Below are 55,155 nucleotides of genomic sequence, written 5' to 3'. Positions count from 1 at the left end.
AAATTATCATAGCCTTTTTTATCTTTAAATCGATAACTATAAATGAACTTATTACAAAACAATTTTACCCGTTTTGAGCGTGCAAACATACTACCCTTTTTTATTTACACAATGACTTTTTTACCTTTTTTTTATCACTATCTTTTTGTCTGTTTTAATAAACTCGTTATCTGAGGGTTATAGCTAATATTTTTTTGTTTTTTTAAAAATTACAAGGTGTTATCTCGTATGAAAATGCTAAGTTGAACGATTTTTGATGCACGAAAACGATTGGTTGTATAAAAAAATATTATTCATTTTGCCTTGATGCACTATTTTGGCAAGGCTAGCATCGAGCCAAAATTTTTAACAGATAGCCCCGGACCTTGCTTTTTTTTTGAAAAGGAACACAACAAAATAAAAAACTACATAAAGAAGTTCCAAACTACGCCGAAACGAATTGTGAAATCTCGATATGGGTTATTTGGTGCTGCAAAATAATTATAACCTGTGAATGCAGAGTTAAAATGTTCTGCTTTTAGATAAATTCTTGTTTGGCGGATTTTTGCGTTTATAAAGAAATCTAGCCTTGGAAAACCTCCATATTCTTCTTCAGTTTGCACATAGAATTCTGCTAAAAGGGGATCGTAGTCATTCATTTGATATTCTGTAAAATAATTAAATGTTACTCCTGTTTGCAAATACATGGCTTTTTTAAAAAGATGACTAGAATAATAAAGTGTATTTCGAGTGGTAAATTGTGGCACATTTAACACGTTGTTTTCGTCTTGAGTATTTTGGTACAATATAGTGTTATGAAATGCAAATTTACCAACCTTAATTTCTTTATCTAATTTAACCCTTAAATAGTTAATTGTTTTATTATTTTGAAATGGCTTGATTGGAATAAACTCGTCTTCTGGAATTCCTGTAGCATCTCTTTTGAAATAAGTATAATCGTTTATTGTTGAATAATCGACCATTATATTGGCTATCTTTTTTGATTTTAATTGAAATACTAATTGCTGTGTTTCGGTATTATTAAAATTACTTCTCCAATTGTAATTTGTGTAATTGCTTTGATATAATAAAACGTTATAATTAGGTGCCTTAGAACTATGATTTATTGATGCTATTGCTGACAAATCATTATTTAATTTGAAAATAGCGTGTGCTTTTATAAAGTTTCCATTAAAATCTCCCGAAACATTTATTCCTAATTCTCCATGTAACTCGAAATTTTTAAATTGTTTACGGTATTTACCTCCAGTAGAAAGCACATTACCTTTTAATCTATTAGGTATTGTGTTGCCATTTAATACAACAACTTTATTGTATCCGTAATTATAATTATTACTACTTACGTTAAATTGTAGATCACCAATTATATTGTTACTAAAATTTAATTGGAGTTGATTGTATAAGTTTTCAAGCGTAACCCGATCTCTAAAACCTGAGCTTGAAAATCCATTACCAAAATAAGATGTATTTGTACTTGATTGATCATATTGATATGATTTGTCTTTTAAAGATATTATATGACCTATACTTAGTTTGTTTTTTGAAAGTGAATCTTTCTTACTAATAATACTATAATTGTGTTCTAAATGAAAGCGTTTTCCTTTTAGAATGTTTTCGGCATTCTCAAAATTTACTTCTAGAATTGAGCGATCTAAAAATTCTTTAACTCCATTTTCAAAATTCTCTATCATAGCATCTTGCAATCCTCCATTTTCTTGATTTAATAAATCTTGAGTTACCATATGTGCTCTTGCCCAATAACGTTTGTTTTTAGTTTGGTAGTTTGTTGTAAATCGAAAATTACCCGTACTTGTTAACAAATTTTGATATTTGCCTAATGACCGAAGCCCTTTGTATGCTATAGAAAAATTTAATTGTGGTGTCGTGTTTATCGTAAAGAAAGAGTCTGCTAGTTGCCCTTGCTCGAAAGCTGTTTTAAACATTAATTCTGTTAATGGTGTTGGTACGCGGAAGTAATTAATATCCTCAACCTCCATATAATTAAAATGTCTAGCTCTGGCTCCAAAACTTGGCATTAAACTAGTATTATGAAAATTATAAGTTAAACTATTATAGGTTTGCCCTAAATTTGAGAAAGGCATTAATCCGAAATTATCTTTTCTTAGGTAGTTAAACTTATATTCTTTTAGTATAGTTAGGGTTGTATCTACGTATGTTGTATCTTTTTTATGAGAGATTATTAGGTAGTCTTGAATTTTTGCTTTTTTTTCTTTTCCTGAATTTTCCGATATTAGTTTCTTATTTATAGACGAATTTAGAGTATCTTGTTTTTTATTACGCTCTATCTTTCCTTTTGAAGGCCTTTGTTTTACTTGAGCATTTATATTATTAAACATAAACACTAAAAACAATACTAAAATTAATCTATTCATAAATTTATTCTTCCAAGGCAAAAGTAATTATTTGAACGGTAATTTTATGTAAATATTTTAAATCATTAGTTTCCGACTAAAATAACGAATTGATTGAGGCCTTTGCTCTAAAAAAGTTTCAATTTTGTACTAGAGTTGCTACCTTTACTCGGACATAAAATTTAAGACCGTTTATTACAATTATGACCGATTTTAAAAATGTTTATTGAACACTAATAATATGTTATTAAAAAATTATTCAGATTACTTAATGGAATGTGGTACAGATGAAGCTGGTCGTGGTTGTCTTGCTGGTCCTGTAACCGCTGCCGCTGTTATACTTCCGCAGAATTTTTCAAATAAACTATTAAACGATTCTAAACAACTTAGTAAAAAAAAAAGAGCCCTTTTAAAGCCTATAATTGAAAGCAATGCACTTTCTTTTGGTGTTGCACATATATTTGAAAAAGAAATAGACTCTATTAATATTCTTAATGCTTCTATTTTAGCTATGCAGAAATCCATAGACCAACTAAAACCCATTCCTGAATTTATAATAGTTGACGGCAATAAGTTTAAACCTTATAATTATATACCTTATAAAACAATTGTTAAGGGCGATAGTAAATATTTAAGCATTGCTGCCGCATCTATTTTAGCAAAAACATATCGGGATATATATATGAACACCATTCATGATGAATTCCCTATGTACAATTGGAAACAAAATAAAGGCTACCCAACAAAAGAGCACAGAGAAGCCATTAAAAAATATGGCATAACAAAATACCATAGAAAATCATTTAGATTATTGCCCGAACAATTAAAGCTAGATATTTAATCCTATTAAATTTATTTCACTTTATAAGAACTTTTATATTTTTAAAATGAAAAATATGTTAGGTTTGTAAAATAAATAATTTCTTTAAGCGAAATTACTTATTTAGATTCCTGCCAAAACGGGAATGACAGTTTTAACGGAAACCTTGTAGCAAAACTTCAAGGAATTCTTTATTAATTAATTCTTTTGATGAGATTCTTTTGTTTCGCCCTCTTATTATTAACACTTAGTTGCTCAAACCAAAACACAACCCGAACCAAGTTCATTCATTTTATTCCAGAGAACACATCAGTAGTTGTAAAAACTTCAAATATTGAAAGTTTAAAAAGCGCTATTCAAAATAATGACTTAATCGAAAAACTATCAAATACAAATACTTATAATGATATAAAAAATAAATTAGATGCTTTATCTATTTTAGATCCAAAAAGTGAATTATTAATTTGTTTTTCAAAAGAAAACAACGACAGCCTTCAATATTCAATTATAACAAAATATCACACTTCATTATTTAAAACGGATTCTTTAACAAATTACATTGAAGAAAAACTAACTTACAAAAACAAATCGATAACAAAATCTACACTAAATAATAACATTTTTTACAGCACTGCTATAGATAGTGTGTTTTTTGCATCGTCTTCTAAAAAAATAATTGATGCCGCTTTTTTAAATACTGAAAAAAAAGTTGAATTAGAAAAAATTTACAATACCACTGATAAAGATAAATCGTTATCTGTTTTAATTAATTCTGAAAATGAAATAATAAAATCGTTTTTTATTGAAGATTTAATTAGCCTCAAAAACTTTTCAAACTATTATGCTGTTGATGCCGATATTAGTCAAGATGAAATGATTATTAACGGAATTACAAAGGCAAGCGATTCTACTAATAGTTTAATTAATATTTTTAAAAATAATATTCCGCAAGAAAATCAAATTCAAAATATAACACCATCAAACAGCGATGGCTTTTTAAGCTTCACTTTTAACGATTATAAAACTTTTAAAACCAATCTTTTAAAATTCAACAAACAAGATTCGATTGTACCAACAACGCTTTTTGATAATGCTATAGAAATTGGTGTAGTTTACGAAGGTAAAAAACAAGCTATTGTTTTAAACTCTATTGATGTTATTGCAACTAAAGATGCTCTATTAAGCGAATTAAACATTTCCGATACTTACAGACAAATTGATATTTATAGTTTTAGTAAAGCCAATTTGTTTTCAAATACATTTTCCCCATTAATCAATTTTAACAAAGCTTCAAAATATTGTGTCATAGATAACTTTTTTGTGTTTGCTGATAGTTTAGAAATGCTTCAAAATATTATAGCAAGTTATCAAAACAAAACAACCTTAAGCGAGCAGACTCATTTTAAAGATATTAAAGCTAATTTAAGTGATGAATCTTCGCTATTAATAATTGTAAATTCATCAATTTTAAAAACCATTTTAGACAAAAATCTTAAAGATAATTCAAATTATAATCTAAAAAAGTATAATGCATCAGGATTACAATTTATTTACGATATTAATTTTGCGCACATAAATGGAATTATTAAAAAAGCAAAAACAAGAGGATACCAAAATTCTATTTCTGAAGAATTTAACATAAAATTAGATGCCAATTTATTAAACCAACCACAATTTGTTATCAATCACATTACTAAACAAAAAGAGATTGTGGTACAAGATGTAAACAATAAACTGTATTTGATTTCGAATAGAGGAAAAATCCTCTGGAAAAAACAATTACAAGGTGCCGTTTTAGGAAATATTGAGCAAATTGATATTTATAAAAACGGTAGACTCCAACTCGCTTTTGCAACAGCAAATAAAATATATATAATAGACAGAAACGGTAATGATGTCGCTCCATTTCCTAAAAAATTTAGCAATAATATTACACAGCCATTATCGGTTTTTGATTATGATAAAAATAAAAATTACAGGCTGCTAGTTACACAGAACAAAAAGCTATTTATGTACAATGTTAGCGGAAAAATTGTAAATGGATTCACCTTTAAATCTGCCAACAATAATATAAATACTCAACCCAAACATTTTAGGATGAATGGAAAAGATTATTTAACGTTTAAAACTGCTAACAAACTCTATATTTTAGACCGTACGGGTAAAACTAGAGTAAAACCAAAAACTTCAAATAATTTTTCAAACGAAGCTATTCACCTTTATAAAAACAAGTTTACAACTACTACCCAAAACGGAGATTTAGTATCGATTGATAGTCGAGGCAATACGACTATCGAGAATTTGAACCTTTCAAATAATCATCAATTAGAAACCACAAGCAAAACATTGGTTACATTAAAAGACAACAAACTTACCATTAAAAGCAAAACAATAGAGCTTGATTTTGGCAATTACAGCCCTCCTAAAATATTTTATATAAATGATAAAATATATGTTTCGGTAGTCGATTTGCAATCTCAAAAAATACACCTTTTCGATAGCCAAGCAAAACCTATAGCCAACTTTCCAGTTTACGGAAATTCTCAAATTGATATGGATAACATAGACAAAGACAAAAATCTAGAATTTGTTACCAAAGGCGAAAGTAATGCCGTTATTCTATATCAAATGAATTAAAATTCAAATTAAGATTTTACATTTGCAAACAAATTTCTATCTTTAAGGCAGCTATTAATCAAATATTTACAATGAAACTATCTAAAAATGCATTACGCATTTCTCTTTTTGGGATGGCGATTTTATTTTTCATATCGAATACTTTTTCACAAACCAAACAATTAAAACGACTAAAAAGTAAAGTTGGCATTTCTAGCGTTGATAATTTTGTAACTCAATCTTTCGATTTATACTACAAAGTATATAAATACGATGACTACGCAGCCGATTGCAAAACACTTTACGATGATGCCATTGATATTTTAATACAAGCCGAGGCCACGATACAAATTAATGAAGCAACAAAAATATAAAAGCACATACATAGGTAAACATGAAACCGATTCTGTTAATGCAATAATACTAATAACGTTACAGCACAAAACAAACGTGTAGAATTTGTAAAAATATAAAGGCAACCAAATCGAAAGTCCTCGAATCTAGAGCGTCAAAACTATATGTTTTGGCGTTCTTTTTTTTATGCTAGTTTGTTAAGAAATCGTTACTATTGCAATCTTAATATTTAATACATGATTTCAAGAAAAAACGCCTCCATTTCAAAGTTTATTATTCATAAAGTTGGCAATAAATTTAACGACACAAAAAATGCATTTTCAAAAAAATTAGTCGATTTTGACGAGGCTAGCTACGACTTAATGTTACCGTTTCTTTTAAGACCATTTGGCAGTGTGGTACAAAGCTACAGGTTTAACCATCATGCTAACATTGCTTTAAATGAGATTAACAGTTACGCAACACAACTTTTTAATGATGATGAAGCTTTTATTGAAACTTCAAAACACATAGTTACCCATTTATACGAACAATCTACCTCGGCACAAATAAAAACGGGAGATGTTTTAATTGTGATGTTTGAGGGTATTGAATTTGCTGAAATGACAACAAATGCGATTGGTATTTTTAAAATTGAAAATAAGATAAACTTCTTTCAAACCTATTTAGAAAATAACAGTTACGATGTGTTGGTACAAAAAGGAATAAGCTCTAAAAAAGTAGATAAAGGCTGTTTAATTTTAAATCAAAGTGATACCGAAGGCAACATTATTTTAAGTGTGGATAATAATGGTTACGATGCCCAATATTGGACCAATCAGTTTTTAAATATTAAATATGCTGATGATGCCAACAACCACACCCAGCAATACATAGAACTGTGTAAAGAGTTTTCTACTGAGGTTTTAAAAACCAACTATGGCGCCCAAGAACAAAACACATTTTTAGCAAAAACCATCGATTTTTTTAAGGAAAACGAAGTGGTAAATGTTGAGCGCTTTAAAGAAGAAATTTTTGAAGAAGAAAAGCAGACAAGAGAATTTGAAGATTATAAAAAAGAATTTGAAGGCCAGCAAAACATAGTTATTAGAAATCAATTTGATGTTGCTGAAAAGGTAGTAACTAAAGAAAAAAGAAAGATAAAAACCGATATTAAATTAGACACTAATATTCAAATAAAACTCGATATTGATGCACCAGATGCCTCGGAAGAATATTTAGAACGTGGTTACGATGAGGAAAAGAAAATGCATTATTATAAGGTGTTTTTTAATACAGAGGCTTAAGTAAACTAAATCATTTTTAACAAGTCATTCATATTATCAAACGTTTTTGTAGCCAAGGTTTTTAACTCATTATCATAGTCGTGCATAGTAAAACCAAACACATCAAAACCTCCATTAATTGCCGCTTTAACACCAGATAAACTGTCTTCTATAATAATACATTCACTTGGTTTATAACCCATAGTTTCTGCTGCTAACAAAAAAATACCAGGATCTGGTTTCCATTTTTGGATGGTATACGAACTAAAAATGTTATTCTCAAAATATGGCAATAACCCTGTTAATTCTAAATTAAGTTTTATTTTACTTTCAGGTCCGCTTGATGCTACACAAAAGGGACGTTTTATATTTTGCAATACTTCTAAAATTCCCTGAATGGGTTTTATATTTGATTTAAAAGCATCAAAACTGCGTTTGCGATATTCCTCTTCAAAAGATTGTGGAATTTCTGAATCAATTAATTTTGAAATATGTTCAATACTATTCTGCAAAAAACCACCCTTAAAATGTTTTGTAGCATATTGCAAATCAATATTAGCACCAAGCTCGTTAGCCATATCAACAAATACTTGATTTCCTATGGTTTCACTATCTACTAATACGCCATCGCAATCAAAAATAACGCACTTATATTTTGACATATTTATGTTAACTATAAGCCAAAGGTTTTCTATTATAAAATTTATTAATGACAATTAAAATACTCAGTAAAAATGTTTTCAACACATAACTGATTTACCTTTTTAAAGCAAAGTGACCTGTAAAACTTTTTTCTTCATTTAAAAAAACTGTAAACCAATAATCTGAATTTGGCATATATTTTCCAGAAAAAGTCCCATCCCAACCAGAACTATTTGAGTTTATTTGTTTTAAAAGTTTACCGTATCGGTCATAAATATTTACAATTGCATTTGGATAATTTGAAACTCCTCTTATATGCCAAAAATCGTTATTACCATCATTGTTTGGTGTAAAATATTTAGGATAATCTATAATTGTAATTTCTTTTGAATCAATACCACAACCAAGTCTATCTCTTACATAAACCGTGTAAATTCCACCTAAAACATTATTAAATGTGTTGCTATTTTGATATATATTCCCATCAATGGAATATTGAAAGTCTCCATCACCAGAAGCATTAATTTTAATGAAATTGCTATCTGACAATTCTTGAAATTCTACATTTTCAATTTTTGGAAGTACCGATCTAACCAATTTAAAGCCATAATTATTCTCGCAAGTTATGCCATTTTTGATTTCACTTATTTTTAAACTATAATTTCCTGCATATGTTAAGGTTGCATTATAATTATTTGATATTAAAGTGCCATCTTCAAAAATCCATTCGTAAGAATTAAAACCTGAACCTACAGCAACTTCCAAGGAAGGCTCAAGGTTACATAAAAAATACTCGCTTTCTATATTTACCTCTGGTAATTCATTTACTATAAGGTTAAAACTTGTTTCTGACATGCATAAATTGCTTGAAGCATTTTCAACTTTTACAAAAATAGTTTGATTCCAAGCTATTGTATTTTTAAAATTTGAAGTTATTGTATTGGTTATATCAGTGCCATTAACATCAAAATAATAAACATTCAAATTATTTTGATTTCCAATAATTTCATTTTTTAAACTACCCAAATTAAAACTTCCAACTCCATTTCCTTCATTACAAGAATACTTATCTATTGGTGTATTAATTTGTGGTTTAGTTGATGTATTTAATACTAATTGAGTTTCGGCATAACAATTAGTTTGTTTGTTGGTAACTCTAACTGTAATGGTTTCATGATTTGGAGTTGAATTAGTAAAAGGGTTTGTTAAATTTATTGGGTTTCCAGCACTGTTATAATAAGTTACTACCATACCGTTTTGATTGCCTAATACTATGTTTTCAACATTTGTTGTATCAAAATATTCAGAAATTCCATCATTATTATCATCACAACCAATTAATTCATCTAGTGCATTAGCAATGGGTAATGGATTTACAATTAACTTAAAATTTGTTTCGTTATAACAATGAGTAACATTATTTGTAACTCTAACAGTGATTGTTTCTTCATTCTCGATTTTATTTATGACAGCATTTAATTGTGAATTAGAAATTTGTCCACCATCTTCAAAATAAAAATTAACAAGATTATTATTTCCCGATAAATCAGATTGAATTTGGGTTAAATTAAACGTTGTAAAACCATCGGTATCGTCATCACATTCTTGTATATCTTCAATAGTTGTTAAATCTGGTAATGGGTTTACTATTAAATCAAAAGAGGTTTCAGAATAACAACACAGTTCATCACTTCTTGCAACTCTAACTGTAATCGTTTCTCTATCTTTAATAGTATTTGTAAAAGGGTTTGGTAGTGTTTCATATTCATTTCCACTTCCATCAATATAAGTAACCACTCTTCCTGTTTGACTTCCTAAAACTTGAGATTGAATAGTTGAAGTATTGAAAGATGATGTAAACCCAGAATTAGGGCTATCTTCACATGCTTCAATATTATTAATTCCGTAAACATTTGGAGGTTCTTTAACATTGATGGTTTCAGTCAACACCTCAACACTTGAGTCATTTCCTGTTACAGTAGCTGTAACCGTGTAGGTACCATCAGAAGAAAAATCATGAAAAGGCGATAAATCTGCAGAAGTATTATCTGCTCCAGATGCTGAATCTCCAAAGTCCCATATTACAGAAGCTATATTATCTTTATTTTCAACACTAAATTCTTTTAAAAACTCGGAACATATATTTGAAATATTCATTTCAAAGTTATTGGTTATGTGGTTTACATTTCCTGTTACGTTTATAAAAAATCTTGCATCACCATATCCAATACTTTCAGTTGTAACAAAACTTGGCAGAAAACCACCATTAGCTGTAGAGCACCCCTTATACCATGAAACATCATTATCCTGTTCTGTACCTCCAATGAACATAACTCCATCTCCCCAAACTATACCAACATTAACCACAACTAAGATTCTTTTTATACTAGCAGATACAGCTATAGGAAAATTAAAATCAATTGTAAATATTCTAGTAATGTTATAATAACTATCTACATAAGGAATTTGCACTTCTTGACTACTTCCTATTAAACTATTTTCAGAAAAAGAAGAAGGAAAATTATCATCAATTTCATATATATTAAAAGTAACTGTAGCACCTCCCCTAGTGCTAGAAACACCTATCTGACCTGAATTAATTATAAATTCTTCGTTATCAGATATTCCAAAGTCTTCTAGATTAAATACTCTTGCCCATGATTGCTCCCCAAAAGAACATGAATGTTGTGAGGTCCTTATAACGTTATCACAAACATTATGTGTTAAAGTGGTATTTGAGCCATAATTAGATGGACTAAATGTTTCTCCTGTAACATTTATAAAAAAATTTGCGTTTGGTACTGGGTTATTTAGTTCTGTTGTTGGTGTATAAGTATAATATTCTCTACAGCCACTAAACCAAGACACATCGTTATCCTGTGCTGTACCTGCTATTAAAACCTCTTTATAATCAGGATTATATATATCATCACTTTGAGTAACTACAACTAATATTTTTTCAACATCTGTAGGAACAACAATTGGGTTTAAAAATTCAATCGGAACAATTTCAGGAACATTTCCTATTTGAGGAGCATATGTTACAGCCCCTCCAATATAGTTAGGAGTTGAATTAGGAAAATTTGAATCGATACCAAAAATATCAAATGCCATTATAGCTCCGTTATAAGAATTACTAATAGCTACTTGACCTGAACGAATAATAAATTGCTCGCTAGTCGTTATCCCAAAATCAGAAAGAGTAAAAGCTCGAGCCCAATGCTCTTCATCTTCACAATTAGGCATTCCTGTATCAATTGGGATATTACCTACATTATGCGTTAAAGTTATTTGCGCGGATACACTAATGACAGACAAAACAAACAATAAAGAAAGAATATTCTTCATAAAATCAAAAATAGAAAATATGATTAATTATGATTGCTTTTATAGACATTTAACTAAAATCTGGGTTAAACAATCATATTACGGCGTGGAATTAGAAACCTGCAACAATTTACCATTATAATATTTATTTCCATTTAACGAAAAATCTAAAATATATTGTGCCATTTCTAAGGCTGTTGTTGGTGCTTTATAACCTGGAAATGCTTCTTCAAGCATTTCGGTTTGCACAGCACCTAAAGCTAAAACGTTAAAGGCAATACCTTTTTCTTTATACTCTTCGGCTAGTAATTCTGTTAAAGTAATTACTGCGCCTTTACTTGAGCTATATGCTGCTAATCCTGGAAACTTCATGCTGCCTTGTACGCCTCCCATAGAGCTTATTGTAACTACATGACTACCGCTTGCCATAAAAGGTAAAACTACGCGTGTCATTTCAGCAACTCCAAAAACATTAGTTTTATACACTTGCTCGAAATCTGAGATTGATGTATCAGCAAATGGCTTGTTTAATAGTGTTCCAGCATTATTTATTAATACATCAACTTGTTGCCAATTTTCTTTTATAAACGTTTCAACTGTAGAATATGCTTTTTCATCAGACAAATCAAAAGGTATCGAATTTACATTCTTCAACTTTAAAGCTTTTATAGGCTTATCGTTCCGCGAAAGCGCCAAAACATTGTGTCCAGCCTCTGAGAATAGCTTTACTAATTCAAATCCTATGCCTCTACTTGTTCCTGTAATTATTATGTTACTCATCGTTCATTTTTATTTCTTGCGAAGCTGAATTTATCATACCTTCTAATGCTGGAATCATTTTATTTATAAAATCTATCATGTGATTAAAATCCATTTTATCGGCTTCATCATCAACATGATGATAATAATCAAAATTAGTAAAATCGAAAGTTGAAATAGCATGAGCAGGTATTTTAAATGCTTTATAAAATGGGTAGTTATCTGACCTAAAAAACAATTGAAATTCTTTTGCCTTAGGAAAAAAACCAATAATTTCTTTTCCGCGATATTCATTTAACTTTTTAGCTAAATTAGATTTTTCGTAACCAGTCATATAAGCCACAATTTCCTCCTCTGCCCTTGGCACCCCAATCATTTCAAAATTTATCATGGTATATAAATTTAGGTTTTCTTTTTTAAGTCGTTCTGCTAAATGACCAGACCCTTTTAATCCCATTTCCTCGGCAGAATATAAAGTAAACAATATACTTCGTTTATTGGTTTTTGTTTTTGCGAAATATTTTGCCCATTCCATTACCGCTACTGTACCAGAAGCATCATCGTTTGCGCCGTTAGCAATTACATCGCCATTAACTTCTTTACCCATGCCAATATGATCGTAATGTGCCCCGAGAATAACAAATTCGTTTTTAAGTTTTGGGTCGTTACCTTCTATAAAACCAACAATGTTATAACCTACAACATCCTCTAAATTAAAACTATCTCTGTACGTTTTAAAATATGGTTTTATACTATTTTTTTTGAAGTAGTTTTCGATAAAAACAGCAGCTTTTTCAATACCTATACTTCCTGTTTTTCTTCCTTCTAACTCATCTGAAGCTAAATACTCCATACTTTGTTTAACAGATTGTACTGTGGTTTTTATTGGGGCACTAACCCCATCTTTTCCATCCTTACCATCATTACCTTTCACAGTAACAGCACAAGAAACTAAGAATACTAAAAACACAAGTGATAAAAAATTTTTCATAAGTCTTCTATTAAAAGATAAAGATAAAAAAAACCTGCTCCAATCAAATTGAAACAGGTTTTAACTTGTGTTATGAGTCTTAGACTAAGCCTAGCAAGTTTTTTACACTAGCATCGTCACAGGATTCTCAATATACCCTTTTAAAGTTTGAAGAAATTGTGCTCCAGTAGCGCCGTCAACCGTTCTATGGTCGCAAGCTAGAGTTAACTTCATGGTATTTCCAACAACAATTTGCCCATCTTTAACCACTGGTTTTTGAACAATAGCGCCAACAGATAAAATTGCTGAGTTAGGCTGATTGATAATCGACGTAAAATAATCGATACCAAACATCCCTAAGTTAGACACCGTAAATGTGCTACCAGACATTTCATCTGGAGTTAATTTTTTATTTCTTGCTTTTCCTGCTAGCTCTTTAACTTCTGCACCAATTTGCGGTAAGCTTTGCTCGTTTGCAAAACGAACTACAGGCACAACCAATCCGTCTGGAACTGCAACTGCAACACCAATATGCACATGGTTATTCAAACGCATTTTATCATCAAACCACTGCGAGTTAACTTGTGGATGTTGTTTTAATGCCAAAGCACAGGCCTTAACTACAATATCATTGAATGAAATTTTTGTATCTGGGACTGAATTGAATTGCGTTCTAAAAGCAATCGCGTTATCCATATCAAACTCAACTGCCAAATAATAATGTGGTGCAGAAAATTTAGATTTAGTTAAAGACTTAGCAATAGCTTTACGCATTTGAGAATTTGGAACCTCATCAAAATCTTCTTGACCAGAAGGCACAAATTTACCAACCGATGCTGCTCCTGCTGCTGGTTCGTAATTCTCAATATCTCGTTTTATAATTCGTCCGTTTTCACCAGAGCCTTGAACTTTAGTTAAATTGATGCCTTTTTCTTCTGCTAATTTTTTGGCTAAAGGCGATACATAAACACGTCCGTTTGCTGTAACTGGTGTTGGCGTAGGTTTTTGAGACTTCTCGACTGCGCTCGAAGTGACCGCAGAAGTTTTGCTCGGAGTTTCTGCCTTAGTTTCAACTTTAGGTACTTCTTCTTTTTTAACTGATCCGGCTGATGCTGAAAAGTTCGCTGCAATACCTGAAACATCAGTACCCGCAGGACCAATGATAGCAAGAAGTTCATCTACTTTAGCAGATTCTCCTTCTTGTAATCCTATTTCTAACAACGTACCAGATTGGAATGATTCAAACTCCATAGTGGCTTTATCGGTTTCTATTTCGGCTAAAATATCACCTTCTTCAACAGTATCACCAACTTTTTTTAACCAAGTTGCTACTGTTCCTTCTTCCATGGTATCACTTAAACGCGGCATAGTTACAACTATAACACCTTCAGGTAAATCAGTTGATCCAGCTGGTGCATCGTTAGCTTGAGAAGTTTCTTCAGAACTTGAATCGGCAACTTCTTCTTTACTATCTTCTTCTTTTGCTTCCGCAGAAGCGCTACCACTTCCATTTAAAATATCAGAGATATCTTCACCTTCATCACCAATTATAGCCAAAAGCTCATCTACCTTAGTAGTTTCACCTTCTTGAACACCAATATGAAGTAATGTTCCTTCATTAAAAGATTCAAACTCCATTGTGGCTTTATCAGTTTCAATTTCAGCTAAAATATCGCCTTCTTCAACCTTATCACCTACCTTCTTTAACCAAGCAGCAACGGTTCCTTCTTCCATCGTATCGCTTAAACGCGGCATATTTACAACTATTGCCATATCTTATAATTTGTGTTTTATAAATGGATAATCTTCTTGCTCGTATACTACATCATACAATTGCTGAACTTCTGGGAATGGTGATTCTTCAGCAAATTTCTCACATTCTGCAACTTTGGCTTTAACTCGCTTATCAATTTCTTTAATAGCTTCTTCGATAGCATATTTCTTTTCAAGAATAATATCTTTTACTTGTGTAATTGGATCTATTTTCTTGTACTCTTCAACCTCGGCTTTAGTTCTATAATGTTGTGCGTCAGACATTGAATGTCCTCTGTATCGGTAGGTTTTTAGCTCTAAAAATGTTGGTCCTCCTCCTTTTCTAGCACGTTGAATAGCTTCGTCAAATGCTTCGGCTACTTTTACAGGATTCATACCATCTACTGGTCCAGATGGCATTTCGTAACCTCTTCCTAATTTCCAAATCTCATCATGATTTGCGGTACGTTCAACTGAAGTTCCCATAGCATATCCATTGTTTTCGCAAACAAATACTACAGGTAAATTCCAAAGCATTGCTAAATTAAAAGTTTCGTGTAACGACCCTTGTCTTGCGGCCCCATCACCAAAACAACATAGTGTTACAGCATCTTTATCGTGGTATTTATCTCCAAAAGCAATACCTGCTCCTAAGGGAATTTGACCGCCAACAATACCATGCCCGCCGTAAAAACGATGCTCTTTAGAAAAGATATGCATAGAGCCTCCCATACCATGAGATGTTCCAGTAACCTTTCCATATAATTCTGCCATAACACGTTTAGGGTCTACACCCATACCAATTGGCTGAACATGATTACGATAAGCAGTAATCATCTTATCCTTAGTCAAGTCCATAGCATGCAAAGCGCCTGCTAAAACAGCTTCTTGACCGTTGTATAAATGAAGAAATCCTCTTACTTTTTGTTGAATGTATACTGCAGCTAACTTGTCTTCAAATTTTCTCCAGAATAACATATCTTCATACCATTTGAGATATACCTCTTTTGTGATTTTTTGCATCTGCTACTATTACGTTTTTAATTTCGCGAAATACAAAAGTAATACATTGTATTGTATTGCAAAAACACAACATCATTAAAGTAATAAAATTGTGAAAAAAAGCGCTCAAAACAACTTCGATTAACTAATTATTAATTTTAAAGATAATTAATTAAACAATTTAAATGAATACTGATTTAAAGCATCGATTTATCAAAACCTAATGGTAATAAATTAGCTAATGAATTCGACTTTGCTACTTTACCAGTTTCCCCCATAAAATAAATTTCTATAGGAGTATTTTGTTTTACTTCATATTCTGCAATAGCTTGTCTGCAAGCACCACAAGGAGGAATTGGACTTGATGTTTTATTTTTTTTAGAACCCGCCACAATAGCCATTCTTATTATTTTAACATCTGGATATTTTGCTCCAACATAATAAATAGCTGTTCGTTCTGCACATAACCCAGAAGGATAGGAAGCATTTTCTTGATTATTGCCTGTAATTATTTTACTATTATCTAAAAGAATTGCTGCTCCTACACTAAAATTCGAATAAGGTGCATAAGCTTTTTCTCTTGCTTCAGTGGCTTTTTGTATTAGTTTTATAACATCTTGTGGTAATTCATTTAAACCCTCAAAGACATAAAGGGTTGATTCAATTTTTATTTCTTTCATTACATATTGAATAAGACTGTAATACCAATATAAACAAAAAAACTATTGCTTATCACAATAGTTTTTTAATAAATTATTAGTAAAGGCAAGATTAGTATTCACTAAAAGTTTCTGCCCCTATATTAAAGGTAAGTGAAAACCTCAATGTATTTTCTAATGGGCTTTGAATTTTTGATGCTGAAAACAAGTAAGACAAATCGATATTAACAACGTTGTATTTAAACCCTGCTCCGAGTGCTAAAAACTTTCTCGCTCCTTTTTCTTCACTTTCATTAAAATAACCAGCTCTAAAAGCAAATGCATCTTGGTATACATATTCAGCTCCAAGCGACCAAGTAAACTCTTTTAATTCTTCGCTAAAACCTCCTGGTGCATCTCCAAAGGACTGGAACATACCTGATAAAAAGTTGACATCTTGTGTGTCTTCTCCTATAATGACATTCCTTTGAGTTATATTCCCTAAATCATCAACACCTTCTTCGTAAGTTCCATTACCATTATTGTCTGTAAAACTATATTCATCTCCAAACGCTGGAGGTGTTGGCACCAATAATTTCCCAACTTCTGCGGTTACTGCAATTGTGTTATAATCATCAAAAATAAAATCGAAACCTGCTCCTAAGCGCAATAGGGTTGGCTGAAAATTTTCTTGTCCACCTTCATCGTATTTAAATTTTGGACCAATATTTTGAATAGCGAATCCCATTCTCCATCGTCCATTAAAATCGTTATAGGCTTCTTCTTCACTTTGATAATAACCAGAAATATCTACACCAAAAGTACTTGCTGCAGCAGTATCATTGTTTCCAGTATCTAACCTTAAATCTGAGCGTAAATAGCGCATGGCAACAGACATAGCGAATTGATCTGTTAATCTCAAGGCATACGATGCATCAATGGTTAACTCGTTTGGTCTTTGTATTAAAGCATCTGAAAATTCATCTTGTACAAACTCTATATCTCCAAGAGAAAAATACTTAAAACTGGCTGCAAAAGAACTACGCTCATCTATACGATTAAAATAAGTAACATTACCTAGAAAAATATCGTTAACTAGTTTACTCAAATATGGTGTGTAGCTTATTGCAATTCCAGATTTAGTTTCTGAAAACGCATATTTTGATGAGTTCCATTGTTGCGAATAGGCATCAACTGATGTAGCAACTCCCATATCACCCATCGAAGCAGCACGCGCATCCGATGCTATCAAAACAAATGGAAGACCTGTAGTTATAACTCTTTTATCATCATTTGGTATTACCGTTGTTTGAGCTTCAATTTTAAAAAAAATAGCAAATGCTATTAATATCAATATTCCTTTCTTCATAAGTTAGTTTTATTTAACAAATATAAATTTTTATTAGAGGATAACAAGTTTCTCTATTTTTTCAACTTTTTTATTAAGCAAATTAGATTGTACCGTAAGCTTATATATATAAACACCTTTTCCTATTTTATCTCCAAAATCATCTCTTCCATCCCAAACTATGTCTCTGGACAACGAACTGGTTGTTTTAGTACCTGCAATAGTTTGTCCGTTAAGCGTTTTAACTAATTTGCCAGAAACGGTGAATATCTGTATAGAAACGTCTAAAGGGTCTGAACTATTGTGATTAAACCAAAATTCTGTATAATTAACAAAAGGATTTGGGTAATTAAGCACATTGTTTATTACTAATTCTTGGTCTTTATCGTGTACAACAAACTGAATTTCAGTGACTGACGAATTATTGTAAACATCCCATGCTTTTAACGTTAAAGTGTGAAGTCCAGGTTCTAAATCTCTAAAAGGAAAAGAAACCACTCCTTTTTTATAATTATCTACTTCGGTTTGGTAGTAATCGTTTAATATAAATGGGTTGGTTTCGTCGCCATCAATAATAGCAACAATATCATGCCCAATACCACTTGCTGTATTTATACCATTTTCGTCTTCTAATTTGGCTAATAGTGTTGGCGATTCGTTAGTAATACCTCCTGAAACGAAATTTTCATCATTCATAAAAAGTGTAATTACAGGCCCTATATTATCTTCGGCTGCATTTTCGTTTAATCCACCAATTCTAACTGTATTGAGACTAACACCAGATTGATCTTCAAGTAATGCTTCATTTTTTGAATAAAAGCTCACTTTTCCAAATCCAACAGGAATGCTAATATCTTTTGGTACTACAAAATCGAATTCAAATTGACCGTTTGTAACCGAAGCTTGCCCACGAAAAACTATTTCTCCAAGGGTTTCAAAATCTAGTTGTACTAATTGTCCGTTTAATCGTGTACCGTCGTTTGCTAAAGTTTGTCTGTCTATATTTTTATCGTAAATAGTAGTAGAAAGTGTTCCGCTATAATCAGTTAACACATTACCCGAAACATCTGTAACTTCACCCGCAAGTTTTACATAGCTCAAAGCTTTTAAAGTATCGGTAGCTTGCGTAATGGGTACATCATTTATTTGTGTTAATCTAACACTTGGCTTAGGAAAAGCCAATTTCATTGCGGGGTCTCCAATAAAAAATACTAGTCGTCTTTGGCTTTGATTTGATATTGATGGTAAATTTTTTGTCAAGCGCAAAGCTTCAGCCATTGACGGATACTCGTAATCTTCAAAAGCATCAGCATCATTATAAGAAAACAAATATTGCCCTAATTCGTTATTGAATGTTATTCCGAAATTAACAAAAACCTGTCTTGTAGTTGTAATTAAACCTATTGCACCAGCCTTTTTATTCCAATAGGTGAATTCGCCAGCAGTTTCTCGAAAAGGATTATCGAATTTAGTAAACTCGCAGGTAACCGTTACAAAACAATTAAGCTTACAAAAGTTACGAAAACTCTCTACATTAGGTTTTGTTAAAATACGCTCTTGAGCTAAACCTTCTTCTCCTCCATGACCAAAATAATTGACCACCAACGCGCCATTGTCTATAGCATTAATCAATGATTCTGTTACTTGTGGATATCTATTTCCACCAGCAGAAGCTTCTTGTTTATAGGCATCTGTATGGATTTTAACTACGTTTATAAATTGTTTTTCTTGATTTACAGTATTCCCAACATTATCTGTGGTTTGCTGCAAAATACCTTCCCAATCTTTATCAACATCATCTGAAACTACTATAAAATTATTACGCCAGCTACCAAATGCTTCTTTTACGTAGTAGCTTTCAATTTTATCTACCATTTCTTTGGCTCGTTGTGGTGTATCGGCTAGTATTCTGCCAACGGCTATATCCAACTTGTCACTTGTAGCCATGGTTCCTTCATTAGCATCCATCATACCATAAAAATCGTCTGAAACAAACGAATTAGTCAAATTAAAACTATTGTACGAATACCATGAAGGCATAATGTTAGTATTGTTGGGTATTCTGTTTTTATAATCAAAAGAGCCATCACCAAATAAGCACAAATATTTAATTCTGTTTTCTGGAGTACTAGCATTATCGTAAACATATTTTACTAAATTTCGAATAGCGCCAACATCTTGATTTCCTGTACTAAACTCATTATAAACTTCATTTAAACCAACTACCTTAACATTCAAATTATATTGATTTTTATTTATTTGTGCTAAACGTTCTGCTTGGTTAAGCATATTATTTGGCGCTACAATAATGTAATCTACATCTTGAAATTGCCCCTCAGAATTCTGAAAAATAGTTCCTTTTATATTTTGATTGGCAATGGTTTTATTGGCATCAAATTTTGGTTCAAAATAATCTAAAGGTGTTACAGCAACATAGGTTTTTAGTGACCCCAAAGTTGCTGTAAAAGAGAGGCTACTACTAGCATCTTGATTTATATAACTTGTAGCGTTATATAAATCTGTTATATCCCAAATTTCTGAAATTTGCGACGCATTAGAGATATTGTATTGCCCTATTCCTGAAACTGAAGCAACATGGCTATTTTTAAATTGAAACTGCTTATCTATAAAAGTTAAAGCTCTCGTGGCTTCAATAGAGATATAATCCAAATAACCTAAACCACTTGGGTTTCCTTGATTATCATAATTAAGATTAACACTTATGTTAGCAGAATTTACGTTTAAGTTACCATTATACGAAGCTCCGCTTGCCAAAGTAGGACTTGATGCACCAGCCATTGAAAGGGTTGAAACTTCACTACTATTAACACTAATTTTCATGCTACTTTGTGTTGAAGATGACGATGCCACATAGACCTTAAGATTAACAGGAACAGAAGTTACCAGATTAGGAAAATCGAATTCAAAGGTTTTATCGTTATCAATATCAAAGCGCTCTCCAAACCATCGCCTACCTAAAAATGCGATATTAAACTCATCAACTTCATGAAATTTATAATCTTCAAAAGTATCAATCATCATATCTACTGTTCCTGTAGGCTGAACCATAGGTTGAATGCGTTTACCTAAACCAGAACTCACATTTATGTAATAATAGGTTTTATTAGTATAACAATTAATATTGGTATTACTTTCTACATTAAATTCTTTTGGACCCTGAGCATAAAACAAAATATAATCTTCGTTATTAAAAACGCCATCTTCTTCTCCTATAAATTTTATAGCATTTTCGGTAACATCAAAAGGATAAGTAACAGAATTTGAATATGGTATCATGCGTCCACCATTTCCATATAATTTTATAGTTCGCGTATCAATACTGTTAACATTTACTCCTAAATTTTGTAAAAAACTTTTAGAGATTTTAAAAACACCCGTAGTATCTACATAAAATTTATACCACTCTCCAGAGCTTAAAACCGAATTTGTTATTACCCCTGAAACACCTTGGTCTCTACTAAGCAAAGACGCTTTACTAGCACTTGTATTATAACTTATTTGAAACGATTGTACTTTTTTATAACTACCATTAGTATCTTTAATAATAGGCGTTATTTGAAAATAAGCAAATTGATGATGCCGCCCTTTTGAATTTTTTAAAGTGAATTTTAACTCGTTTCCAATTATATTTAAGTTAACATCTTTTAATTCTTCTTTAGAAATTGAAGTATAATTAACGTTGGTAACTTTTACTGAAGACTCATTAACAGCCTTAGATATTTTCCATTGCGCTGTAAATAACAACCCTTCGTTAAAATCGTAGCTAAAATTATCTGGGTTAAAAGCTGGTATTTTTAAATTATAATTACCCCCAGAAATGGTTTGGTACCCATCCCAATTAACAGTAAACTTTTTTTGCTGTGAAAACAGAACAGCAGAAAAAAATAAAAATAAAACTAAAATTTTCTCTTTCATCGCTAAAATAACGGCATTTATAACATGTTATTATTAAAAAAAATAACAAATTTATAAACCACATCAAAAATACAATAATAAATTAGTAAAACGTGCGTTTATTAAACACAAAACAACGGTAAAAACACCAAAATCATCGTTGTAATGTTTAAAAAATAGGATGAAATGCATCTTTTTTTGGTTAAAATGCAAAAAATTGCTTGTGTTATTCGGTTTAATTCTTATATTGCAGCACCAAAAATATTATTAGCTTACTTAAACGTATGGATATGAAAAAAGTAGTAGCATTAAAAGTTATGGTAGTTTTAGCACTATCTGTAACCGCTATTGGTTGTAAAAAATCTTCGAGCTCGAAGAATAGTTCTAGAGCAACAGGATGGCAAATCAACGACAGAGAAGGTGGTTTTCAATACAACACCAGTTTTAAAGAACAAGAAACCGCACCAGGTTTAGTTTTTATAGAAGGCGGAACTTTTACTAAAGGTAAAGTACAAGACGACGTGATGCACGATTGGAATAATACTCCAACGCAGCAGCATGTTCAATCTTTTTATATGGACGAAACCGAAGTCACCAATGTAATGTACTTAGAATACTTAGATTGGATTAAGCGTGTTTACCCACCAACAGATGATAATTTTAGAGCCATTTATCATGGTGCTTTACCAGATACTTTAGTTTGGAGAAATCGTTTAGGTTTTAACGAGATTATGACTGAAAACTACTTACGTCACCCAGGCTATGCAGAATATCCTGTTGTTGGTGTTAGTTGGATTCAAGCAGTTGAATATGCTAATTGGAGATCAGATCGTGTAAATGAGTTTTATCTTGAAAGAGCAGGCTACTTAAAAAGAGATGCAAAAACTTTAGATGTTAATGCTGACCAAACTTTTAGTACAGACACCTACATTAACGCTCCTACTTTAACTTATGGCGGTAATGAAGAAATTATAAATGGTGACGGAAGAGGTAGAAGAAATGTAAGAACCGATGCAGATGGTAACGAAACTGGTATTTACGCCACTCGTGAAACAGGTATTATTTCACCAAAGTACAGACTACCAACCGAAACCGAGTGGGAATATGCTGCTTTAGGCTTAAGTGAATTAAGAAGCTATAATCTTTATAGAGGTCGTAAAAAATACCCATGGGATGGACAATACACACGTTCTGGAAAACGTAAAATACGCGGTGATCAATTAGCTAACTTTAAGCAAGGCAAAGGAGATTATGGTGGTATTGCAGGTTGGTCTGATGATGGTGCAGATATTACTAACGAAGTTAAATCATACGAACCAAATGACTTTGGACTATATGATATGGCTGGTAATGTTGCCGAATGGGTAGCAGACGTTTACAGACCAATTATTGATGATGAGTTTAACGACTTTAACTACTACCGTGGAAACGTTTATACTAAAAACGCAATTAATGAAGATGGCACTGTTAAGGTAGTGACTTCAGACGATATAGTTTATGATACTCTATCTAATGGTAAAGTAATTGCAAGAAATTTACCTGGAGAAATTTTACAAGTTCCTGTAGATGAGAACGAAACCTATTTAAGAACTAATTTTCATAAGAGCAATGTTATAAACTTTAGAGATGGTGACAGACGTTCTTCTCGTAATTTTGAAAGCTTTAATGAAGATGAAGAAACGGATGAAAATAATGCTCATGCAGAAACTCGACAAATGTACAACTCCCCTAAACATAAAATCTCAAGAGATTCTTTAGGAAATATTGTTAGAGAATATGATAAAAGCAATAATAGATCTTCTTTAATTAATGACGAAGTTAGAGTTTACAAAGGTGGTTCTTGGAAAGATAGAGAATATTGGCTAGATCCGGCTCAAAGACGTTACTTCCCTCAAGATATGGCTACCGATTACATTGGATTTAGATGTGCTATGTCTCGTGTAGGATCTAAAAGTAAAGCTAAAAACAAGACCAAGAATTAAAAACCAATTCTTAAAATAAATAATATTAAAAGTCCTAATGTATGTTAGGACTTTTTTTATACTTTTAATTTATTATTTATTAAACAAAAAACATTGAAAATTAAACAGATACATAGTCTTTTTTTAGAGTGCAATTCGGTTTGTACAGACACTAGAAAAATTAAAAAGGATGATATTTTTTTCGCTCTAAAAGGCGATAACTTTGATGGTAATGCTTACGCAGAACAGGCTATAAAAAAAGGCGCAAAATATGTAGTTATTGATGAAGCTGAATATAAAACCTCGGTTAATACTATTCTTGTAAATGATGTACTTGAAACACTGCAAAAATTAGCTTCGTTTCACAGAAAGTTTTTAAACGTTCCTATTATAGCTTTAACAGGTAGTAATGGAAAGACCACTACAAAAGAATTAATTAACGCTGTGCTATCGCAAAAATATAAAACCACAGCCACTCGTGGGAATTTAAATAATCATATTGGTGTGCCACTAACATTGCTTTCAATGAACTCCAATACCGAAATTGGTATTGTAGAAATGGGTGCAAATCATCAAAAAGAAATAGAGTTTTTATGTAAAATTGCTACACCAAACTATGGCTATATAACTAATTTTGGAAAAGCACACTTAGAAGGTTTTGGAGGTGTTGAAGGCGTAATTAAAGGTAAAAGCGAAATGTATGATTATTTAATTACAAGTAATGAAACCATTTTTGTAAATCACCAAGATCCAATTCAAGTTAAAAAAACTAATAAGGCAAAACGATTTGTTTTTGGCAATAAAACCCATGCAGATGTCATTGTTGAATTTATAGATGCTCAACCTTTTGTGGTATGCAAATACAATAATTTAAAAATAAAAAGCCAACTTATCGGAGACTATAACTTTAATAATATTGCTGCTGCTATCACCATAGGAAATTATTTTAATGTTGAAGATTCAGCTATTAAAACAGCAGTAGAAAATTATACCCCTACAAATAATCGTTCTCAAATCATTGAAAAGGATACAAACAAAATTATTTTAGATGCTTATAATGCAAATCCAACAAGTATGCATGCTGCCTTAATTAATTTTGAGAAGTATACAGGGTTTAAAATTGCTATACTTGGAGATATGTTCGAGTTGGGTAAAGATGCTAAACAAGAGCATCAAGAAATTACAGATTTAGCGATTTCCTTAAATATTGATACCGTTATTTTAGTTGGTGAAAATTTTTATAAGTCTGGAAGTAATTCTAAAATAGTCATTCAATATAAAACATTTCTAGATTTTAAAAACGAGTTTAACTTTACTCAAATTAAAAATGCTACGTTATTAATTAAAGGCTCACGTGGTATGGCCTTAGAAAGAGTTTTGGAAATAATATAAAGGTTAAACCTTTAAATGGATCAATCTCAAAAGTTGCTTGACCCCAACTAAAACAATAAATTAAAAATAACTAAAAAGAAAAATCGTCTAAAAAGTAATTTTTAGACGACCTTATCTTTAAAATTGAAGTGGGCGCGAAGGGATTCGAACCCCTGACCCCTTGGGTGTAAACCAAGTGCTCTGAACCAACTGAGCTACGCGCCCTCTAAATTGGATTGCAAATATAATCTAGTTTTTAATACTGCAAAAACTTTTTTAAATAAAAAATCAATAAATTTTAAAAACCCATAAAAGTGATAATAAAAAAGAAAAATTTTAAATTGTTTTTTCCATTGTCATATTAATTTCAGATAAAACTTTTTGTCCCATTACTTCAAAGTTCATTGTAATATGAGTTTTAATTGGAACACCAGTAGCTTTATCAATATTTAAACTACCTGTTAAGTTTCCTTCAGACGAACCTGTGATATCGCCTTTAATTTCAAGTACAACAACTTTGCTATCAATAGATTTTACAGTATATGTACTACTAATATTCATACCATTATTATCTTTCTCATTAGTCCATGAATAGCCTACAGTTACTGCTTCTTTTGGGCATACAACACTTTCAGTTTGACTAGCAAACTGATCTACACTTCCCGAGCCTTTAATCATCTGCATATCTAAAACCTCTCCATAAACATTAGTTTTTGTTAACAAAACTGTTTCTAGCATTGGTTTCATTTGAGCTACCATCATTTTAGCTGTTTCATCTAAATCTTCTTCCTTTAAGTTAGAATCGTAATTTACTTTTACTCCAGCTTGCTCCATATCCATTTTTATGCGTTTAAAACTCATTTCTGAATTATAAACACCATCGTTAACTGCTATTACTTTCATTGGCATCTCCATACTCATAATCATTTTGCCAACACCCATATCTTGCTTCATATCCATCAGCATAACATATTTATCCCCTTTATTATAATGCAATCTTAAAAGTATTGATTCTTGAGAGCATGCTAATGTAGTTGCTACTAATAATAAAAGTGTAAAAAAGTTCTTCATAATATTTTGTTCATTTTATATTTTCAAATATAACGCCTAAAACTGAATTAAGTTAAATTATTTCAGCTACTAAAAAAGTACTGCCTCCAACAAATATAAAATCATTTTTTGTTGCATTTTTTAAAGCCTCCTGATAAGCTTCAGTTACAGAATTATAAGCTTCTCCTTTTAAATTATAACTTATTAATTTCTGCCTAAGTTTATTGACATCCATCCCTCTTGGTATATCTGGTTTACAAAAATAATAGGTTGCATTTTTAGGCAACAAATTTGCAATAGTACTTATATCTTTATCGTTTACAACTCCGAAAACAATATGCAACGCTTCATAAGTTTCATTTAATAGCTGTTCTGTAACATACTGTAATCCTTCTCGATTGTGACCAGTATCACAAACTACTTTAGGTTTTTCATTCAGAATCTGCCAACGCCCCAATAAACCTGTGCTTTTCACCACATTGAGCAAGCCTTTTTTTAGATTTTCTTCTGTTATTTTGTACCCTATTAATTTAAGTTCTTTAACGGTTTGCACCACTGTTTTCACATTTTTTGACTGATAGCTCCCTAATAAATCCGTTTTATATGCTTTGGTGATTTCTTTATCAGCAAAAACTATTTTTGAATGATTCTTTTTAGCTAAATCTTTAAAAACAGATTTCGTTTTTTTTTGAGTTTCACCAACCACAACAGGAACATTTGGTTTTATGATTCCACCTTTTTCAAAAGCAATGGCTTCGAGTGTATTTCCTAAAAATTGCATGTGATCTAAACCAATATTGGTAATTACAGAAACCTCTGGGGTAATGATATTAGTAGAATCTAATCGCCCGCCTAAACCAACCTCAACAACAGCTACATCTACTTTTACTTTTGAAAAATATTCGAAAGCCATTCCAACTGTCATTTCAAAAAAAGATAATTTGTTTGCTTCAAAAAAAGGTTTATTACGTTTAATAAAACCCATTACATATTGTTTGCTAACTTCTTTTCCATTAATTTTGATGCGTTCTCTAAAATCTTTTAAATGTGGTGATGTATACAGCCCTACTTTATAACCAGCTTCTTGTAAAATAGATGCTAACATATGGCTTGTTGAGCCTTTACCATTAGTGCCAGCAACATGAATAGATTTAAAATTTTTATGAGGACTATTTAAGTGGTCTCTTAATTTTAAAGCATTAGTTAAATCTTTTTTAAATGCAGTTTTACCCTGTTTTTGATACATTGGCAGTTGAGAAAACATCCAATTTAATGTATCTTGATAAGTCATTATTTATTGTCCCAATTTGAAGTTTACTTTAACAAAACCAATTTGTTTTACAGGTGCTTTAGAATCTGCTGGCCATTTATGAGATAAGGCTATTTTTTTGGCAGGTTCTAATAAACATTGTGCTGTATTTGTAGTGCCTTTAACACCAGGAGTAGCTTCAACTACGTTACCATTTCTATTAACAACAATTCTAACGATAACCATTCCTGATTCGTTACAATCTTGTTTAATTGTTTTGTATGTTGCTCTTCCGCGACCATTTAAACCGTAACCCACACCGCCAGTTCCTGAGCCTTTGCCACCAAAATAACTTGGAGCATATGGGTCTCCATCTAATTGCCCTTTATCACCAGCACTATTATCGTTGCCTTCACTACCAGTTTCACTACCTTCAGATTTGCTAACACCACCAATTAAGGCATCTAACTTTTTCTTTTTTTCTTCTTGTTCGTGCTTTTCTTTGGCAATTCTATCGGCTTCAGCTTTCGCTTTAGCATCAGCAACTGCTTTTGCCTTTGCCTCGGCTTCTTTTTGTTTTTTTATAGCTATTTCTTCGGCATTATCAGCCGTTAAAACTTCTTCTTTAGTTTCCGATGATTTTGTAGGTTCTGATTTAGCAACATCTGGTTGTGGTGGTGCTTCTATTTTTTGAGGTGTTGATTTTACAGGCTTTTTTGGTTGAACATTGCCTTTACCAAAATCTGTTGTCCCAAAATTTACTGCTACACCATATTCTTCTGGCGGATCCATATAGGTTGTACCCACCACAAACAATAGCACCAAAAGAATAACAGCTATCAACGCAGTGATTCTAGCAGAATTCTTTTCATGTATTGTTTCAAAATATTTCATCTAAAAAAACTTCTCGATACAATTCCGATAAAAATCGGAATCACTCGAAGTGACATATTATATTATTATTTAGGTTTTACAGCTAAAATAACTTTAAACTTATTTCGGTTAGCGATGTCCATAACTTTTACAACATTCTCAACGGGTACTGATTTTTCAGCTCTTAAAACTATAGTTGGCTTTTCTTGAGATGATAATGCTGCTAACAACTCATTTTCTAAAACACTAATACCAACTCTCTTTTGGTCTATATAGTAAGTTAAATCCTTTTTAATACTAACCGCAACCGATCTTTTGTTTTCGGTTTTACCACTTGCTTTTGGTAAAATAATGTCGATAGCATTAGTTGTAACCAAGGTGGATGCTATCATAAAAAATATAAGTAACAGAAAAACAATATCTGTCATTGATGACATATTGAATTCTGGTGTAACCTTATTTCTTCCTCTAAAGTTCATACTATATAGGTTCGTTTAAGTGATCTAAAAACTCTAAAGAGTTAGCTTCCATTTGATATACTACTTTATCTGTTTTAACTACTAAATGGTTGTAAGCAATATACCCAATAATACCAACAATTAAACCTGCAACCGTGGTTGTCATAGCAGTATATAAACCACTTGCTAAAACATCCATTTCAATAGTTCCGCCGGCATTAGCTAATTCGAATATTGCTAATATCATGCCAACTACAGTGCCAAGAAATCCAATCATGGGTCCTGCACCAGAAATTGTAGCTAAAATGCTAACATTTTTTTCTAAGCCATAAATCTCTAATCGACCCGCATTTTCAATAGCTGTGTTAATATCGGCAAGTGGTTTTCCTATTCTAGAAATTCCTTTACCTATTAACCTTGAAACGGGCGAATTTACTTGTGCACAAAGCATTTGTGCAGAGTCTATTTTACCATTACTTACGTAATCTTTAATTTGATTCATAAAGTTTGCATCTATTTTTGATGCTGCTTTTATGGCAAATAATCTTTCAAAATAAATATATGACGCTACAATGAGCAACAAAAACAGGATAGCTATTATAACTTGTCCAGCAGCACCACCACTACTTATTAATTCGATAATTGAAAGTGTTTTTTTAACTGATTCTTCGGGAAGCACTTCTACTCCATCTTGGATGTTTAGTAATAAAATGTTTAGCATATAATAAAATTTATTGCAATTGTATAACGTATCTTTTTTTGTTAAAGTATATTAAAATATAGTTCTGGTAAACATAAATACAGCAGCTCCAGCAAGAAAACCAATTAAAGCTAACCATGAAATCTTTTTTAAGTACCAGAAAAAATCTATTTTTTCCATTCCCATTGCGACAACTCCGGCAGCAGACCCTATAATTAACATACTTCCTCCTGTTCCTGCTGAATATGCAATAAAATGCCAAAGTTGATCATCTAATGTTTCTGTAAACATTCCTAAACTAGCTGCTACTAAAGGCACATTATCAATAACAGCAGATCCAATTCCTAATAATAAAACAACTAAATCTGACACCTGAGTGCCATCCATTTCTGTGCCTATCATAGGTATAGATTCTTTTAAACTACTTGCGAAACCAAATAATATTCCTAAAGACTCTAAAGCAGCAACAGCCATTAAGATTCCTAAGAAAAATAAAATACTAGGTAATTCTATTTTTGATAAAGAATGATGAACAGGGCTGTGCAATGCATGAGAATCACTTTCTTCTGAATCGACTTCAGTCATACTAAATTTAGAGTTACTGTAAATTTCGGCAAAAGTAGCTACAACACCTAAAGATAACATCATACCAACATAAGGAGGCAAATGTGTAATTACTTTAAAAATAGGAACAAAAACGATAGCACCTAAACCTAAATATAACATAATAGCACTAAACTTACTTTTTGTCTTATTATCAATTTCTTCAATTTCTAAATCACCTTTAAATGCGGGTAAAAAAGAAGCAATAAGTGCTGGCACAACCATACATATTAACGATGGTATAAATAAATATACAAATAAATGTCCTGTAGACACTTTGTCTCCAATCCAAAGCATTGTTGTTGTTACGTCTCCAATTGGCGAGAACGCACCACCCGCATTAGCAGCAATAATAATTAAACCTGCATACCAAATACGTGCACTTCTGTCTTTTACTATTTTTTGAAGGATAGAGATTAATACAATAGTAGCCGTTAAGTTATCTATGATTGCTGAAAGCACAAAAGCTAAACAGCAGAAAATCCATAATATTTTAGTTTTTTTTCTGGTACGTATAAAACTTTTTATAGTTGAAAAACCGTCAAAATAATCAATAATTTCAACAATAGTCATAGCTCCAAGAAGGAACACTAGTATTTCTGCGGTTTTACCTAAATGATGCAAGAGTGTTTCTTCCATAAGGTGCATTTTCTCCTCATGCCCTAACAATCCAAAGTTTTCTAAAAGTGCATGTTTGCCAGAATCAAACCATTGTGGAAAGCTGTCGATACCCAAAGCAATCAAAGCCCAACAAATAGCCATCATGACAAGTGCTGGAATAAGTTTATCAATTTTTATATTGTGTTCTAAAGTAATGGCCAAATAACCCATTACAAATACTATAATAATTACTGCTTCCATAAGTTTGATTTTATATTAATTGGTTTAAGGCAATCTCGAATGCGGTTGCACTTATTCCGGTTTTAGATTCGTTTTTATGATATACTTTTTCTAATGCTTCTCTAATTTTATTCGAGGTATCGTTAAAAATCGCTTCATCGGTCATTTGCACACGGCGCTCCATAAAATAAGCAAAAACACGAGCCATTCCACAGTTTGAAATAAAATCTGGTATTAAACTTACTCTATAATCGGTATGTTCCATTATAGGTCCAAAAAAGATTTCTTTATCAGCAAAAGGCACATTAGCTCCACAAGATATCACTTCTAATCCACTATCTATCATTTCATCAATTTGATGAATGGCTATTAAACGTGATGCTGCACATGGTGCAAAAATTTCGGTTTTTATAGCCCAAATTCTCTCGTTAGCTTGTTCAAAAGGAATTAAATTCTCAGCAACAAGTGTATTTCCTGTTTTTGCTAAAAACAGGTTAGTAATTTCTTCAAATGAAAAACCATCTTCATTAATTAATCCGCCAACAATATCAATTATACCAACAACTTTTGCCCCCATTTGAGATAAGTAAAAAGCTGCTGCTGCACCAACATTACCAAAACCCTGTATTACAGCACGTTTTCCTTTAATATCACCACCATAAATATGGTAATATTGTTTAACCGCTTCGGCAACACCAAAGCCAGTAATCATGTCTGCAACTGTATATTTTCTTAAAACGTTTGGCGAATATAAAGGGTTTTCTATAACCTTAATTACTCCTTGTCGTAACTGACCAATTCTATTTATTTTATCGGCTTCAGTAGGTTTAAAATGACCATTAAAAACACCTTCTTGCGGATGCCAAACACCACTTTCTTCAGTTATAGGAATAACCTCGTGCGTTTCATCTACATTCATGTCGCCACCAGTACCATAATAGCTTTTAAGTAAGGGTGAAACGGCAGCATACCATCGCTCTAAAACGTCTTTTTTCCTAGGGTCTTTAGGGTCGAAATTTATACCGGATTTTGCACCACCTATAGATGGACCAGAAACAGTAAACTTAATTTCCATAGTTTTAGCTAATGATAAAACCTCATTTATATCTAAATCTTTTCGCATTCTTGTTCCTCCTCCAGCTGCTCCACCACGTAAAGAGTTTATAACTGTCCAACCTTCTGCATCAGTTTCTGGGTCTTTCCAATTAAAGACAATTTCTGGCTCTTTATTTTCGTATTTTTTTAATAATTCTTTCATGTGTTTATATTTATTGTTATTCAACGGTCACATGTAACATCCTAAATAATCATTTGGTTGTGTGATTAAATATTAATCATGGATGTTTCATTTCAACTTATGATAATCGATTCTTTTTTTTGCTTATAATAATATCTAGTGTTTAATTAAAGCAAAGCTAAAGCTGACTCACACGAAAATTGTTTAAATTATTAATTTAACAAATATAAAAACTAAAAATCCATTAATATTAAATTTTAATAAATTTTATGGCAGAAATATTTTACCAGAACTATGGTCTTTATTTGCTCCTGTAACACTTTGTAAACAATTAATTTCGTTACGTAATTTTAGTACGCCCAAAAAAGCAAATATTAAAGCTTCTTTAAATTCTACAATGGCTTTTGAAGGTATTACAATTTTATTTCTGGAATGTTGTTTTAATCGTTCAATAAAAAAATTATTATAGGCACCACCACCGGTTATAAGTACTCGTTTTTTGCTATCACTACCAATTATATTGGCAATTTGTATAACTACATGCTCAACAAAAGTTCTTAAAACATCTTTTGTTTCTAATTCAAAAGCATCAATTAAAGGAAGTATATTGCTTTTAACCCATTCTAACCCTAATGATTTTGGTGATGTTTCTTTGTAAAAACGCAACGCATTTAATTGATTCAATAAAGACTTATTTATTGTACCTGTTGAAGCTATTTTACCTTTATCATCATAATCAAATCCAAGTTGTTTTACATAATGATTTAATACAATATTTATGGGGCAAATATCAAAGGCAATCCTTTCATTTTTAAATTCGTATGAAACATTTGCAAAACCACCCAGATTGATACAGTAATCGTATTCTGAAAATAATAATTTATCACCAATAGGAACTAACGGAGCGCCTTGACCTCCAAATTCCACATCCTGCTTTCTAAAATCGCAAACTACTTTATAATTTAAAAGTTTAGCAATATCTGGTAAATTGCCTATTTGATAGGTTAACTTTTTTTTAGGTTGATGTAAAGCTGTGTGACCGTGAGAACATACAGCATCAATAGTTTTTATATTATGTTTTTGAATGAAGTTTTTGATAACCTCTGATAAATAAATCGTATATTTTTCATCAATTCGTAATAGCTCATCAAAATTATATAAAACTAAATCTTTAAGTACACTAGGCCATTTTTCAGTATATTCTATTGTTTCAGCATAAATAATTTCGAAATGCCATTGTTGGTTAAATTTAAATGTTGCATATACCAAATCAATACCATCTAACGATGTGCCAGACATTACTCCTATAACCTTAAATTTCGATTTTGTCATTGTGAACTTATTTAAACTTTTTGGGTTTAGGTAAAAGTAATCATCTTCATCAAAAACAGGAAAGAATAAACAAGTGAAAACTAATCTATAATTTTTAAGAATTCACAATTAAAAGGTATATTTGTAAACATTTTTTACCAAAAAAAGATTTTAATTACGAATTATGGATTTTAACCTTTCTGAAGAGCACTTAATGATACGCGATGCCGCTCGCGAATTTGCACAAACCGAACTCCTACCTGGTGTTATTGAACGCGATAATAAACAAGAATTTCCTGCAGAGTTAGTTAAAAAAATGAGCGACTTAGGTTTTATGGGTATTATGGTCGATCCTAAATACGGTGGAAGTGGAATGGATACGATTTCTTATGCGTTGATTATGGAAGAATTATCGAAAATTGATGCATCGGCTTCGGTAATTGTATCGGTTAATAATTCGTTAGTTTGTTACGGCCTTGAAGCTTACGGAACAGAAGCTCAAAAAGAAAAATATTTAACTAAACTAGCAACCGGAGAAAATATTGGTGCGTTTTGTTTAAGTGAGCCTGAAGCTGGTAGTGACGCTACATCGCAAAAAACTACCGCGATTGATAAAGGTGATCATTATATTATTAACGGCACAAAAAACTGGATAACAAATGGTGGTCGTGCCGATGTGTATTTAGTAATTGCTCAAACCGATAGAGACAAAGGGTCTCATGGTATAAACGCTTTTATTGTTGAAAAGGGTACTGAAGGTTTTCATATTGGGCCAAAAGAAGATAAATTAGGCATCCGCGGAAGCGACACGCACACACTTCAATTTAATGATGTAAAAGTCCCTAAAGAAAATCGTATTGGCGATGATGGATTTGGATTTCGTTTTGCTATGAAAACACTTTCTGGTGGGCGTATTGGTATTGCTGCTCAAGCACTTGGGATTGCTCAAGGCGCTTATGAGTTAGCTCTAAAATATTCTAAAGAGCGCAAAGCTTTTGGAACCGAAATTTGCAACCACCAAGCCATTGCTTTTAAACTTGCCGATATGCACACCGAAATTGCAGCAGCAAGACACTTGGTAATGAAAGCGGCGTGGGATAAAGATCAAGGCAATAACTACGATATGTCTAGTGCCATGGCAAAATTATATGCCTCTAAGGTTGCGATGGAGCACACTGTTGAAGCAGTACAAATTCATGGTGGTAATGGGTTTGTTAAAGAATACCATGTGGAGCGTTTAATGCGTGATGCTAAAATTACTCAGATTTATGAGGGCACTTCTGAAATCCAGAAAATTGTTATTTCTAGGAGTATTATTAGGGATTGAAACATTTCTTTCTTTATTTGTTTTTTGAGTTTATTTTTTTGTTTGACATAAGAATAATTATAGTACAAATGTTTATTTTTACTGTTTAGCTCATTGTTTCCATTTGATAGCTATAATGATATTATGTAAAATATCCCAGAAGCATTTGTTTTCATTAGAATAATTGGAACTTGGGTCATTAAACTAATAAGCGGTTTGCTTCGCAGATTTTTTTAAAACATTATGTATCTATAATTAGCCGTTATGTAAAATAGCCGCATGCCAATGCGCTCGTTTGCTTTTTAAAAATCTAAATGCCTTATATGGCATTTATTTTTAAACACAATTTCCAACCGCTTTGCCAGCGCCAAAAAAAAGCTAGCTTTTAGATTGTTATCAAAATTCTCGTAATTGGGTATTTATAGGTAATATTTTTTTCTACGCGATTCTCGTGGATTGCCATAAGAGCTTAAATTTTATGAAGGATAAAATTCTAAGCACTTATTCTATTCTCGTCACTATTTAAACTTTTTTTGATTGTAACTATTAATATTATGTAAAATAGAATTTCAGCTTATTCATTTAGTTGTTGATAAAAAAAATATTCTGTCTTAAAATAATTAGAACAAAATGTTTAAATTTGAAAAGGTGTTTATGGTATGCCTGCTCGTTCGTGCAAAGATTTCATCAACCATAATTGATAATATAAACCATCAAGGCTTATTATCCGACAAAAAGTATACGAACGCATAATCTCTTGGATAATAATCTTTGAACAAAGGATTATATTATGAATACTATTGATTTCTTTAAACTTCAATCTAAAAACTTACACAGAGATTTTAAAACTAGAAAACTTGTCTTTAACAATGAATTTGGTAAATTGTCATATGAATATGAGCCAAAGCATTTCGATATCGAATTAGTTATTTACGATTACAATCTAGATGAAGAAAATTTTACTCTAATGAAGGCTCAACATGTCATAGCTCATTTGGCTGGATTTGAAAAGTGGACAGTTTTAATTAAAACTTCTGAGACTGATTTGAAAATTGCAAAAATTCTATACGAAAATCAAGATATAATTGATTTACGAATGTGGAAAGATTACATTTCGGAAGCAGAAATAATGAATCAAACCAATTTTGACTCAGAAACTAAATTAGCGATATGTGAACAAGCATTTGAAATGGGAGTTTTCAATAATGATGTTTTTTTTGATTGTTATCTTTTAGATAAAAAATAGTGATTACGGATTGAATATTCACTTCTTTTTTTCTTGATAAAAAAAGAAACAAAAAAATCAAGACGGCATAAACTTTTGGAAACAATTACGGTTCGTTACGCTATATTTTAGGAAACATTCTAACTAATTAAGATTGCTTTGAAGTTATTGGATAATTAGAACTCCTAAGAAACTGTATTACTAGACCCCTAAAATATGTACACTCCTCTCTCCTATTGTTTTACCAAAATTTTATGAGGTCAGAATTTAGCGTATCGAAATAAGTTTTTATTATTATATATCAATTCTTCAATATCTTTTACAATAGATTTTTTTTTCTATAACTTACAGAACTTTTAAAACAAAAATTCATGAGTAGTTATTTTTACTTACATACAGAAAAAAACGAATCTAACTCGAGGCTTATTGATTTATTGAAAGAATACGCTGAAGTAAACCAAACTTTAATCTATGTTCTTGATAGACCTTTAACTGATCAAAGATATTCTTACAATTATTCTGATGCTCTAATAATTCTATCACCGAAAAATAAAATAGCAATTATAGATTATGGTCAGAACGAGGATCAATTTGAAGATTATATATATGATGTAATTGAAGACATAGGTTCAATATCAGATAAATATTTATATAAGGAAGTTTTAGGAAGACCCAGAAAATGGAAGTCTACTTTAGTAGAGACTGATATTAACTCATTAGAAATACAAGATGTAGAAGCGTTTCTGGAGAAACTACATTTGAATAACGAATTAGACAGAAAGAAACTTGATCTTTTGATTTCTCTTTTTATTGGAAGTATAAACGATATAAAACGGGTTAAAGAGGAAGTTCCAGAAACCGCTCTGGATAAAGTAAAACAGAAAATTCAGCTTTTTGATGGAGACCAAACACGTTTTATTTATGGAAATATAAATCAGAAAAAAATTCGAATACAAGGTTTATCAGGAACTGGTAAAACAGAACTTTTATTACACAAATTGAAAGATTTATACATAAATGATAGTTCTTCTAGAATATTCTTCACTTGTCATAATAAAATATTAGCAGATAGTTTAAAAAAGCGAATTCCTGATTTTTTCAACTTCATGAAAGTTGAACAACAGATTGAATGGGATAGTCGATTATGGTGTAATAATGCTTGGGGATCAAATTCGTTTCCTAATTCAGGAGCGTATAGATATATATGTCATTTTTATAAGATTCCTTTTTATGGTTGGTCCTATCAAATGACATTTACTAAAGCCTGTGAATTAGCTATAATAGATATCAAAGCTAAATTTCCAGATGAAGAAAGAGATTATGCATTAACACATATGTTTATAGATGAAAGTCAAGATTTTGATGAGAACTTTTTTGAATTATGTGATTTAGTCACCGAAAAAAATATTTACATAGCTGGAGATATTTTTCAAAGTATTTTTGATGAAAATATATCTGGTACAATTGAACCTAATTTTTTATTAGGTAAATGTTATCGAACTGACCCAAAAACATTAATGTTTGCTCATGGTCTTGGAATGGGTCTTTTTGAAAAAACCAAGCTTCGTTGGTTAGAGGAAAAAGAATGGAAAGATTGTGGCTATAATGTAAGGATAGAGGATTCAAAATATTATTTAAGTAGAGAGCCTCTGCGACGTTTTGAAGACTTAGATGAAGATTTTGAAAGTATTAGAATTATTGAAACAGAAAAAACACTTTCAGATACGGTTATAGATGTTATCAATGAGATTAGAGAAGAAAATAAGACTGTCGAACCGGAAGATATTGGAATAATCCTATTGGATCGATCTAAGGGTATCTTTAAGCTAGCCGATTTAATCGAATATAAGATTCAAAAGGAAATTGGTTGGGAAGTAAACAAAGCATATGATACCAAAGAAAAAATTCCGGATACAGTACTTATAAGTAATCGAAATAATGTTAAGGGATTAGAGTTTCCTTTTGTTATTTGTATTACCAATAGTATTTCGAATAATCCAAGTTATAGAAATGCTCTTTATACTATGTTAACTAGATCTTTTATTAAGTCTTTTTTTATAACAGGACAGGAAATGTTATTTTCTGGATTAACTGAAGGGATGAAAGCTGGTTTGAAACACATTGTTAAAAATCAAGAAATGGTTATCACAGAACCCTCAGAAGAGGAGAAAAAGGATATCCAAACTAGGTTTAAATCCAATCTGATAAAAATGTCACATTATGACTTAATGCAAGAGGTATTTAAATCTTTAAAAGTCGATAAAAAATATCACAAAAAATTATTACTTACAACCAAAGAAATGGATATGATAGATACAGATAGGTCTACACTTATGGAATTCGTTAAAGACAATTTAAAGTATCTATAAGAAAGGGTTTTATGAAAATTATTGAAAAAGGTATACTTCCCTTTCAAGAAAAGGATTTTTTCTTCCCAATAAGGGATAAGGAGGATTATGTAAGATTGATTCTTAATTCATTACAGTACATTCTTATAGGTAATGACATTGAAGAAGTTAACTTAGATGATTGTAACTCTAAAATGAAAATTGTAGTCGATAGAATGAGTAGATTATTTTTCTATCAAGAAGGTAAATACTTTAGTGTGTCATTTCCCTTTACATTGCTTTTAGATGATTATAACAATATTATAGAGGTTTCTACTTTTACTGGAACCATTATTGAAAGTGAAAGTGTTTCTATGGCAAGTTCAATCCTTAAAGATGGGCTTTTTCAATTAAATCAATCTCTGGTTGATTATTACATCGAATCTACTAATATTGAATCATCAGGTATTGATTTACTTGAGATTATTTTACATTCTGAACCAGCTTATCTTAGATATGACCATGATCCAGTTAGAGAAGATGCTAAACTACATCCTTTACATCATTTAGATATTAATTATTCTTCTTACGGCACATATAAACTCGGGTTAAACAAATTAATTATTGAAAATTATTTTGAGAGTGTGGTAAATATAAATACTGATTGTTCGTATTTAGAGGAGTAATATATTTTTAATAACAGTTGTATTAAAATGTAATTTTATGTCAAGCTAATTATGACTTTTTGCTTTACTACTTTCATTTTTAAAACTTTCTTTTAATAAATTTAAAAAAGTAGCATTCCTAGTTTCTGCATCTTTTAAAAATGCATCAAATGAAAGAACGAATAAACCAACTGGGATTTCTTTTTTCGTTTCATAATCTAAAATAACAGAATGTTCTTTGTAATACACCTTATCTGTTGAATATAAATTCGCGAATTTTTCTTCTAATAACGATATTTCAAACTCTTCATCAATATCAACAATTCCATAAAACCATATTCTTTGAATTTTATCAGGATAATATTGCAATAATTTACGAGCTCTTTGTTTTAATTGGCTAACTACATTTTCTTTTTTTGCTAAATCCAACCCAAGCTTCTTTAGTTCTATTATAACAACATCCACTTTTTCTGTTTTATCTGGATTTCCAGAAAAAACAATCGCAATATCTGGCCTTTTAATATCTTTTTCAATTTCCTCTTCTTCAAAAGTGATTTCATCAATCAACTTATCCATTTCTTTATCACTAAGAATCGTATTATATGACATGTATTTGTCATCTAGTAACCAAGCGTTGTTTGTGTATAAATCATTTATGAAATTAGACTGTTTATAAGTCTTTCTCATAGGAATAATAATATTATGTATATCATCTTCAGAATTAGTCGAATCAATTTCTTTTAACTTGTTAATTATGATATTTCTATATAAAATATATTCCATTAACAATCTTGATGAAATCTCCAAAGATTTTTGGTATAACTCTTCAGTTAAAGAGCTTGAATCCAAAACTTCCTTTTGTTCTTGAAAAAATTTACTTTGAGCAATTTCTAAAGATTTGCTCCTATCAATAATACCAACAGAATTTTCATCAAAATATCCTTGTAAATGAGGAAATCTATCATTTAAGCCTTTATTAATTTCCGTATTTCTTTTTTGTATGTATGGGATTTTTTCATTTAAAATTTCACCTATTTTATCCTGAAATATTTTTGTAACTGTTCTAAGTTCTCCTTTACCCAGAGTAAGTTCTTGCCTAGAAGTATTCACTTTTCCTGTGAAATAATCTGAAAAAAGCAGGAATACAATTTCATATCCTCGAGGAATATTCTCTTTTGATAATATATTTACTGGTATTGTTCTTCCATCTACACTAATAGCGGTTATTAAAGATTCATCTTCAAGATTCTCTTTTACTGAATAATAAATATGCAAGTCTTGGAAAAAATCTAATGATTGTTCGTTGAAGGTTATTTCTTCTAGTTTGGACATTTTAGAAATATCCAAAGTACTAGTGTCATTAAAAAATCCATAGTCCATATTTGGATCTTTAGTCTGAAGTCTAATTGTAATTATTAGATTTTCATTTTTAATTTTTTTAGCATAAAACAATGGGAAAAAGTGAAAAAGTATTGATTTTTTTAGCGCGTTAGGTTTTATATAATCATATGATTTAATCTTATCTTTAAAATAATTTTCAAACGTTAAAGTTGTCCCTTGTCCTTCTTCTTTTGTCTCATTGAGCTCATTTTCTCCATCAAACTTACCATGAAAAGAAAATGTTCTTTTCTTTTTATCATAATAACTAACAACATTTACAGACTTAAAGTATTTTAAAAAAACCAACCTTCCAATTCCTTTATGGTCTTCTTCTTCAACCTCTAATAGGTTTGAAAATTTTCTAAAATTTTCATCAATAAAACCAACTCCATTATCTTTAATTATAAAGCTTAGAGTTTCTGGTTTTGCGAAAGAATCTACATTTATATCAATATCAATCTTACTTGCTTCTGCATCAATAGAATTTGCAATAGCTTCAAAAAGAACTAATTCTAATGAAGGAGTTGGAAAAAACAAATTAGCAGCATTGATGACATTTATCTTCATTCAAGATTGAGTTTTGGTAAATTAATTGATTTTGAAACGTATATCAAATATATAAATTGGTAATGAAAAATTCATCCATTTTAAAACAATATAACACTAAAAAAGGAAATAATTAGTATAATATCATTGCACACACATTTCACTACTCTCCTATCGTCGTTTCGTAAAAAGAGTGTTCCATTAGCATTGTAAAGAAAATTTATAGAAGAAAAAAAATAAAAAAAAAGATGTATTAAACTTTCGCTTTTACCAAAGCTCAAGTTACATAACGCAGAACATTATAGTACAAATGTTATCATTTGTTTATTTAGCTTGTCAAATCATCCAAAACCAAACGCAATTCTCCATAAGTATATTTATCATCTAACTGATGCTTTAAATCTGAAAGGTTTTCAAATTTATGTTTTGGTATGAGTTCCTTTAATTCTTCGTAATGTGTTTCGGATATTAAATCGGTTATTTTAACCTCGCCAGTAGGAATAAAATGTGCTAAATGACCTGCTATTGTATTGGGGTTTAATTCTCTTATGTTTGCTATTTGGTCTATTGATTTTCCTGTTTTAAATAATTCTAGAGATTCATTTTTAGTATCACCTCGTTTTTTCTTTGGTTTTTCTGCTTCAAAAAAAATGGGTTCTGTGGAAGTCTCGATATTGTTTTCATCGCAATACGCATGAATAACCTTTAATATCTCACTGCCATATTTTTCTACTCTTACTTTACCCATGCCGTTAACTTGTAGTAATTCTTTTTTGTTAGTGGGCAGGGTTTCGCATATTTCATACAAGGCTTTTTGAGTAAAAATTTGATAATGAATTAAATCATTTGCTTCGGCTATATCGTTTCTAAGCACTCGTAATAACTCAAACAATTCCACATTGGTTGTGCCATCAATAACTGATTTACGTGGTTTTTTAGGCTTATCTTTTGCCAGAAAAACAGATTTTGCTCGCAACTCTAAAAATGTATTGACATTAAAACCTTTATCTAAACCTTTAAAATATGATAATTTAGCGGCTAATAATTCTTCAATAGCATCCAACTGCTTATTAATATCTTTTTTAATTTCTTTATTATCCGTTGTAAAAACTATTGTCTTAAAAGGCTCGCTAATGTAAGTTTTAGTTTGCTCGCTAAAATAATTTATAGCTTTTGTAAATCGCTCTTGTATAACTTTACTCGATTCTGGAATTTCATCAGATTTAGATAACGTTTTAAGTTGCCCCTCAAAGCTATTACTAACTTTCAATAAACTAGCTACTGCTTGTTTTATAGTATTTAAAGGTGTTTCAATTTGCCCTTCAATAACGGTTCTGTTTTTATAATAAATGTCTAAAATTCGATTTACAGGATATAAAAACTTATAAAAATTAAATAATTCGGAAATTAAATTGAGTTGAAATTCAGACTTCGATTCTTGTAAAATGGATGCATCAGGTTGATTATCTTCAGCATTTTTAACAAACGATAATACATTGCTGTCGCTAATTATTTGATTGGAATTTATTTTGTTTTTTAGCACCAAACCTTCCAACGATTTACATCGGCTTAATGCCACATAAGTTTGTCCGTGCGCAAAGGCGCCTTGAGCATCAATAATAGCTTTTTCAAAAGTTAACCCTTGACTTTTATGAATGGTAATTGCCCAAGCTAATCGCAAAGGCATTTGTGTGTACGATCCTATTTTATTTTCGGTAATGGCTTTGGTTTCAGCATCAACATTATAATTAATGTTTTCCCAAACTTCGGGGGTGGTTACAATGTTAAAATCATCGTCAGGACAATTCACAACTACTTCATCTTTATCTAATAAAATAACTTTACCAATTTTTCCATTGAAATAGCGTTTTTCAGGAGAACTATCATTTTTAATAAACATAACTTGCGCTCCAACCTTTAACTCTAGTTTTTCGTCATTAGGATAAGCATAATTAGGAAATTTACCTTCTACAACTGCTTTATAAGTATGTGCTTTTGTTTTTAGTTTTGATAGTTCTGCATTATTGGTTTGTTCTGCTTTATTATTATGTGTTGTTAAAGCAATGTAGCCTTCTTTTTCATTTGGCACAAAATTGGGTTGGTAGCATTTGTTTAGTTCATTTGCAGATTCTTGAGTTAATGTATTGTTTCTTATTTCATTTAAAATATTTATAAATTTAGGATTGTCTTGCCTATAAATATGTTTTAGCTCAACAGTAATAGCGTTACATTTTTGATACGCATGACTACTAAAAAAGAAGGCATTTTTATAATGCGCTTTTAGTAATTGCCATTCATTGTCTTTAACTACTGGCGATAATTGCTGTAAGTCGCCAATCATTAATAATTGAACGCCACCAAAAACTTTGTTTTTATTTTTAAAACGCCGTAGTGTTTTATCAATGCCATCCAATAAATCGGCACGAACCATACTAATTTCGTCAATAACCAAAAGGTCTAAAGACTTGATTATATTGATTTTGGTTTTATTAAATTTTCTATTGAAGTTAGAAGAATTATTCAATTCTGCATCTGGTAAAATAGGACCAAATGGCATTTGAAAAAACGAGTGTATGGTAACGCCTTTGGCATTAATGGCTGCTACACCAGTTGGTGCGACCACAACCATACGCTTTAACGATTTCATTTTAAGCTTATGTAAAAACGTAGTTTTACCAGTACCTGCCTTTCCGGTAAGAAATACATTTCTATCTGTATTGTTTACAAAATCCCAAGCTAAATCTAATTCGTTATTTACATCCATTTAAAAACCCTTCAACTAACTTTTTTAACTAGTTTGCCAACTGTAAGTCCTTGCACTAAAATTGAAAACACGACCACTACATAGGTAATCACTAAAAACAAATCGCGTTGCATAGCTTCGGTTAAACCTAATGCTAAGGCTATTGAAATGCCACCTCGTAATCCGCCCCAAGTCATTATTAAATTTGTTTTTGGCACAAAATCTAATCGTTTTTTAAAGAAATTAATTGGGAATAATAACGATGTATATCTGCATAAAAGTATAATAGGAATGGCAATTAATCCTGCCAAAATATATTTGCCATCAAAAGCTAGAACAAGCATTTCCATGCCAATAAGCACAAATAAAATGGTGTTTAAAAGAATATCTATAAGTTCCCAAAATTTATCGACATAATTTTCGGTAATCTTAGACATGGCATTACCTCTAACGGTATCGTTGCCAACAATTAATCCTGCAGTAACCATTGCTAAAGGTGCCGATAAATGGAGTTTATGTGCTATAACAGTTCCTCCCATAACTGCTGCTAAAGTTATAATAACTTCAATATCGTAATCGTCTATAGACTTCATCAATCTATAAGTAATCCATCCTAAAATCCCTCCTAATAAAACACCTCCAAAAACTTCTTTACCAAAAAGACTAAAAACATCAAAAGCCTCAACCTCTCCAGCACCTAAAGCAGCAATTTGAAAAATAGTTAGAAATATAACGACACCAACACCATCATTAAATAAAGACTCCCCAACAATTTTAACCTCTAGTTTTTTAGGCACACCTGCCTTCTTTAAAATACCTAAAACCGCAATAGGATCGGTTGGCGAAATTAATGCTCCAAACAACAAGCAATAAATAAAATCGATATCTAAATTAATTAGCTTTAAAATATAAAACATGCTTATGCCAACTAAAAATGTAGACACTAAAACTCCAAAAGTTGCAAACACAAAAACAGGCCAACGTTGTACTTTTAGTTGTTGAAAATTGGTATGTAAAGCTCCTGCAAACAAGAGAAAACTAAGCATAACATCTAACAAAACCGCTTTAAAATCTATTTGAGTAATAATATATTTTTCGGCATTTAAAAGTGTAGAATCAAAATAACTTAATGCAAAAACACCTAAAGTAAAAACAATAGTAATTAGCATTAATCCAATAGTGTTTGGTAATTTTAAAAAACGTACATTAACATATCCAAAAATTGCCGATAGTGTTACTAAAACTGTTATTATAAAAAAATAATCGTTCATTATACCTAAGTTTAATTGTGCTAAAATAAAATTTAAAAATCTATATAAATAATTTATGTTAAGTAATGTAAAATTTATCGACTGAACCCTTTAAGATTTATATCTTTAGACAAAAATTTTTACATGCAAAAAACATATTACGACCCAGCAGATTTAAAAAAGTTTGGAAAAATAAGTGAATGGAACCAAGAGCTTGGAGATAAATTTTTTGAATACTACGGAAAAGTATTTGAAGAAGGCGCACTTACAGCCCGCGAAAAATCGTTAATTGCATTAGCGGTTTCTCACACCGAGCAATGCCCGTATTGTATTGATGCTTATACTAAAGACGGCTTGCAACGCGGTATAACAAAAGAAGAAATGATGGAAGCTTTACACGTTGGTGCAGCCATAAAAAGTGGCGCTACCTTAGTGCATGGTGTTCAAATGATGAATAAAGTGAATAAACTGGATGGGTAAAAGTTAGAAGACCGAAGAAAACTCCATTAATTTGGAAAATGAATATGACAAAACTAAAAACACAATCCCTACATAAGCGCAAAAGCGATTTAGCAAATAGCAATAAGCAACTCGAAATTTTATCTAATGGTATATTTCAAAATGGTGAATTACCAACCTTTAAAGCTAAAATTACTGAAACCAATCAATTTCCGCTTAAAGCAAAAAAATTAGAAATATTACAAATAAACGTTGGTTATATGTGTAATCAGGTTTGCGAACACTGTCATGTTGATGCTGGTCCAGATCGAAAAGAAATAATGACACGCGACACCATGTTGCAATGTTTGAAAGTTATAAAAAATACTGATGCACATACCTTAGATTTAACTGGAGGTGCACCAGAAATGAATCCAGATTTCAGATGGTTTGTAGAAGAAGCTGCCAAAGCTGGTATTAAAGATTTTATAGTGCGTTCTAACCTTACCATTATTCGTGCAAATAAAAAATATTACGATTTACCAGAATTCTTTAAAAAGCACAACGTGCATGTAGTTAGCTCAATGCCACATTGGACACGCGGAAAAACCGATAAACAAAGAGGAAATGGTGTTTTTGACGCATCTATTCAAGCCTTAAAAATGTTAAATAAAGTAGGTTACGGTATGCCTGAAAATAACTTAAAGTTAGATTTGGTTTACAATCCGTCTGGAGCTTTTTTACCAGGAGATCAAATGGCTATGGAGAAAGATTTTAAAAAGGCTTTGTTAGAAGATTTCAATATTCAGTTTCATAATTTATTTGCCATTACTAATTTACCAATTTCACGATTTTTAGATTATTTAATTGCTTCAGAAAATTATGAAGATTATATGTATGCGCTCGTAGAGGCCTACAATCCAAATGCTGTTGCAAACGTTATGTGTACTAATACGCTTTCTGTGAGTTGGGAGGGATTTTTGTACGATTGCGATTTTAATCAAATGCTAGAACTACCTGTAAACAGCAAAGCCAAACACATTTCGGAGTATAACGAGGCACTACTTGAAGGACGAAACATTGTTATCTCGCAACATTGCTACGGTTGTACTGCTGGCGCAGGAAGTAGTTGTCAAGGTGTAGTTGCTTAACCCAATTTCTGCATAGGCAGAAATCTCATACTATGAAAAACAAAATTTTATACATACTTCTATTTTTTTCAGGCATTAGTTTCGCCCAAGAATCGCTTTCAGAATTATTAAAAACATATAACTCCGAAAGCATTCCATATATTTCTGCTGAAGATTTATCAAAACAACAAAATGCTATCATTTTAGATTCAAGAGAATTATCTGAATACAAAACCAGTCATTTGCAACATGCTATTTGCGTTGGCTACGATAATTTTAAACTCAAAAAAACTGTAAAAAAGCTTAAAAACAAACAACAAACTATAGTTGTGTATTGCTCTTTAGGAATTCGTTCTGAAGATATTGCAGAAAAGCTCAAAAAGGCTGGCTACACTAACGTATATAATTTATATGGCGGTATTTTTGAATGGAAAAATAATAATTTACCCGTTTATAATTCCAAAGAAAAAGAAACAGATAGCATACATACATTTAGCAAAGAATGGAGTAAATGGCTTAATAAAGGCACTAAAGTTTATGACTAAAGAACTCATTATCGTTTTTGTAAAAAACATTAAACTAGGCAAAGTTAAAACACGACTTGCAAAAAGCATTGGCAACCAAGGCGCATTTGAAGTGTATAGTGAACTAGTAAAAATTACTGAAAAAGCTACCGAAAATCTATCGATAGATAAACGCATATATTTCTCTGATGCTATTATCGACACCAAATGGGAAAACCATTATAAAACTGTTCAAGAAGGTGTAAATTTAGGAGAGCGCATGAAAAATGCTTTTATTAAAGGTTTTAAAGATGGCTACGAAAAAATCGTTTTAATAGGCTCCGATTTACCAGATATAAATTCTAATCATATTGAAAACGGATTGCAAGCATTAAATAATAATAATGTTGTTTTTGGACCAGCGATTGATGGTGGTTATTACCTTATTGGCATGACTAAAATACAAGATTTTATATTTGATAGTAAACCTTGGAGTGAATCAAATTTATTAGAAATCACACTTGATGAATTACAACAAAACAGCGTCTCATTTAATTTGCTAGAACCTTTAAATGACATTGACACTTTTGAAGATTTAGAAGCATCATCATTTTACAAATCAAATATTGAATTACAACAACGCATACAACAATTAAATGATAAAGCATATTAAAAAAACGGTAGAATATCTACAAGAAAAAGGATTCGATAACCCAGAAATAGGCATTATTTTAGGTACAGGTTTAGGACAGCTTATTAATGAAATTGAAATTATAAAAGAAGTTAGCTATAATCACATCCCTTATTTTCCAACTGCAACGGTCGAGTTTCACAAAGGGAAACTTATTTACGGAAAACTCTCCAATAAAAATGTTGTAGTTATGCAAGGGCGTTTTCATTTATACGAAGGATACACGTTACAAGATGTTACCTACCCTGTTCGTGTTATGGAAAAATTAGGTATAAAAACCTTATTGATATCTAATGCTGCAGGAGCTATAAACCTAAACTTTAAAAAAGGTGAACTCATGCTTATTGAAGATCATATAAATCTTCAAGGAAGCTCGCCTTTAGCTTTTAACGGTGTAGAAAAATTAGGCGAACGTTTTACAGATATGAGCGCTCCGTATGATTCTAATATTAATTCAACATTTAAATCCATAGCCAAAAAAAATAATATAAAACTTCACAAAGGTGTATATGCCAGCGTTGTTGGCCCTCAACTAGAAACCCGTGCAGAATACCGAATGCTTAAAATTATTGGTTCTGATGCCGTTGGAATGAGTACAGTTCCTGAAATTATAGTCGCAAATCATTTAAAATTAAAAGTGGCAGCAGTGTCAGTTTTAACAGATGAATGCGACCCAGATAACTTAAAACCTGTTGATATTGCAGAAATTATCGCTATGGCTGCAAAAGCAGAACCTAATATGATAACTTTATTTAAAGAATTGATTAAAACATTATAAAAATTTATGAGCAGTTACTTAGAAACCACTCACGATGTATATAAAGAAGCAGCTCTAACACCAGATATTGGATTATGCTGTACCACTAATCCTATTTGGGAATTACCAGGATTAAAAATTCCTAAAATCATGCAAGAAATGAACTATGGTTGTGGTTCTACCGTTCATGCACGCGATTTAACTAACAACCCTAAAATGCTATATGTTGGTGTTGGCGGCGGTATGGAATTATTACAGTTTGCATATTTTAATCGTCAAAAAAATGGTGTTATTGGTGTTGATGTTGTAGATGAAATGTTAGAAGCATCACGCAAAAATTTTATAGAAGCTGAAGCGCAAAATCCTTGGTTTAAAAGTGAATTTGTAGATCTTAAAAAAGGGGATGCTATGCATCTTCCTGTTGAAGATAATAGTATTGATGTCGCTGCGCAAAATTGCTTATTCAACATTTTTAAGGCTGATGATTTAAAGAAAGCCATTGCCGAAATGTATCGTGTTTTAAAACCTCATGGTCGTTTGGTAATGAGCGACCCTACATGTGAGCAACCAATGAATGATGAATTACGTAACGACGAACGTTTAAGAGCACTTTGCTTAAGTGGAAGTTTACCAATAGCAGAATACGTTAAAGCATTAACTAATGCTGGTTTTGGTACTATAGAGATTAGAGCCAGAAAACCATACAGAATTTTAGATCCTAAAAATTATCCAACAGATGAGTTAATTTATATTGAATCTATTGAAGTGGCCGCCATTAAAGATCCAATTCCCGAAGATGGTCCATGTGTTTTTACAGGAAAAGCTGCTATTTATTATGGAGACGAAGATTATTTTGATGATGGTTTAGGTCATATTTTACTAAAAAATCAGCCTTTAGCTATTTGCGATAAAACAGCTGGAGCTTTACAAGCTTTAAATAGAGACGATATTTATTTTAGTGAGTCTACGTTTCATTACGATGGTGGCGGATGTTGTTAGGCAATAATTGCCCTTTAGTAATTTATTAAATTATGAAATATCTAGTTCTTATACTACTTCTTAGTTTTTTAACATCATGTTCTGGAACAAAAAAAATTACTAAAAACACAAGTAAACCAAAAGCTGTAGAGGAAACGACAACTGTAAAGAAAGTAGATACTCTTGTTAAAAAAGAACCTAAAACAAAAGAAGATTCTCAAAACCTAGAAATAACTGAAGAAGAAGTTAATAAATACTTTAATCAAACACTTTCAAAACGATTTATTACTACGCATCAATTATGGGATGAATTGTTAGTAAAACATGTTTCTAATAATGGCGTTGTAAATTATAAATCATTTAAAACCAATCGTAAAAAATTACTTGATTATATTCATACACTAAATTTAATGTTTTCAAATGAAGCTTTTCAAACACTATCAAAACAAGACAAATTAGCCTTTTGGATTAATGCTTACAACGCTATGACTGTCGATTTAATTTTACGTCATTATCCAATAAAAAGCATAAAAGAGATAGATAAACCTTGGGATTTGCGCTATTGGAAATTAGGTAATAAATGGTATAATTTAAACGAGATTGAGCATAAAATTTTACGAAAAATGAACGAACCCAGAATTCATTTTGCTATTGTTTGTGCTTCAGTTTCTTGCCCTAAATTATTAAGCGAAGCTTTTACTGCATCAAATTTAGAAGAGCAACTTACCAAAACAACAAAAGATTTTTTAAGTGATTCAACAAAAAACAATATCTCAAAAGACAATATAAAATTGTCAAAAATATTTCAGTGGTTTGCTAAAGATTTTAAGCAAGATGGGAGTTTGATAGATTTTTTAAATCAATATTCTGAGATTAAAATTTCCGCTAAAGCAAAAAAAAATTTTAAAAATTATAATTGGAGTTTGAATGAATAAATAAAAAGATGAAACACCAAATTTCTATAATAATACCTACATTAAATGAAGCAGATAATATTGGCAATCTGCTTGAATACTTGCTTAAAAACACTTCTAAAGAAAATATAGCAGATATTATTGTTGTTGATGGCGGCAGTAAAGATGACACACAAAATATTATTTCAAAATTCAAAAAAGTTTCATTTCAAAATTCAAAAAAAGGACGTGCAAAACAAATGAATTTAGGTGCAGAAAATACCACAGGAAACATTCTATATTTTTTACATGCAGATTCACTTCCACCTAAAAATTTTGACACAGACATCATTAATCAAATTAAAAATAGCAATCAAGCAGGTTGCTTTATTATGAGGTTTAATAGTAACCATTGGTGGCTAAAACTTGCAGGTCAATTAACTCGACTACCATTCAAATCTTGTCGTGGCGGCGATCAAAGTTTATTTATTACAAAATCTCTTTTTAATACTATTGGTGGTTTTAACGAAAATTTTAAAATTTACGAAGACAACGATTTAATTGGTAAGCTATACGCTTGTAAGCAGTTTGTAGTTATTCAAAAATGGTTAACTACATCTCCAAGACGTTACAACACTAATGGTATTTGGCGTTTACAATTTCATTATTGGGCTATTCATTTAAAAAAATGGTTAGGAGCCTCGCCAGAAAAACTTAACCAATATTATTTAAAACACGTTAAGTGTTAAAAAGTGATAAAACTCACTTAATGAAACCCTAAATGTTACATTTAGCTAATAAAATCGTCTAATTTAATAGCGTATAGATTTTTATATGAAGCCAAAACTACTTTTTTTATTAGTTACCCTTTTTATTTCTCAATTGTTTAATGCACAAGAATCAATACATGCAAAATTGATTGATTCTACTACGCAAAAGCCTATCCCTTTTGCAACTATAGAACTCAATAAAAAATCTGGTGTTATTAGTAACGAAAATGGTATTTTTCAGATGTATTTAGGTAAAAAAATCACTAAAAAAGACTCTCTTTATATCAACTGCTTGGGCTATGAAACTAAACGCGTTGCAGTTAAAAAATTTACAGACAGTATTATTGTTTTAAGCACAAAATCTATTGAATTAAATGAAGTTTTAGTTTCTAATAAAAAATACACAGTAGATGAAATAATTGAAAAAGCTAAAGAGAACTTAGCTAATAATTACGATTTTGAATATAGTAAAAGCAGGTTATTTTACAGACAATCTGACAATAATAATATTATTAAAAACACGATAGATATTAAAAAATCGACGATTCCAGAAATTAATCAAAAGTTTGTGGATAGCATTTTATACATCATGCCAAAAAACTCTGGAAACTATACTGAAATTTTAGGTGATTTTTACCAAAAACCTATTTCTAAAGATGCTTTGAAATTAGATATTATTAAGGCTTCAAACCTTTATGATAAAAACAATGAAATCTCATTTGAAGGTTTAGAAGAAAAGTTTAATAACATATTTAAAAAGCACGTTAAAAGAGACTCGTATTTTAAAATTAAATCTGGAATTTTTGAAACAAAAGAAGATATAGATTCTTCACTTTTTGGTAAAAATAAAGAAGTAGACAAAGACATTGAAAAAACAAAAGCTTTTATTGAAGAGCAAAAAAAGAATGAAGCTGAAAGGAAAAAGAACTTTTTAAGATATAGAAAACATGCTATTTCAAATTTAGGAGCTAGTAGTTGTATTTTTGAAGACTCGCATTTAAACTTTCTTGAAAAATCTAACCGATACGAATTCGAGCTTTTAGATTACCAATTTTTAAATGGCGAATTTGCCTATAAAATAACTTTTACGCCTAAAAGAAAAGAAGATTTTAAAGGCGTAATATATGTTAATACTGATGATTTTGCGATTATACGATTAGATTATGAGAATGTAAAACCATTAAAAAAGTTTAGGCTTTTAGGTATTTCTTTTTCTCATTACCAAACAAAAGGCACGTATATTTACTCGAAAAACAACACGGATAAATATGCACTTAAATATGCCGAAGTAGAATTAGGGAGTAAATTTGGTATTAAAAGACCTTTAAAAATTATTGAAAAAAACAAACACACAAAAGGCAGAAGAAAACAAAATGAAATATCAACAGATATTCATTTTCAGGTAGCTAATATTGTAAAAAAGGAACTTGTAGTTTTTGAAAACGAAAGCATCACTGAAACTATATTTAACAGTTTTAAAGAAAAGGCTAAAGTTAAACCAACATATTTACCAAAATACGATCCTGAGTTTTGGAAAGGATATAACGTTATGGAACCTAACCAAGCTATAAAAGATTTTAAGAGTATTGAGTAGTTTACACTTTATTTCTCCCCTTTTCATTTGGATACAAAGCTGGTAAATTATCACTCTGAAAAATGGCTTTAGTATTTATATTAATCCCAGAAAGCTTACCAGTAAAGGCAGCACCTGTATCAATATTCCAAACATTTGCAGCATGCATAGGTTCATCTACTTTAAAATTGATTGTTGGTGTATGCCCAATATAAATTTCGGAGTAATGTTTTAATCGATTTGGATAAATAGTTGAATCTTTCTCAATGCTTTCATCCATAATTAAAGCCATCTCCCAAAGTGTTCTATCAAAATAAAGGCTCGCTTTAAAAACCTCTTTTTCTACACCATGCATTGATGTAAATCCTGCATGAACAAATAACCTTTTTTTATCATCAATGTAGAACAGTGGCATACTTTCAAAAAACTTTAAATGTTCCTTTTTTTTATCTTCTGAAAAACCCACATAACTATCCATAGTTTCTTTGCCACCGTGCATATACCAAATGGGGTTAACATCGTCGTTTCTTAACCATTCTTCACACCAAACATCATGATTTCCTTTTATAAATATGCAGTTTATTTTTTGTGATAGCTCAATTAAAAACTGAATAACTTGAGCAGATTCGCTCCAACCATCAACATAATCGCCTACAAAAATAAGGGTGTCATCATCTTTTATCTCCATTTTATTTAAGAGCTGAATTAAAGCTTTTAAACCCCCATGAATGTCTCCTATTGCAAATGTTCGCATACTTAAATTTTCAATCAAAAATAAATGTTTGTATTGGAATTAACCAGATTTTGCGTTTGAAAACTTACTTTGGCGGGTTGGTGCGTTAGGGATTGAGCAATTGTTGGAGCTCCTCGCAGAGAGCGACTTGTGAAAGCCCGACCCCAAGGCACGAAGGGGTAACGCCCTAAATACTTTAAAAATACTGCCCAATACCAAATACAAAACCGTTAGTTGAGTTTTTTGTTATACCATAACCATAATCAATTCTAAAAATGGCATTGTATATTTTTTTATGAATGAAGCGTAAGCCTAAACCCGGATATACTTTAATGTTGTCATCCTTACTAAAATCGCCAAAATCGCCTCCTGGGTTTCTCCAAGAACCTGCATCTACAAATGCATTTCCTTGTAAAACAAACCAATTTTTTTCATATAATGTATAACGATATTCTGTATTTAAAACAATAACTCCTGTGCCTCTATCAATAGTATTACCAACTCCACGAACATTTAAATTATTATCAACAGAAAAAGGTGCAAACGGTGTTTCATCATTACTAGATAAACCCAATCGCACTCTGTTAGCCCAATTCCCTTTTTCTCCTATACGTTTAAAATAAAAAAAATCATTCCAACCTATAAAAAAGTCAGGGAGCATATCGTTGGTTGACGTAACGTATTGAAAATTGAATATGCTTCTAAAGCCAGTAACAAATTGATAAAAATAATTTAGATTGTTATACTCATAAATCCCCTTTACCAACCATTTATGCACGTTTAATTCGGGACGATTATTAACGTTTTCTCCTTTAAAACGGTAATCTTCGGTAAAGTAATTTACTCCAAATTCTAATCTATTATGAAAATTGAATCGGTACAAACCAAGAATTTCGTAGCTCTTATTATTGTATTTGTATTGTGCTGTTTCATCTTCAAAAAACACAGGTTCTTGTGTGGTTAAATCTTGATAGTTAGCAGCTAATCCCCAATGTTTAGAAAACAAAAATGGGGCTCTAAGATTAATGGCATGCGAATCGTAAATATCTTTCTGATAAAACCCACCAAAAATAATATTCCTTCCAAAGGCATTAAACTCGTATAAACCTATACGATAGGCAAACTCATCATTATCTGTGGTATAAAAATTAACCGAAGGTATTAAAGTAAAGTTCTCTTCAATATTGTAAAACACATTACATTCATTATCTGCAGAATGAAACACTTGGTAGTAGGCGTGCGATACCGAAGGCAAATGTTTTAAACGCTTTATATCCTGCTCTATAACTAATGAATCTAACTTTGCTCCTGCTTTAATTGTTGAAATACTTTTTATAAAAGATGTTTTAAGCTTTTTATTGCCTTGAATTTTTAAATCGGCAACTGTAAAATTCTGCGAAAACAGACTCACGCTAAATAAACTCAATATTAGGATGGTTAGAATTTTATTCATTGTGCATCAAAAGTTTTTTGAATTACCCAATTTACCCAATTATCTTCACTAACATCCATTAAAGTGAAATTATAACTGTTTCCTATAATTAATTCTGGTGGCGCATCTGTTGTTACATTTAAAACCACATTAGAAATGTCGTAATATTGAAAATCATTATCATAGGTATAAGTTCCTGAAAGTAAATTGTTTTGTTCATCAGAAACAACTTGAAAGTATATGGCATTATCGCCAAAAGCATTGTGTTCCCACTTAAAATTTGGCATTCCAGACTGCGATTGATCTATGGCAACTTCATCATTCCAAACTGTGGGTTTTGTTAAATGCTTAATTCTAATTGGGTTTGATATTTTTATTTCTC

Annotated in this window: 43 protein-coding genes and 1 tRNA gene (1 of these 44 cut by a window edge); 19 read left to right on the top strand and 25 right to left on the bottom strand. The window is 31.1% G+C overall.

Annotated elements, in window-relative coordinates:
* Window positions 1-404 precede the first annotated feature (404 nt).
* Window positions 405-2,393: a putative porin gene (locus L3X37_RS05000; protein ID WP_237239069.1), complete on the bottom strand. Its 1,989-nt coding sequence runs from the start codon at window positions 2,391-2,393 to the stop codon at window positions 405-407.
* Between the two features lie 220 nt (window positions 2,394-2,613).
* Here L3X37_RS05000 and rnhB point away from each other — a divergent pair, with 220 nt between their 5' ends.
* The 4 genes from rnhB (at window position 2,614) to L3X37_RS04980 (ending at window position 7,448) form a co-directional block, all read left to right on the top strand.
* A complete protein-coding gene (rnhB, locus tag L3X37_RS04995; protein ID WP_237239068.1) occupies window positions 2,614-3,213 on the top strand; it encodes a ribonuclease HII in 600 nt (199 codons plus the stop codon).
* Window positions 3,214-3,402: 189 nt separating this feature from the next.
* On the top strand, window positions 3,403-5,829 hold the full coding sequence (locus tag L3X37_RS04990; RefSeq protein WP_237239072.1) for a ribonuclease HII: 2,427 nt from the start codon (window positions 3,403-3,405) through the stop codon (window positions 5,827-5,829).
* A 71-nt stretch (window positions 5,830-5,900) separates the two neighbouring features.
* Window positions 5,901-6,182 (top strand): hypothetical protein, encoded by a 282-nt coding sequence (locus L3X37_RS04985; protein WP_237239067.1) that lies wholly within the window; start codon window positions 5,901-5,903, stop codon window positions 6,180-6,182.
* A gap of 216 nt (window positions 6,183-6,398) precedes the next feature.
* Complete coding sequence (locus L3X37_RS04980; RefSeq protein ID WP_237239066.1) at window positions 6,399-7,448, top strand: nucleoid-associated protein; 1,050 nt, start codon at window positions 6,399-6,401, stop codon at window positions 7,446-7,448.
* A gap of 5 nt (window positions 7,449-7,453) precedes the next feature.
* Here the strand turns inward: L3X37_RS04980 and L3X37_RS04975 are convergent, their stop codons facing one another.
* The 9 genes from L3X37_RS04975 to porU form a co-directional block, all read right to left on the bottom strand.
* Window positions 7,454-8,089, bottom strand: a complete 636-nt coding sequence (locus tag L3X37_RS04975; RefSeq protein ID WP_237239065.1) for an HAD family hydrolase — start codon at window positions 8,087-8,089, stop codon at window positions 7,454-7,456.
* A 94-nt stretch (window positions 8,090-8,183) separates the two neighbouring features.
* Window positions 8,184-11,417, bottom strand: a complete 3,234-nt coding sequence (locus L3X37_RS04970; RefSeq protein ID WP_237239064.1) for an FIDD domain-containing protein — start codon at window positions 11,415-11,417, stop codon at window positions 8,184-8,186.
* Between the two features lie 78 nt (window positions 11,418-11,495).
* Window positions 11,496-12,176, bottom strand: a complete 681-nt coding sequence (locus tag L3X37_RS04965; protein WP_237239063.1) for an SDR family NAD(P)-dependent oxidoreductase — start codon at window positions 12,174-12,176, stop codon at window positions 11,496-11,498.
* Window positions 12,169-13,146 carry a M28 family metallopeptidase gene (locus L3X37_RS04960; RefSeq protein ID WP_237239062.1) on the bottom strand — a complete coding sequence of 326 codons (978 nt, stop codon included), beginning with the start codon at window positions 13,144-13,146 and terminating at the stop codon, window positions 12,169-12,171. Before L3X37_RS04960 ends, L3X37_RS04965 begins: the two co-directional genes overlap by 8 nt.
* Before the next feature lie 102 nt (window positions 13,147-13,248).
* Window positions 13,249-14,898: a pyruvate dehydrogenase complex dihydrolipoamide acetyltransferase gene (locus tag L3X37_RS04955; protein ID WP_237239061.1), complete on the bottom strand. Its 1,650-nt coding sequence runs from the start codon at window positions 14,896-14,898 to the stop codon at window positions 13,249-13,251.
* Between the two features lie 3 nt (window positions 14,899-14,901).
* Complete coding sequence (gene pdhA / locus L3X37_RS04950) at window positions 14,902-15,900, bottom strand: pyruvate dehydrogenase (acetyl-transferring) E1 component subunit alpha (protein WP_237239060.1); 999 nt, start codon at window positions 15,898-15,900, stop codon at window positions 14,902-14,904.
* A gap of 176 nt (window positions 15,901-16,076) precedes the next feature.
* On the bottom strand, window positions 16,077-16,559 hold the full coding sequence (gene cdd / locus L3X37_RS04945; protein WP_237239059.1) for a cytidine deaminase: 483 nt from the start codon (window positions 16,557-16,559) through the stop codon (window positions 16,077-16,079).
* A gap of 91 nt (window positions 16,560-16,650) precedes the next feature.
* The gene (porV, locus tag L3X37_RS04940) at window positions 16,651-17,886 is read right to left on the bottom strand and encodes a type IX secretion system outer membrane channel protein PorV (RefSeq protein WP_237239058.1); all 1,236 of its coding nucleotides are present in this window, start codon (window positions 17,884-17,886) and stop codon (window positions 16,651-16,653) included.
* Between the two features lie 33 nt (window positions 17,887-17,919).
* Window positions 17,920-21,801 (bottom strand): type IX secretion system sortase PorU, encoded by a 3,882-nt coding sequence (gene porU, locus L3X37_RS04935; protein ID WP_237239057.1) that lies wholly within the window; start codon window positions 21,799-21,801, stop codon window positions 17,920-17,922.
* A gap of 263 nt (window positions 21,802-22,064) precedes the next feature.
* On the opposite strand from porU, the gene gldJ reads away from it, so the two are divergent.
* Together gldJ and L3X37_RS04925 are read left to right on the top strand one after the other, a co-directional pair.
* Window positions 22,065-23,762, top strand: coding sequence for a gliding motility lipoprotein GldJ (gene gldJ / locus L3X37_RS04930; protein ID WP_237239056.1), 1,698 nt, complete (start codon window positions 22,065-22,067; stop codon window positions 23,760-23,762).
* 93 nt (window positions 23,763-23,855) lie between these two features.
* Window positions 23,856-25,133 (top strand): UDP-N-acetylmuramoyl-tripeptide--D-alanyl-D-alanine ligase, encoded by a 1,278-nt coding sequence (locus L3X37_RS04925; RefSeq protein WP_237239055.1) that lies wholly within the window; start codon window positions 23,856-23,858, stop codon window positions 25,131-25,133.
* A 129-nt stretch (window positions 25,134-25,262) separates the two neighbouring features.
* On the opposite strand, the gene L3X37_RS04920 is transcribed toward L3X37_RS04925, so the two are convergent.
* From L3X37_RS04920 to L3X37_RS04880, 9 genes are all read right to left on the bottom strand, one after another.
* Window positions 25,263-25,337: transfer RNA gene (locus L3X37_RS04920), tRNA-Val, on the bottom strand.
* A 111-nt stretch (window positions 25,338-25,448) separates the two neighbouring features.
* Window positions 25,449-26,183: a DUF6263 family protein gene (locus tag L3X37_RS04915; protein ID WP_237239054.1), complete on the bottom strand. Its 735-nt coding sequence runs from the start codon at window positions 26,181-26,183 to the stop codon at window positions 25,449-25,451.
* A gap of 52 nt (window positions 26,184-26,235) precedes the next feature.
* The gene (locus L3X37_RS04910; RefSeq protein ID WP_237239053.1) at window positions 26,236-27,453 is read right to left on the bottom strand and encodes a bifunctional folylpolyglutamate synthase/dihydrofolate synthase; all 1,218 of its coding nucleotides are present in this window, start codon (window positions 27,451-27,453) and stop codon (window positions 26,236-26,238) included.
* A 3-nt stretch (window positions 27,454-27,456) separates the two neighbouring features.
* Complete coding sequence (locus tag L3X37_RS04905; RefSeq protein ID WP_237239052.1) at window positions 27,457-28,305, bottom strand: energy transducer TonB; 849 nt, start codon at window positions 28,303-28,305, stop codon at window positions 27,457-27,459.
* A 65-nt stretch (window positions 28,306-28,370) separates the two neighbouring features.
* Entirely contained in the window at window positions 28,371-28,763 is a 393-nt protein-coding gene (locus tag L3X37_RS04900) for an ExbD/TolR family protein (RefSeq protein WP_237239051.1), read from the bottom strand.
* Window position 28,764: 1 nt separating this feature from the next.
* Window positions 28,765-29,463, bottom strand: coding sequence for a MotA/TolQ/ExbB proton channel family protein (locus L3X37_RS04895; protein ID WP_237239050.1), 699 nt, complete (start codon window positions 29,461-29,463; stop codon window positions 28,765-28,767).
* A gap of 51 nt (window positions 29,464-29,514) precedes the next feature.
* Window positions 29,515-30,906, bottom strand: coding sequence for a sodium:proton antiporter NhaD (gene nhaD / locus L3X37_RS04890; RefSeq protein ID WP_237239049.1), 1,392 nt, complete (start codon window positions 30,904-30,906; stop codon window positions 29,515-29,517).
* 10 nt (window positions 30,907-30,916) lie between these two features.
* Complete coding sequence (locus L3X37_RS04885) at window positions 30,917-32,143, bottom strand: Glu/Leu/Phe/Val dehydrogenase dimerization domain-containing protein (protein WP_237239048.1); 1,227 nt, start codon at window positions 32,141-32,143, stop codon at window positions 30,917-30,919.
* Between the two features lie 246 nt (window positions 32,144-32,389).
* The gene (locus tag L3X37_RS04880; RefSeq protein WP_237239047.1) at window positions 32,390-33,454 is read right to left on the bottom strand and encodes an anhydro-N-acetylmuramic acid kinase; all 1,065 of its coding nucleotides are present in this window, start codon (window positions 33,452-33,454) and stop codon (window positions 32,390-32,392) included.
* 163 nt (window positions 33,455-33,617) lie between these two features.
* Between L3X37_RS04880 and L3X37_RS04875 the strand changes: the two genes are divergently transcribed.
* The 4 genes from L3X37_RS04875 (at window position 33,618) to L3X37_RS04860 (ending at window position 38,977) form a co-directional block, all read left to right on the top strand.
* The gene (locus tag L3X37_RS04875; protein WP_237239046.1) at window positions 33,618-34,760 is read left to right on the top strand and encodes an acyl-CoA dehydrogenase; all 1,143 of its coding nucleotides are present in this window, start codon (window positions 33,618-33,620) and stop codon (window positions 34,758-34,760) included.
* A gap of 769 nt (window positions 34,761-35,529) precedes the next feature.
* Window positions 35,530-35,985 (top strand): hypothetical protein, encoded by a 456-nt coding sequence (locus L3X37_RS04870; RefSeq protein ID WP_237239045.1) that lies wholly within the window; start codon window positions 35,530-35,532, stop codon window positions 35,983-35,985.
* Between the two features lie 350 nt (window positions 35,986-36,335).
* Window positions 36,336-38,333 (top strand): STM2767 family DEAD/DEAH box helicase, encoded by a 1,998-nt coding sequence (locus L3X37_RS04865; RefSeq protein WP_237239044.1) that lies wholly within the window; start codon window positions 36,336-36,338, stop codon window positions 38,331-38,333.
* An 11-nt stretch (window positions 38,334-38,344) separates the two neighbouring features.
* A complete protein-coding gene (locus L3X37_RS04860; RefSeq protein ID WP_237239043.1) occupies window positions 38,345-38,977 on the top strand; it encodes an STM2766 family helicase-associated protein in 633 nt (210 codons plus the stop codon).
* Window positions 38,978-39,022: 45 nt separating this feature from the next.
* On the opposite strand, the gene L3X37_RS04855 is transcribed toward L3X37_RS04860, so the two are convergent.
* The 3 genes from L3X37_RS04855 to L3X37_RS04845 all read right to left on the bottom strand — a co-directional run bounded on the left by L3X37_RS04855 (window position 39,023) and on the right by L3X37_RS04845 (window position 44,896).
* The gene (locus tag L3X37_RS04855; RefSeq protein WP_237239042.1) at window positions 39,023-40,903 is read right to left on the bottom strand and encodes an ATP-binding protein; all 1,881 of its coding nucleotides are present in this window, start codon (window positions 40,901-40,903) and stop codon (window positions 39,023-39,025) included.
* A gap of 307 nt (window positions 40,904-41,210) precedes the next feature.
* The gene (locus L3X37_RS04850) at window positions 41,211-43,646 is read right to left on the bottom strand and encodes a helix-turn-helix domain-containing protein (RefSeq protein ID WP_237239041.1); all 2,436 of its coding nucleotides are present in this window, start codon (window positions 43,644-43,646) and stop codon (window positions 41,211-41,213) included.
* Between the two features lie 11 nt (window positions 43,647-43,657).
* The gene (locus tag L3X37_RS04845; RefSeq protein WP_237239040.1) at window positions 43,658-44,896 is read right to left on the bottom strand and encodes a cation:proton antiporter; all 1,239 of its coding nucleotides are present in this window, start codon (window positions 44,894-44,896) and stop codon (window positions 43,658-43,660) included.
* A gap of 123 nt (window positions 44,897-45,019) precedes the next feature.
* On the opposite strand from L3X37_RS04845, the gene L3X37_RS04840 reads away from it, so the two are divergent.
* From L3X37_RS04840 to L3X37_RS04800, 9 genes are all read left to right on the top strand, one after another.
* On the top strand, window positions 45,020-45,355 hold the full coding sequence (locus L3X37_RS04840) for an arsenosugar biosynthesis-associated peroxidase-like protein (protein WP_237239039.1): 336 nt from the start codon (window positions 45,020-45,022) through the stop codon (window positions 45,353-45,355).
* A 44-nt stretch (window positions 45,356-45,399) separates the two neighbouring features.
* A complete protein-coding gene (arsS, locus tag L3X37_RS04835) occupies window positions 45,400-46,464 on the top strand; it encodes an arsenosugar biosynthesis radical SAM (seleno)protein ArsS (protein WP_237239038.1) in 1,065 nt (354 codons plus the stop codon).
* Between the two features lie 32 nt (window positions 46,465-46,496).
* Window positions 46,497-46,988: a rhodanese-like domain-containing protein gene (locus tag L3X37_RS04830; RefSeq protein ID WP_237239037.1), complete on the top strand. Its 492-nt coding sequence runs from the start codon at window positions 46,497-46,499 to the stop codon at window positions 46,986-46,988.
* A complete protein-coding gene (locus L3X37_RS04825) occupies window positions 46,981-47,619 on the top strand; it encodes a TIGR04282 family arsenosugar biosynthesis glycosyltransferase (protein ID WP_237239036.1) in 639 nt (212 codons plus the stop codon). The genes L3X37_RS04830 and L3X37_RS04825 overlap by 8 nt, the downstream gene beginning before the upstream one ends.
* Window positions 47,603-48,415: a purine-nucleoside phosphorylase gene (locus tag L3X37_RS04820; protein WP_237239035.1), complete on the top strand. Its 813-nt coding sequence runs from the start codon at window positions 47,603-47,605 to the stop codon at window positions 48,413-48,415. Before L3X37_RS04825 ends, L3X37_RS04820 begins: the two co-directional genes overlap by 17 nt.
* A 6-nt stretch (window positions 48,416-48,421) precedes the next feature.
* Window positions 48,422-49,393: an arsenosugar biosynthesis arsenite methyltransferase ArsM gene (gene arsM / locus L3X37_RS04815; protein WP_237239034.1), complete on the top strand. Its 972-nt coding sequence runs from the start codon at window positions 48,422-48,424 to the stop codon at window positions 49,391-49,393.
* Window positions 49,394-49,425: 32 nt separating this feature from the next.
* On the top strand, window positions 49,426-50,307 hold the full coding sequence (locus L3X37_RS04810) for a DUF547 domain-containing protein (protein WP_237239033.1): 882 nt from the start codon (window positions 49,426-49,428) through the stop codon (window positions 50,305-50,307).
* An 8-nt stretch (window positions 50,308-50,315) separates the two neighbouring features.
* The gene (locus L3X37_RS04805; protein WP_237239032.1) at window positions 50,316-51,014 is read left to right on the top strand and encodes a TIGR04283 family arsenosugar biosynthesis glycosyltransferase; all 699 of its coding nucleotides are present in this window, start codon (window positions 50,316-50,318) and stop codon (window positions 51,012-51,014) included.
* Between the two features lie 85 nt (window positions 51,015-51,099).
* On the top strand, window positions 51,100-52,629 hold the full coding sequence (locus L3X37_RS04800) for a carboxypeptidase-like regulatory domain-containing protein (RefSeq protein WP_237239031.1): 1,530 nt from the start codon (window positions 51,100-51,102) through the stop codon (window positions 52,627-52,629).
* 1 nt (window position 52,630) lies between these two features.
* Here the strand turns inward: L3X37_RS04800 and L3X37_RS04795 are convergent, their stop codons facing one another.
* The 3 genes from L3X37_RS04795 to L3X37_RS04785 all read right to left on the bottom strand — a co-directional run.
* A complete protein-coding gene (locus L3X37_RS04795) occupies window positions 52,631-53,362 on the bottom strand; it encodes a metallophosphoesterase family protein (RefSeq protein ID WP_237239030.1) in 732 nt (243 codons plus the stop codon).
* A 175-nt stretch (window positions 53,363-53,537) separates the two neighbouring features.
* Complete coding sequence (locus L3X37_RS04790; RefSeq protein WP_237239029.1) at window positions 53,538-54,794, bottom strand: POTRA domain-containing protein; 1,257 nt, start codon at window positions 54,792-54,794, stop codon at window positions 53,538-53,540.
* A protein-coding gene (locus tag L3X37_RS04785) for a hypothetical protein (RefSeq protein ID WP_237239028.1) crosses the window boundary here: on the bottom strand, window positions 54,791-55,155 show its final stretch. 367 nt of this gene lie beyond the right edge of the window; the window shows 365 of its 732 coding nt (coding positions 368-732); its start codon lies off the right edge, out of view; the stop codon is at window positions 54,791-54,793. The genes L3X37_RS04790 and L3X37_RS04785 overlap by 4 nt, the downstream gene beginning before the upstream one ends.

Origin of the sequence: Wocania arenilitoris, from assembly GCF_021728535.1 — a bacterium.
GTDB lineage: Bacteria > Bacteroidota > Bacteroidia > Flavobacteriales > Flavobacteriaceae > Wocania_A > Wocania_A arenilitoris.
This window is presented reverse-complemented; position numbering and strand designations above follow the sequence as displayed.

Bases quoted from the DNA above. Each gene is read 5' to 3' on its own strand.
- L3X37_RS04965 (WP_237239063.1), bottom strand. From the start codon at position 12,176: ATGAGTAACATAATAATTACAGGAACAAGTAGAGGCATAGGATTTGAA.
- L3X37_RS05000 (WP_237239069.1), bottom strand. From the start codon at position 2,393: ATGAATAGATTAATTTTAGTATTGTTTTTAGTGTTTATGTTTAATAAT.
- L3X37_RS04800 (WP_237239031.1), top strand. From the start codon at position 51,100: ATGAAGCCAAAACTACTTTTTTTATTAGTTACCCTTTTTATTTCTCAA.
- L3X37_RS04910 (WP_237239053.1), bottom strand. From the start codon at position 27,453: ATGACTTATCAAGATACATTAAATTGGATGTTTTCTCAACTGCCAATG.
- L3X37_RS04885 (WP_237239048.1), bottom strand. From the start codon at position 32,143: ATGAAAGAATTATTAAAAAAATACGAAAATAAAGAGCCAGAAATTGTC.
- L3X37_RS04905 (WP_237239052.1), bottom strand. From the start codon at position 28,305: ATGAAATATTTTGAAACAATACATGAAAAGAATTCTGCTAGAATCACT.
- L3X37_RS04805 (WP_237239032.1), top strand. From the start codon at position 50,316: ATGAAACACCAAATTTCTATAATAATACCTACATTAAATGAAGCAGAT.
- L3X37_RS04850 (WP_237239041.1), bottom strand. From the start codon at position 43,646: ATGGATGTAAATAACGAATTAGATTTAGCTTGGGATTTTGTAAACAAT.
- L3X37_RS04970 (WP_237239064.1), bottom strand. From the start codon at position 11,417: ATGAAGAATATTCTTTCTTTATTGTTTGTTTTGTCTGTCATTAGTGTA.
- porU (WP_237239057.1), bottom strand. From the start codon at position 21,801: ATGAAAGAGAAAATTTTAGTTTTATTTTTATTTTTTTCTGCTGTTCTG.
- L3X37_RS04845 (WP_237239040.1), bottom strand. From the start codon at position 44,896: ATGAACGATTATTTTTTTATAATAACAGTTTTAGTAACACTATCGGCA.
- L3X37_RS04875 (WP_237239046.1), top strand. From the start codon at position 33,618: ATGGATTTTAACCTTTCTGAAGAGCACTTAATGATACGCGATGCCGCT.
- nhaD (WP_237239049.1), bottom strand. From the start codon at position 30,906: ATGGAAGCAGTAATTATTATAGTATTTGTAATGGGTTATTTGGCCATT.
- L3X37_RS04870 (WP_237239045.1), top strand. From the start codon at position 35,530: ATGAATACTATTGATTTCTTTAAACTTCAATCTAAAAACTTACACAGA.
- porV (WP_237239058.1), bottom strand. From the start codon at position 17,886: ATGAAGAAAGGAATATTGATATTAATAGCATTTGCTATTTTTTTTAAA.
- L3X37_RS04980 (WP_237239066.1), top strand. From the start codon at position 6,399: ATGATTTCAAGAAAAAACGCCTCCATTTCAAAGTTTATTATTCATAAA.
- L3X37_RS04880 (WP_237239047.1), bottom strand. From the start codon at position 33,454: ATGACAAAATCGAAATTTAAGGTTATAGGAGTAATGTCTGGCACATCG.
- cdd (WP_237239059.1), bottom strand. From the start codon at position 16,559: ATGAAAGAAATAAAAATTGAATCAACCCTTTATGTCTTTGAGGGTTTA.
- L3X37_RS04865 (WP_237239044.1), top strand. From the start codon at position 36,336: ATGAGTAGTTATTTTTACTTACATACAGAAAAAAACGAATCTAACTCG.
- rnhB (WP_237239068.1), top strand. From the start codon at position 2,614: ATGTTATTAAAAAATTATTCAGATTACTTAATGGAATGTGGTACAGAT.
- L3X37_RS04790 (WP_237239029.1), bottom strand. From the start codon at position 54,794: ATGAATAAAATTCTAACCATCCTAATATTGAGTTTATTTAGCGTGAGT.
- L3X37_RS04985 (WP_237239067.1), top strand. From the start codon at position 5,901: ATGAAACTATCTAAAAATGCATTACGCATTTCTCTTTTTGGGATGGCG.
- L3X37_RS04915 (WP_237239054.1), bottom strand. From the start codon at position 26,183: ATGAAGAACTTTTTTACACTTTTATTATTAGTAGCAACTACATTAGCA.
- L3X37_RS04855 (WP_237239042.1), bottom strand. From the start codon at position 40,903: ATGAAGATAAATGTCATCAATGCTGCTAATTTGTTTTTTCCAACTCCT.
- L3X37_RS04955 (WP_237239061.1), bottom strand. From the start codon at position 14,898: ATGGCAATAGTTGTAAATATGCCGCGTTTAAGCGATACGATGGAAGAA.
- L3X37_RS04820 (WP_237239035.1), top strand. From the start codon at position 47,603: ATGATAAAGCATATTAAAAAAACGGTAGAATATCTACAAGAAAAAGGA.
- L3X37_RS04900 (WP_237239051.1), bottom strand. From the start codon at position 28,763: ATGAACTTTAGAGGAAGAAATAAGGTTACACCAGAATTCAATATGTCA.
- arsS (WP_237239038.1), top strand. From the start codon at position 45,400: ATGACAAAACTAAAAACACAATCCCTACATAAGCGCAAAAGCGATTTA.
- L3X37_RS04895 (WP_237239050.1), bottom strand. From the start codon at position 29,463: ATGCTAAACATTTTATTACTAAACATCCAAGATGGAGTAGAAGTGCTT.
- L3X37_RS04975 (WP_237239065.1), bottom strand. From the start codon at position 8,089: ATGTCAAAATATAAGTGCGTTATTTTTGATTGCGATGGCGTATTAGTA.
- L3X37_RS04990 (WP_237239072.1), top strand. From the start codon at position 3,403: ATGAGATTCTTTTGTTTCGCCCTCTTATTATTAACACTTAGTTGCTCA.
- gldJ (WP_237239056.1), top strand. From the start codon at position 22,065: ATGGATATGAAAAAAGTAGTAGCATTAAAAGTTATGGTAGTTTTAGCA.
- L3X37_RS04825 (WP_237239036.1), top strand. From the start codon at position 46,981: ATGACTAAAGAACTCATTATCGTTTTTGTAAAAAACATTAAACTAGGC.
- L3X37_RS04795 (WP_237239030.1), bottom strand. From the start codon at position 53,362: ATGCGAACATTTGCAATAGGAGACATTCATGGGGGTTTAAAAGCTTTA.
- L3X37_RS04960 (WP_237239062.1), bottom strand. From the start codon at position 13,146: ATGAAAAATTTTTTATCACTTGTGTTTTTAGTATTCTTAGTTTCTTGT.
- arsM (WP_237239034.1), top strand. From the start codon at position 48,422: ATGAGCAGTTACTTAGAAACCACTCACGATGTATATAAAGAAGCAGCT.
- L3X37_RS04840 (WP_237239039.1), top strand. From the start codon at position 45,020: ATGCAAAAAACATATTACGACCCAGCAGATTTAAAAAAGTTTGGAAAA.
- L3X37_RS04830 (WP_237239037.1), top strand. From the start codon at position 46,497: ATGAAAAACAAAATTTTATACATACTTCTATTTTTTTCAGGCATTAGT.
- L3X37_RS04810 (WP_237239033.1), top strand. From the start codon at position 49,426: ATGAAATATCTAGTTCTTATACTACTTCTTAGTTTTTTAACATCATGT.
- L3X37_RS04860 (WP_237239043.1), top strand. From the start codon at position 38,345: ATGAAAATTATTGAAAAAGGTATACTTCCCTTTCAAGAAAAGGATTTT.
- pdhA (WP_237239060.1), bottom strand. From the start codon at position 15,900: ATGCAAAAAATCACAAAAGAGGTATATCTCAAATGGTATGAAGATATG.